Annotated in this window: 37 protein-coding genes (2 of these 37 cut by a window edge); 16 read left to right on the forward strand and 21 right to left on the reverse strand. The window is 65.4% G+C overall.

Going from position 1 to position 57,671, the window contains the following annotated elements; genetic code table 11:
• The 6 genes from OKA04_RS03975 to OKA04_RS04000 all read left to right on the forward strand — a co-directional run.
• Positions 1–649 carry the 3' portion of an N-acetylmuramoyl-L-alanine amidase family protein gene (locus tag OKA04_RS03975; RefSeq protein ID WP_264499832.1) on the forward strand. Its footprint begins 83 nt before the window's first position, so the window shows 649 of its 732 coding nt (coding positions 84–732); its start codon lies beyond the left edge, outside the window; its stop codon occupies positions 647–649.
• An 86-nt stretch (positions 650–735) separates the two neighbouring features.
• Positions 736–2,181: an arylsulfatase gene (locus tag OKA04_RS03980; RefSeq protein WP_264499833.1), complete on the forward strand. Its 1,446-nt coding sequence runs from the start codon at positions 736–738 to the stop codon at positions 2,179–2,181.
• A 139-nt stretch (positions 2,182–2,320) separates the two neighbouring features.
• Positions 2,321–3,421 carry an SGNH/GDSL hydrolase family protein gene (locus tag OKA04_RS03985; RefSeq protein ID WP_264499834.1) on the forward strand — a complete coding sequence of 367 codons (1,101 nt, stop codon included), beginning with the start codon at positions 2,321–2,323 and terminating at the stop codon, positions 3,419–3,421.
• A 9-nt stretch (positions 3,422–3,430) separates the two neighbouring features.
• The gene (locus tag OKA04_RS03990; protein WP_264499835.1) at positions 3,431–4,300 is read left to right on the forward strand and encodes an endonuclease/exonuclease/phosphatase family protein; all 870 of its coding nucleotides are present in this window, start codon (positions 3,431–3,433) and stop codon (positions 4,298–4,300) included.
• A gap of 142 nt (positions 4,301–4,442) precedes the next feature.
• Complete coding sequence (locus OKA04_RS03995) at positions 4,443–5,813, forward strand: L-serine ammonia-lyase (protein ID WP_264499836.1); 1,371 nt, start codon at positions 4,443–4,445, stop codon at positions 5,811–5,813.
• A 57-nt stretch (positions 5,814–5,870) separates the two neighbouring features.
• Entirely contained in the window at positions 5,871–6,371 is a 501-nt protein-coding gene (locus tag OKA04_RS04000; RefSeq protein ID WP_264499837.1) for a hypothetical protein, read from the forward strand.
• On the opposite strand, the gene OKA04_RS04005 is transcribed toward OKA04_RS04000, so the two are convergent.
• Together OKA04_RS04005 and OKA04_RS04010 are read right to left on the reverse strand one after the other, a co-directional pair.
• Positions 6,368–7,090 (reverse strand): uracil-DNA glycosylase family protein, encoded by a 723-nt coding sequence (locus OKA04_RS04005; protein WP_264499838.1) that lies wholly within the window; start codon positions 7,088–7,090, stop codon positions 6,368–6,370. The two genes, OKA04_RS04000 and OKA04_RS04005, sit on opposite strands and share 4 nt — an antisense overlap.
• A gap of 58 nt (positions 7,091–7,148) precedes the next feature.
• Positions 7,149–8,006 carry an alpha/beta hydrolase gene (locus OKA04_RS04010; protein WP_264499839.1) on the reverse strand — a complete coding sequence of 286 codons (858 nt, stop codon included), beginning with the start codon at positions 8,004–8,006 and terminating at the stop codon, positions 7,149–7,151.
• Positions 8,007–8,179: 173 nt separating this feature from the next.
• Between OKA04_RS04010 and OKA04_RS04015 the strand changes: the two genes are divergently transcribed.
• From OKA04_RS04015 to OKA04_RS04035, 5 genes are all read left to right on the forward strand, one after another.
• The gene (locus OKA04_RS04015) at positions 8,180–10,906 is read left to right on the forward strand and encodes a PH domain-containing protein (protein WP_264499840.1); all 2,727 of its coding nucleotides are present in this window, start codon (positions 8,180–8,182) and stop codon (positions 10,904–10,906) included.
• Positions 10,907–11,049: 143 nt separating this feature from the next.
• Positions 11,050–14,169 carry a response regulator gene (locus tag OKA04_RS04020; RefSeq protein ID WP_264499841.1) on the forward strand — a complete coding sequence of 1,040 codons (3,120 nt, stop codon included), beginning with the start codon at positions 11,050–11,052 and terminating at the stop codon, positions 14,167–14,169.
• 13 nt (positions 14,170–14,182) lie between these two features.
• Positions 14,183–15,019 (forward strand): CheR family methyltransferase, encoded by an 837-nt coding sequence (locus OKA04_RS04025; protein WP_264499842.1) that lies wholly within the window; start codon positions 14,183–14,185, stop codon positions 15,017–15,019.
• Entirely contained in the window at positions 15,016–15,603 is a 588-nt protein-coding gene (locus OKA04_RS04030) for a chemotaxis protein CheB (protein ID WP_264499843.1), read from the forward strand. Before OKA04_RS04025 ends, OKA04_RS04030 begins: the two co-directional genes overlap by 4 nt.
• 1 nt (position 15,604) lies before the next feature.
• Positions 15,605–17,203 carry a response regulator gene (locus OKA04_RS04035; RefSeq protein ID WP_264499844.1) on the forward strand — a complete coding sequence of 533 codons (1,599 nt, stop codon included), beginning with the start codon at positions 15,605–15,607 and terminating at the stop codon, positions 17,201–17,203.
• A gap of 3 nt (positions 17,204–17,206) precedes the next feature.
• Here the strand turns inward: OKA04_RS04035 and OKA04_RS04040 are convergent, their stop codons facing one another.
• A complete protein-coding gene (locus OKA04_RS04040) occupies positions 17,207–21,736 on the reverse strand; it encodes a hypothetical protein (protein WP_264499845.1) in 4,530 nt (1,509 codons plus the stop codon).
• 197 nt (positions 21,737–21,933) lie between these two features.
• On the reverse strand, positions 21,934–22,407 hold the full coding sequence (locus OKA04_RS04045) for a GNAT family N-acetyltransferase (RefSeq protein WP_264499846.1): 474 nt from the start codon (positions 22,405–22,407) through the stop codon (positions 21,934–21,936).
• Between the two features lie 130 nt (positions 22,408–22,537).
• On the opposite strand from OKA04_RS04045, the gene OKA04_RS04050 reads away from it, so the two are divergent.
• The gene (locus OKA04_RS04050; RefSeq protein ID WP_264499847.1) at positions 22,538–23,665 is read left to right on the forward strand and encodes an Sb-PDE family phosphodiesterase; all 1,128 of its coding nucleotides are present in this window, start codon (positions 22,538–22,540) and stop codon (positions 23,663–23,665) included.
• A gap of 12 nt (positions 23,666–23,677) precedes the next feature.
• Here OKA04_RS04050 and OKA04_RS04055 read toward each other — a convergent pair whose 3' ends face one another.
• The 3 genes from OKA04_RS04055 to OKA04_RS04065 all read right to left on the reverse strand — a co-directional run bounded on the left by OKA04_RS04055 (position 23,678) and on the right by OKA04_RS04065 (position 26,492).
• A complete protein-coding gene (locus OKA04_RS04055; protein ID WP_264499848.1) occupies positions 23,678–24,454 on the reverse strand; it encodes an ABC transporter permease in 777 nt (258 codons plus the stop codon).
• Positions 24,447–25,367, reverse strand: coding sequence for an ABC transporter ATP-binding protein (locus tag OKA04_RS04060; protein ID WP_264499849.1), 921 nt, complete (start codon positions 25,365–25,367; stop codon positions 24,447–24,449). The genes OKA04_RS04055 and OKA04_RS04060 overlap by 8 nt, the downstream gene beginning before the upstream one ends.
• Before the next feature lie 75 nt (positions 25,368–25,442).
• Complete coding sequence (locus OKA04_RS04065; protein ID WP_264499850.1) at positions 25,443–26,492, reverse strand: glycoside hydrolase family 43 protein; 1,050 nt, start codon at positions 26,490–26,492, stop codon at positions 25,443–25,445.
• Positions 26,493–27,113: 621 nt separating this feature from the next.
• Between OKA04_RS04065 and OKA04_RS04070 the strand changes: the two genes are divergently transcribed.
• Positions 27,114–33,299: an Ig-like domain-containing protein gene (locus OKA04_RS04070; RefSeq protein ID WP_264499851.1), complete on the forward strand. Its 6,186-nt coding sequence runs from the start codon at positions 27,114–27,116 to the stop codon at positions 33,297–33,299.
• A gap of 68 nt (positions 33,300–33,367) precedes the next feature.
• On the opposite strand, the gene OKA04_RS04075 is transcribed toward OKA04_RS04070, so the two are convergent.
• From OKA04_RS04075 to OKA04_RS04125, 11 genes are all read right to left on the reverse strand, one after another.
• Positions 33,368–33,835: a hypothetical protein gene (locus OKA04_RS04075; RefSeq protein ID WP_264499852.1), complete on the reverse strand. Its 468-nt coding sequence runs from the start codon at positions 33,833–33,835 to the stop codon at positions 33,368–33,370.
• A gap of 126 nt (positions 33,836–33,961) precedes the next feature.
• A complete protein-coding gene (locus tag OKA04_RS04080) occupies positions 33,962–35,737 on the reverse strand; it encodes an autotransporter-associated beta strand repeat-containing protein (protein ID WP_264499853.1) in 1,776 nt (591 codons plus the stop codon).
• A 193-nt stretch (positions 35,738–35,930) separates the two neighbouring features.
• Positions 35,931–36,911: a hypothetical protein gene (locus OKA04_RS04085; RefSeq protein ID WP_264499854.1), complete on the reverse strand. Its 981-nt coding sequence runs from the start codon at positions 36,909–36,911 to the stop codon at positions 35,931–35,933.
• Complete coding sequence (locus OKA04_RS04090) at positions 36,898–37,584, reverse strand: sigma factor (protein WP_264499855.1); 687 nt, start codon at positions 37,582–37,584, stop codon at positions 36,898–36,900. The genes OKA04_RS04085 and OKA04_RS04090 overlap by 14 nt, the downstream gene beginning before the upstream one ends.
• 314 nt (positions 37,585–37,898) lie before the next feature.
• Positions 37,899–42,980, reverse strand: coding sequence for a DNA repair ATPase (locus tag OKA04_RS04095; protein WP_264499856.1), 5,082 nt, complete (start codon positions 42,978–42,980; stop codon positions 37,899–37,901).
• Positions 42,981–43,034: 54 nt separating this feature from the next.
• On the reverse strand, positions 43,035–43,454 hold the full coding sequence (locus OKA04_RS04100) for a GxxExxY protein (RefSeq protein ID WP_264499857.1): 420 nt from the start codon (positions 43,452–43,454) through the stop codon (positions 43,035–43,037).
• Positions 43,455–43,650: 196 nt separating this feature from the next.
• Positions 43,651–45,729 (reverse strand): flotillin family protein, encoded by a 2,079-nt coding sequence (locus tag OKA04_RS04105; protein ID WP_264499858.1) that lies wholly within the window; start codon positions 45,727–45,729, stop codon positions 43,651–43,653.
• Positions 45,726–46,379 (reverse strand): hypothetical protein, encoded by a 654-nt coding sequence (locus tag OKA04_RS04110; RefSeq protein WP_264499859.1) that lies wholly within the window; start codon positions 46,377–46,379, stop codon positions 45,726–45,728. The genes OKA04_RS04105 and OKA04_RS04110 overlap by 4 nt, the downstream gene beginning before the upstream one ends.
• 135 nt (positions 46,380–46,514) lie before the next feature.
• Positions 46,515–48,131 carry an FtsX-like permease family protein gene (locus OKA04_RS04115; protein ID WP_264499860.1) on the reverse strand — a complete coding sequence of 539 codons (1,617 nt, stop codon included), beginning with the start codon at positions 48,129–48,131 and terminating at the stop codon, positions 46,515–46,517.
• Positions 48,132–48,180: 49 nt separating this feature from the next.
• Positions 48,181–49,065, reverse strand: coding sequence for a hypothetical protein (locus OKA04_RS04120; RefSeq protein WP_264499861.1), 885 nt, complete (start codon positions 49,063–49,065; stop codon positions 48,181–48,183).
• A 15-nt stretch (positions 49,066–49,080) separates the two neighbouring features.
• Positions 49,081–50,085 (reverse strand): GYF domain-containing protein, encoded by a 1,005-nt coding sequence (locus OKA04_RS04125; RefSeq protein WP_264499862.1) that lies wholly within the window; start codon positions 50,083–50,085, stop codon positions 49,081–49,083.
• A 188-nt stretch (positions 50,086–50,273) separates the two neighbouring features.
• Between OKA04_RS04125 and OKA04_RS04130 the strand changes: the two genes are divergently transcribed.
• Positions 50,274–50,969: a hypothetical protein gene (locus OKA04_RS04130; protein WP_264499863.1), complete on the forward strand. Its 696-nt coding sequence runs from the start codon at positions 50,274–50,276 to the stop codon at positions 50,967–50,969.
• Positions 50,970–51,082: 113 nt separating this feature from the next.
• On the opposite strand, the gene lpdA is transcribed toward OKA04_RS04130, so the two are convergent.
• Complete coding sequence (gene lpdA, locus OKA04_RS04135; protein ID WP_264499864.1) at positions 51,083–52,465, reverse strand: dihydrolipoyl dehydrogenase; 1,383 nt, start codon at positions 52,463–52,465, stop codon at positions 51,083–51,085.
• A 93-nt stretch (positions 52,466–52,558) separates the two neighbouring features.
• On the opposite strand from lpdA, the gene OKA04_RS04140 reads away from it, so the two are divergent.
• Positions 52,559–52,978, forward strand: coding sequence for a hypothetical protein (locus OKA04_RS04140; protein ID WP_264499865.1), 420 nt, complete (start codon positions 52,559–52,561; stop codon positions 52,976–52,978).
• 22 nt (positions 52,979–53,000) lie between these two features.
• Here the strand turns inward: OKA04_RS04140 and OKA04_RS04145 are convergent, their stop codons facing one another.
• Both OKA04_RS04145 and OKA04_RS04150 read right to left on the reverse strand, forming a co-directional pair.
• A complete protein-coding gene (locus OKA04_RS04145; protein WP_264499866.1) occupies positions 53,001–53,888 on the reverse strand; it encodes a hypothetical protein in 888 nt (295 codons plus the stop codon).
• Between the two features lie 79 nt (positions 53,889–53,967).
• A complete protein-coding gene (locus OKA04_RS04150) occupies positions 53,968–55,908 on the reverse strand; it encodes a DUF4394 domain-containing protein (RefSeq protein WP_264499867.1) in 1,941 nt (646 codons plus the stop codon).
• A gap of 168 nt (positions 55,909–56,076) precedes the next feature.
• On the opposite strand from OKA04_RS04150, the gene ispG reads away from it, so the two are divergent.
• Positions 56,077–57,671, forward strand: partial view of a (E)-4-hydroxy-3-methylbut-2-enyl-diphosphate synthase gene (gene ispG, locus OKA04_RS04155; protein ID WP_264499868.1) — the 5' portion only. The gene runs 196 nt beyond the window's last position; the window shows 1,595 of its 1,791 coding nt (coding positions 1–1,595); the start codon lies at positions 56,077–56,079; its stop codon lies beyond the right edge, outside the window.

Consider the following 57,671-nt stretch of genomic DNA (forward strand, 5'->3'; position numbering starts at 1 on the left):
CCGCCCCGACGAATGGGGCCACCGCCCCGGGCCGCAGGGCTTTGACACCGTGATCATCGACGCCGGCCACGGCGGGAAGGACCCCGGGGCGATCTCCCGGACCACCGGCCAGCGGGAAAAGGACCTGGCGCTGGATACCGCCCAGCGGCTGAAGCGCCACCTCGGCGGGCGGGTGAAGGTGCGAATGATGCGCGACGACGACCGCTTCATCGAGCTGGACGACCGCGCCTCGCGTGCCAGCGGGAAGGGCAATACCATCCTCCTCAGCCTCCACTACAACTCCAGCGGCGCCGGCGTCCGTGGCCCGGAGACCTACTACTGGCGCGTGGACAGCCACGGGCTGGCCACCCGCATCCAGCGCGCCATGGCCTCCGTCTCGCCCGCCGAGTCCGGCAACCGCGGCATGGTCCGCCGCCGCCTGCGCCTGACGCGGAATCCGGACATCCCGTGCGTGCTCGCCGAGATCGGCTACCTGAGCAATCCCGCCGAGGCCCGCCTGTGCGCCGACCCGGCCTACCGGGAAAAGATGGCCGCCGCGCTGGCCCGCGCCATCCTCGACCAGCAGTCGAAAGGCGACGCCGGCACCGGTGCCCTGCCCCGCCCGATCTACGCACCGCCGAGCCGCCCGACCGACCCGGCGGGATCCTGATCCCGGGTGCAGCAGCTTCGCAAAATCAGGGAAACGCCTCGCGAATCGGGAAAGACACCCGCACCCGCCTCTCCCACGCTGGCCCCATGCGCCCCGGTCTTCTCATCGCTGCCGCCTTCGCCTGCACCCTGCCGGCGTCCGCCCTCAATGTGGTCTTCATCATCGCCGACGACCTCGGCTACGGGGAGCTCGGCAGCTTCGGCCAGGAGAAGATCCACACGCCAAACCTCGACCGGCTGGCGAAGGAAGGCACCAGGCTGACCCGCCACTACAGCGGTGCCCCGGTGTGCGCCCCGGCCCGCTGCACGCTGATGACGGGCAAGCACCTCGGCCACGCCGAGATCCGCGGCAACCGGCCGGCGAAGGTTTCCTTCCCCGAGTTCAGCGAGGGCCAGCACCCGATCTCGGCGGATGCGGTCACGATCGCGTCCGTCTTCCGGAAAGCGGGCTACGCCACCGGGGCGATCGGGAAGTGGGGGCTCGGGCCCGCGGGCTCGACCGGCGACCCGAACAAGCACGGCTTCGACCTTTTCTACGGCTACAATTGCCAGTCCATCGCGCACTCCTACTACCCGCGCTTCCTGTGGCGGAATGACAAGCAGGAGGAGATCAATCCCACCCCCATCCCCGGCCACGCGAAGCAGCCCGAGGGTGACGTGACCGCGGGCAAATGGATCGGCCAGGCCTACGCGCCGGACCTGATGGTGAAGGAGACGCGGGAATTCATCGCCTCGCACAAGGCGAAGCCCTTCTTCCTCTACCTCGCCTTCATCGAGCCGCACGTGGCGATGCATCCGCCGCAGGACCGGCTGGATGAATATCCCGCGGAATGGGACCGCGAACCCTATCGCAGCGAAAAGGGCTACCTCCCCCACCCTCGCCCCCGCGCGGCCTATGCCACGATGATCAGCGACCTGGACCGCCACGTCGGCGCGGTACGCGAGGCGCTGGAGCAGGCGGGCGTGCTGGATGAGACGCTAATCGTCTTCACCTCCGACAATGGCGCGACCCACGACGCGGGCGGTGCGGACACGGAATTCTTCCGGAGCGTCGGCGGACTGCGCGGGAGGAAAGGCTCGCTCTACGAGGGCGGGCTGCGCGTGCCGACCATCGTGCGCCTGCCCGGGAAGGTGAAGGCGGACGCGGAAGACCTCACGCCCGGGTATTTCCCCGACTGGTTCCCCACGCTGTGCAGCGCCGCGGGACTGAAGGCGCCCGGCGATCTCGACGGCATCGACCTTTGGCCCACCCTCACGGGCGATGCCCCGGTCAAGCGGACCAAGCCGATGCTGTGGGTCTTCCCCGAATACGGCGGCCAGGTCGCCGTGCGCCTCGGCGACCACAAGGTGATCCGCCGCGACCTCCACACGAAGAAGCCCGGCCCGTGGCAGGTCTTCGACCTCGCGGCAGATCCCGCGGAGTCCAAGGACATTGCAGCCAGCCAACCCGGACTGATCAAGGAAGCCATCGACGTGCTGAAGCGCGAGACCTCGCCGAACGGGATCTTCCCGGTGAAGGTGCCGGTGGACTGAGCGGTCGCTCTAGGCCGATTTCCCGGGACAGTCCGCCCGGCGGCGAAATCGTCACGTAGCGGGAAGTGTTTCCACCGGACGAGCGCGAAGGCTTTCCGGGAATGACGCACGCCCGCGCCTAACAGAATTCGCCCTTTCCATGCACGATCGCCGCCACTTCATCACCCTGCTCGGAGCCACCCTCGCCCCGCTGTCGCTGCGCGGCGCGGAAAAGGACGCCGCGGCGAAGCTCCGCTGGACCGATGCCACCGCGATGCACTTGGAAGGCCGCGGGTGGGAGGGCCAGGAGCGGCTGCGTCACTACGACCGGCTCCCGGCAAAGGCCGAGAAGACGGTGCGCAAGGTCGTGTGGGACCTCAGCCGCCACAGCACCGGCATGGCGGTGCGCTTCCGGACGGATGCCCGGGAGATCCACGTGCGCTACAGCCTGATGAGCAGCCGCCTCGCGATGCCGCACATGCCCGCGACCAGTGTCAGCGGCATCGATCTCTACGCCCGCGATGCGAAAGGAACCTGGCGCTGGGTGGCGGTGACGAAGCCCGCCGCGCAGACGGTGAATGCCCGCCTGATCGAGGGGATGGAACCGGGCGAACGCGAATACATGGCCTACCTGCCGCTCTACAATGGCGTGGAGAAGCTGGAGATCGGCGTGCCTTCCGCCGCGCGCTTCACGGCGCTGCCCGCACGGGAAAAGCCCGTCGTCTTCTACGGCACCTCCATCACCCACGGCGCGTCCGCCTCGCGACCCGGCATGACCCACGTGGCCATCCTCGGCCGCCGTCTGGACCGGCCGGTGATGAATCTCGGCTTCTCCGGAAATGGACGCATGGAAATGGAGATAGCGGACCTGATGACCGAGCTGGATCCCGCCGTCTTCGTCATCGATTGCCTGCCGAATATCGCCCGGGCCCGCGAAGTGACGGAGCGCACGGAACCGCTGGTGCGCCGCCTGCGCGCAGCCCGCCCGGACACGCCGATCATCCTCATCGAGGACCGCAGCTACGCGCACTCGTGGGTCCACGAGCGCTCGCGCCGCCGCAGCGAGCTGACCCGCGCAGCCCTGCGAGCCACCTACGACAAGCTCGTCGCCAGCGGAGTGAAGCACCTGCACTACCTGGAAGGCGGCAACCTCCTCGGCAGCGATGGCGACGCCACGACAGACGGCTCGCATCCGAATGACCTCGGCTTCACGAGACAGGCGGACGCGATCGAGCCCGTCTTGCGCAAGGCGCTCTCCTGAAATCCGGCCATGAAATCACGACACACGCTCCAGCGGGCATCCGCGGCATTCGTGCGACTGCTCATCGGCTGCCTGCTGCTCTCACCACTCGCCGCGAAGGAATTCAAGGTGATCTCGTGGAATGTCCTCTACGGCTTCAATCGCGGGAAGAAGATCGAGGCGGGCTCCGAGTGGATCCGCAAGCAGCAGCCGGACGTGGTCGCGCTGCAGGAGCTGAATGGCTTCACCGAGAAGTCGCTGGCAAAGGCCGCGGCAAGCTGGGGCCACCCGCACAGCGCGATCCTGAAGAAGGACGGCTTCCCCGTCGGCATCACGTCGAAGACGCCCATCGAAGTCGTCGCGAAGCTCCGCAAGGGCCTCTGGCACGGCTGCCTGCATGCGCGCACGGCGGACACGGATTTCATGGTCATCCACCTGTGCCCGGGCGTGCGGGAGACGCGCGAGAAGGAGATGAAGCTGCTCGCCCCGCGGGTCTCGAAGTTGCTCGGGGAAAAGCGCCGCCTCTTCTTGCTCGGGGACTTCAATGACAAGTCGCCCGCCGACATCGCCTTCACGAATTCGAACAAGGCCATCGTGGAGCGCGCGAAACCGGGCAACCTGCTGGACGGGAAATTCGACGCCGGCGTCGTGGGCGGCTTCCTCGATGCCGGGCTGGTCGACTCCGCCAAGCCGCTGCCGTCGAACTTCTCCACGCCCACACGGATGAAGCCCTTCGCCGACGATCCCTCGGAGCAGTACCGCTACCTCCAGCGCATCGATCTGGTGCTGACCGACGCGGTCACGGCGGCGGAAGTCAGGACCGTGCACACCAGCCAGGATGCCGTGCTGGACACCGTGTCCGACCACTATCCGGTGATCCATTCCAGCGAGAGAAAGTGAGCATTTCCGGGGCAAAATGAGCGAAACGGAGGCCGGGACTGCACGCATTTGACATCGCGGCGCATCCCGCCGCGAGGAATCGGTCAATTTTCCGGGCGTTCTTGCCGCCATCCGCTCGATCCCCCAAGCTGACCGACGGCACATGACACTCTCCGCTCTCGACCTTTTCACCATCGGCGTTGGCCCGTCGTCATCCCACACCGTGGGACCGATGCGTGCGGCCTGCCGTTTCGTCGGGCAGCTACAGGCGGAGGGCTTCGCCCCGCGGGTCGCACGGCTGCGCTGCGATCTCTACGGCTCGCTGGCCGCGACGGGGAAAGGCCACGGTACGGACACGGCGATCCTGATGGGCTTCCTCGGCGAGGAGCCGGAAACCGTGGTGATCGACTCGATGCCCGCGAAGCTCGCCGCGATCCGCGCGGGCAAGCTGCTCACGCCGTGGGGCGTGGAGCTGGCCTTCGACGAAAAGCGCGACCTGGACTTCAAGCGGCTGAAGCCGCTGCCGCTGCATCCGAATGGCATGCACTTCACCGCGCTGGATGCGGACGGTGCGCCCGTGGCGGACGAGGTGGTCTATTCGCTCGGCGGTGGCTTCATCGCCACGGAGACGGAGATGAAGATGCCGCCCGCCGCGGAGATCCCGCAGCCCTACCCCTTTACGAATGCGGCCGAGCTGATGACCCACTGCGAGCAGCCCGGCATGACCATCGCCTCGCTGCTGCTGGCGAATGAAGCTGCCCTGCGCCCCGAGGAGGAGACCCGCTCTCGCCTCGATGACATCTGGCGCGCCATGCAGGACTGCGTGAAGCGCGGCTGCTCGCTGGACGGCACGCTGCCCGGCGGCCTGAAGGTGAAGCGCCGCGCGAAGGCGATCTACGAGAACCTTCGTAGCAACTCGGAGGCCTCGCTGACCGACCCGCTGACCATCCTCGACTGGGTGAATCTCTACGCGCTCGCCGTGAACGAGGAGAATGCCGCAGGCGGCCGCGTGGTCACCGCGCCGACGAACGGTGCCGCGGGCATCATCCCCGCGGTGCTGCACTACGCGGTGCGCTTCCGCCACTCGCCCCACCGCGACGGCGTGCACCGTTTCCTGCTGACCGCCGCGGCGATCGGCATGCTTTACAAGCGGAATGCCTCGATCTCCGGCGCGGAAGCCGGTTGCCAAGGCGAGGTCGGCGTGGCCTGCTCAATGGCGGCGGCGGGCCTCGTGGAATATCTCGGCGGCACGCCGAAGCAGGTGGAAAACGCCGCGGAAATCGGCATGGAGCACAATCTCGGCCTGACCTGCGATCCCGTGGGCGGCCTCGTGCAGATCCCCTGCATCGAGCGCAATGCGATGGCGTCCGTGAAGGCGATCAATGCCGCGCGCCTCGCGATGGCGGGCGATGGCTCGCACTTCGTCTCGCTCGACAAGGTCATCAAGACCATGCGCGACACCGGCCGCGACATGAAGAGCAAGTACAAGGAAACCTCCCGCGGCGGCCTCGCGGTGAACGTGGTGGAATGTTAACTTGATCGCCCTGCGATCTCGACAGGCAACTCCCGATGCCCGAGCCTCGACAGAGGCATGATCGCACGATTCGACACATGGGAGCGGGCGTCCTTCTTCGCGCTGGAGATGCAGGCGGAGGGCAGGCATGCCGTCATCCTCGACCAGGCCATGGGGCTGATGTGGGGGCCGCTGGCAGTCGGCGGCGTGCGGGTCGCGGTGTCGGACATCGTCCTGAATGACGATGGGGAATGGCCGGAGATCGAGGCCGGAAACAGCGAGGCCGCGAATCTCGCGCGCGGGCTCATCACGGCACTCGCCCTCATGGGTCCGCTGCTCCTGCTCGTGAAATTCGCGATGGAGAACGAACGCCCCACCCGTTCACGGTCGGGCGAAATGGACTTGCAGTCATTGCTCACAGCCATGGCCGGGTGCGGCGTGATCATCGTGTTGCTCAGTCCGCTGATGCCCGCATTCACCCGCTTCCTCCGCGACGACTCCCGGGAAGCGAGCTGGTGGACACGCGCAATCGTGGCAGCCCACGTGATCTTGATGGAATTCTGTATGACCCGATCTTAACAGTCCCACACGCCCTGCGCCACGAGCTGCTTCGTCGCGGCCTCCGCCCAGCCACGGTTCGCGGCCGGGGATGCGGGTGACGGATGGAGCACCCGGCCAAGGATGGCCTGCGATCCGGTACGCGCCGCGGCAGCCTTCAGGCGCTCTTCCGCATAAGCGCCCACGCCGATCAAGTACTGCGGATCCAGTACTTCCAGCGAGGCGGCCAGGTGGTCGAGGCAGGCGCTTTCCACGGCCTCCATCTCGGAGGCCGGGAGCTTGTCCGGCGTGAGGTTCGCACCCGTGGCGCTCATCCACACGAGCGGGCAGTAGTTCAGGACGAAGTGGTCCTTGAAAAACTCCTCCGCGCTGCCGAAGCGCTCCGCAAAGAGCCCCCACAGACGGCGGCCGCTCACCTCGGACTTCGGACAGGCGAAGCCCTGCACCGGCCGCTTCGGGTGCTCCGGCACCGGCTTGCCCACCTCCGCCGAGATGCCCATCCAATCCCGCACCGCCGGGATCTCGCCGAATGGCACGCCGGTCTGAGCCATCCCGTAGGGCCCGGGATTCATCCCGAGGAAGACGACGCGCTTCTTCCCGCTGCCGAAGCGCTGCAGGTAGAGCTCGTGCGGCTCCCGCGCGTAGTCGAGCGGCAGATAGACGTGGCTGGCCGTGGAGAAGGTCAGCGGGCGCAGGCGGTCGGCCAGCGTGCGGGAAGCGGCGATCAGGGCGTCGGACACGTGGCGACTCAAGCGGGCCGGCAAGACCAGATCAATCCCCGCGGCGCGCCGTCTCACCTCACTGCGGCGCGAGCAGCCCGCGGGATGCTAGCCACTTCAGCGAACCGGTCTGCCACGCGTCCCACATCGGGCCGCTGTAGCCATTCAGGCCGTGGCCGCCGGAGGGCAGCTCGAGGTATTCGCAGGGGACGTGCTTCTTCTTCAGCGCCTCGTGGAATGCCTGGCTGTGGGAAACCGGCACGATCTCGTCATCCAGTGCATGGGTGATGTAGGTCGGCGAGGTCTTCGCGGTGACCTGGGTTTCCAGTGAATAGAGTTTGATGGCCTCCTCCGTCGGCGACTCGCCCAGCAATGCCTTGAACGATCCGCCATGGGTCTTTTCCCCCATCGTGATGACCGGATAGACCAGCACCGCGAAGTCCGGGCGGCTGCCCTGTTGCTCGACGGGGTCCTCCGATTTCCGGTCCCCGTCATCGAAATGCGTGGCGGCGGTCGCCGCGAGGTGCCCGCCCGCGGAGAAGCCGATGATGCCCACCTTCTTCGGATCGCAGTCCCACTCCTTCGCATGTGCCCGCACGGTGCGGATGGCGCGCTGGGCATCCAGCAGCGGCACCTTTGACCTGCCTGCCGGGAGGCGGTACTCCAGCACCACGCCGGTGATGCCGTAGCGGGTCAGCCAGCGGGCGATGCCGTGGCCTTCCGGTCCGGTGACCAGGGTGCCGTAGCCGCCGCCCGGGCAGATCACCATGGAGGTGCCATTCGGCTTTTCCGGGCGGTGCACGGTCAGCTTCGCCTCCGCCTTCTCGGATGTCCCGTCTCCGATAGGAGCCTCCGCCGGCCACAACGGGATGGGCTGCGGCTCGGCAGCCGCCGCGATGGAAACGAGGGCGATGAGTGAGAAAAGAAAAGAGCGCATGCGGGTGATCCAACAGGACGTATGCCGCGATGCGATCCTTTCCCCGCCGCGTCATTCCTCCCCGATTGGCGGGGAACTGCCGCCTTGATCTCCGCTGGTCCGCTGGTCACGGGACTGCTGGAAGATTTTCCGTGCCACCACCCTGAGGCCATTCTATTTAATCCTCATTAAATATGTCCGCGCAAGAGGAGCAGGCTTGGTACTACGGGTCGAAAGACGGTGAACGCCGGGGACCGGTGACGATCGGGGAGCTGAGCGAGCTGGCCAGCCGCGGAGAAGTGGGGCCGAAGACCCTAGTCTGGAGCTACGGCTACGCGGATTGGTTCCCCGCCGAGCAGATCGCCAACCAGCTCATGTCCGCGCGTCCCGCCGGACCGGTGCCAGTCGCCCCACCGCCGGTGCCTGCGGAGAAGCCGGTCGAAGCGAAGGAAGCCGCACCCGTTCCCACGGTCGAGCCGGCCCCGAAGAAAGTTGAGCCGACACTTGGTGAGTATCCCATTCTTCCGCAGGACCTTGCACCCGATAAGCCCGCCGAGCCTGCCGGACCCGCCATCGAGCTGAAGCCCCGGAAAGGCTCCTTCGTTTTCCCGCGGGTCGTGGGTTGGACGATCTTCTTCGCGGCAATCGCGGCAGGGACGCTGTCGGTCCTCATCGGCACGGAGAATCCGACCTGGCCTGCGGGCGCGGTCCTCGCAGGGGGCTTCCTGCTCGGCCTCGTCTCCAGCCTCGCGGCCTACCGGAAGGAGCGCTACCAGATCCTCGATTCGCGGGTGCTCTGCCACCGCGGCGGCCTGGTGAGCGACCAGACGACCGAGCTGGAGATCCGCAACATCACCCACGTGAAGCTGAAGCTGCCGTGGCTGCGCTACAAACTCTATGGCGTGGGAAATGTGATCGTGGAGACCGCGGGCAATGCCCAGCCGGTGGTGATGCGCGCCATCCGCGAGCCGGAGAAGGTCTATGCCGACCTGCAGGAGCGGATGAAAAAGAACGGCTACGATCTCACCCGCGGGCAGCTCTTCCACGAGGAGAGCCCGGCGCTGATCGGCATCATCGGTGAATGCATCGGCCTCATCGGCGGCACCATCGGGCTCTGCCTTTTCCTGCTGCCAAATCTCATGGGCCTCGGACTGGCGATCGGGGAGTCGAATCTCCAGACGGCGCTGCCGGTGGCGGGGGGAGTCGTCGCCGTCATCCTGATCGCCGCGATCATCGTGCGCTTCCTCGACCTGAAGCGGCGGACGTATCGCGTGTACAATGACGTGGTGGTCTATGAGGAAGGCTTCCTCACGCGCGAGAACGCAATCATCCCGTACGAAAACATCGCCGACTCGAATACGAAGAGCTCCTTCTACGACCGCATCTTCGGCCTCTACGACGTGCAGGTGAGCTGCCAAGGCAGCGGGGCCGACATCAAGTTCCGTCGGCTGGCGAATGGCATCGCCCTCTCCGCGGCCATCGACCAGCTCGTGGTGCTGGCGCGCCAAAAGGTGAAGCCTTCCGCAGCGAAGTCCTCCACCGCCGCTCACGACCGCCCGCGCCGCGTGGAGCCCGAGCTGGTGCCACTGGGCGAGGCGATGGTGGCCGAGCTGCGCATGCACTCCGGGCGGACGCTGGTGCCGCTGATGCTGCTCTTCCCGCTCCTCCCCATCTGGCTGGCAGCCTTCATCCAGGCCATCATCAGAATCGGCTCCACGCGATACTCCGTGCGGCCAGGATCGGTGCGGCACTCCTACCGCTTCCTCACGCTGCACGACCGCGAATTCGCCCACGACAAGATCACCGGCCTGGTGGTGAAGCGGAACCTGTGGGACCGCATGTTCGGCACGCTGACGCTGAAATTCTGGTCCATCGGCTCCGGCCAGCCAATCGAGTTCGCGCACATCAGCGCCAGCCAGCTCGATTTCACCGCGCTGATGCGGCAGGTGGGGATCCCGTCATCCACGGACACGCCTTATCAGGCGGAGACTTCTTTCGGCCTCTTCACGTGGCTGCGCGCACAGCTCAAGTTCCTGCCGTTCACGCTGCTTTTCATCGGCGGACTGGTCTATGCGGCGATGATGATCGATCCGCAGTTCAATCAAGCCAACGGGCTGCCGCCGGAGATCGACCTGCGGCTCTGGCTCCTCTACGCGACCGGCCTTCCGGTGGCGATCGCGCTCATCGCCGTGATCCGCTCGGCGATCTACCACTCGAACCAACGCCTCAGCTTCCACGCCCACTACGTGGAGGCCGAGCAGGGCATCATCGCGAAGCGCTACTACTACGCCCGCTATGGGAATATCAAGCGGGTGAAGGTGACGCGCTACCCCGGCGGCGCGACGGGAGATCTACAGATCTTCGTGGCGGGGGAGGAAGCGATCCAGCAGGCCGCCCAGAAGAACCAGGGACAAAAGGGCCTCATGAAGCAGTGCTCTTTCACCTCCGGCTTCCTGTCCAAAGCCGACAAGCAGGGCCTGCTGCTGGATGACATCCTCTGCGGCCGCGTGGACCCGCGGCCGGAAGCCCTCCCGGCCAAGGTGCTGCCGACACTGCTCGAAGCCCGGCGCTCGGCGGGGAATGCGATCTTCTCGCTGATCTTCCTCAGCATCCTGCTGGTACCGCTGGTGGTGCTGCTCCCCATCACCCTGCCGCTGACCGTGATGCGCGTGAAGCGCTGGCGCTACCGCATCGAGACCGCCCGCATCGTGAAGAGCTGGGGCATGCTCTACCGCAGCGAGGAGAGCACCCTGCTGGACCGCGTGGACAGCCTCCAGCAGAGCCAGGGGATGGTGAACAAGATCTTCAAAAACGGCAACGTGACCATCATGACCGCGGGCAGCAGCAAACCCGACCTCCACATCATCGACTCGCCGGATTTCTTGGCGATCTACCAGATGATCCGGGAGCGCTCGGAGTGAGGGTTCCCGACGCTTGGCACAGATAGATTGCCGTTTGCACGATCTGGCGCAATTTGCGCGGAAAACGCTCGGTTCTTGTCGCTCGCCCTCATGGTGTTAGACGGGGGGTCTCTCTACCCGGAATGGGGCGAGACCCCCGGCACATGAAGCGATTTGACCAAACGAACCCGCCTGTCGTCGTTTACGGCGTCCCGCTGCTGATGGTCGCCATTTACATTGGCGACTACTTTGCCCCGCTGGGTTTCGGCGCGTTCATTTTTTACATGGTCCCGGTGGTGATGACGCTGTTCGCGTGGCGGACCATCGTCCCGGTGATCACGGCGCTCTGCGCCACCTTCCTGATCATTGCGGACTCCGCGATGACGCCGGAGGGAGACTTCACGAGCATCTCCCACCTGAACCGCTTCTTCGGAACGCTGACGATCTGGATGATCGCGGGCATCGGTGCCCAATTCATCCGCAACCGTCTGGAAGTGCGGAAGGAAGTGTGGATGCGCGACGGCCAGGCGAAGCTGGTCCACCGGCTGGAGGGCGACCCGATGATCGACGAGCTGGGATCAAAGGCGATCGGCTTCCTCTGCGAGCATCTCGGGGCAAAGACGGCCGCCTTTTTCGTCCGTCATGATGCCGGTCACTTCCAGCGCTGTGCGACCTATGCGGCGGCGAAGGACAGCGTGCCCGAGCGCTTTCACCCCGGGGAGGGCCTGCTGGGCCAAGCGGTGCGGGACGGGAAGATCCACACGATCGAGGACATCCCCGCGGGCTACCTCGCGGCCGGCTCCAGCTTTGGCGAGTCGCCGCCGCGCCACCTGATCGTAATCCCGGTGAGCTTCGAGGACGAGGTGATCGCGGTGATGGAGATCGGCTATTTCAATACGATCCAGGACAGCGACCGCGATTTCCTGGAGCGCGCCGAAGACACGCTGGCCGTGGCCATCCGCTCCGCGAACTACCGCACCCGGCTGCGCGAGCTGCTGGAGGAGACTCAGCAGCAATCCGAGGAAGTACAGGCGCAGGCCGAGGAGCTGCGCGTGTCGAACGAGGAGCTGGAGGAACAAAGCCGCGTGCTCCGCGAGTCCCAGTCGCGGCTGGAGCAGCAGCAGGCGGAGCTGGAGCAGATCAATACCCGCCTCGAGGAGCAGACGCAGGCGCTGGAAGGCCAGCGCAACGACCTGGTGCGCGCGAAGCAATCGCTGGAAAGCCAGGCCCGCCTGGTGGAGCAGGCCAGCCGCTACAAGTCCGACTTCCTCGCAAACATGTCGCACGAGCTGCGGACGCCGCTGAATTCATCGCTCATCCTCGCGCGGCTGCTGGCGGAGAACCGGCCGGGCAATCTTTCCGACGAGCAGATGAAATTTGCCCGGACGATCGAGACCGCCGGCAAGGACCTGCTGAACCTGATCAACGACGTGCTCGATCTGTCGAAGATCGAGGCCGGTCACCTGGAGATCCACACCGAGACGCTGCAGCTCGGGGAAATGGCTTCGAAGCTCCACGCGATCTTCGACCCCATCGCCGGGCAGAAGAACCTCGGCCTGCACATCGAGCTGGATGACGACCTGCCGGACTCGATCGAGACCGACACTCAGCGCCTGATGCAGGTGCTGAAGAACCTGCTCTCGAACGCGCTGAAATTCACCGAAAAGGGCGAGGTGCGGGTCCGGGTGACGCGCGCGACGAAGGATCACATCCGCATCGCCGTGAAGGACACCGGCATCGGGATCTCGGAGGAATTCCAGCGCTCGATCTTCGAGCCCTTCTATCAGGCAGATGCGGCGAGCAACCGGAAGTTCGGCGGCACGGGTCTGGGTCTCTCGATCTCGCGCCAGCTCGCTCTGCTGCTCGGCGGGGAGATCGAGCTGGAAAGCGAGCACGGCGTGGGCAGCACCTTCTCGCTCATCCTGCCGGTGAGCCACACCGGCCCGGCACACCCGCAGGCCCTGCCGATGGTGACGGCGGCCCCGCAGGTGATCGCCGCACTTCCTGCGGTGAAGCCGCTGCCACCCGCAGCCGCCGCCATGGACGCGCGCGCCGCCCATCACGTGCCGGACGACCGCGAAAAGCTGTCCGCGGGCAAACGCATCATCCTGATCGTGGAAGATGACGAGGCCTTCGCCAATATCCTGGTGGACCTCGCGCACGAGATGCACTTCCAGGCACTGGTGGCGACGACTGCGGACGAAGCGCTGGCACTGGCGCAGCAGCACCGCCCGAGCGCCATGGTCCTCGACATCGGCCTGCCGGACAATTCCGGGCTCTTCGTGCTGGAGCGCCTGAAGAGCGACTCCCGCACCCGCCACATCCCGGTGCACGTCGTATCCGGCAGCGACTACACCCAGACCGCCCTCGCGATGGGCGCGGTGGGCTACATGCTGAAGCCGGTGAAGCGCGAGCAGCTCGTGGAGGCCTTCGACAGCCTGGAGACCCGCCTGAACGAAAAGATGCGCAAGGTGCTGGTCGTGGAAGACGACCCGATCCAGCTCGAGGCGATGAAGGCGCTCTTCCACACACTGGACGTGGAGACGGTGTGCGCCGAGACCGCGGCGAGCTGCCTGACCCTGCTGAAGGAAGGCACCTTCGACTGCATGGTGCTGGACCTCAGCCTGCCGGATGCCTCGGGCTTCTCCCTGCTGGAGACGCTGAGCACGGAGGACACCTACTCCTTCCCGCCCGTGATCGTTTACACCGGCCGCGAGCTCGCCCCGGGCGAGGAGCAGCGGCTGCGGCGCTACTCGAAGTCCATCATCATCAAGGGCGCGAAGTCGCCGGAGCGCCTGCTCGACGAGGTGACGCTCTTCCTCCACCAGGTGGTGGCCGACCTGCCGCCCGAGCAGCAGCGCATGATCGAGCACGCGGGCAACCGCGACGCCGCGCTGGAGGGCAAGCGCATCCTCATCGCCGAGGACGACGTGCGGAATGTCTTCGCCCTCACCAGCCTGCTGGAAGGCCGCGGCGTGACGCTGCGGATCGCCCGCAACGGCCTGGAGGCCGTGGAGGCTCTGGAGCGTGCCAAGACCGACCCCTCGCAGGGCGTGGACCTCGTCCTGATGGACGTGATGATGCCGGAGATGGACGGCATCACCGCCATGCGCGAGATCCGCAAGCACCCGGAGTGGCGGAAGCTGCCCATCATCGCCCTGACCGCGAAGGCGATGAAGAACGACCAGGAGCAATGCCTGGCCGCCGGGGCGAACGACTACCTTGCCAAGCCGCTGGATGTGGACAAGTTGCTGTCCCTGATCCGGGTCTGGATGCCCCGCTGAAGAACCACCTCCCATGAAAAGCCTGCCCTCCCGGACCGAGGAGATCGAGCTGCACCTGCTGCTCGAGGCGATCTACTTGCGGTATCACCACGACTTCCGCGGCTACTCGGTGGCCTCGCTGAAGCGCCGGCTGACGCAGGCCCGCCAGCACTTCGGCTGCGAGACCTTTTCCCAGCTCCAGGACCGCGTGCTGCGGGACGAGGGCATGGTATCCCGGCTGCTGCCCTACCTGACGGTGCAGGTCAGCGAGATGTTCCGCGATCCTTCCTACTTCCGCGCGCTGCGGGAGAAGGTGATCCCGCACCTGCGCACCTACCCCTCGCTGAAGGTGTGGATCGCCGGCTGCAGCCAAGGCGAAGAGCTTTACTCGATGGTGATCCTTTTCCGCGAGGAGGGGCTGGAAAACCGCACGATCTTCTACGCCACGGACATCAATTCCACCGCGCTCGCGGCGGCGGAGGCCGGGGTCTATGACCTCGACCGCATCGCTCTCTTCACGGCGAATCACCAGAAATCCGGCGGCAAGGGCTCCCTGTCCGACCACTTCACCACAGGCTACGGCCGTGCGGTCATCGACAAGTCGCTGCGCCAGCGTGTGGTCTTCTCGGACCACAGCCTGGCCTCGGACGCCGTCTTCGCCGAGGCGCACCTCGTTTCCTGCCGGAACGTGCTGATCTACTTCACCCGGCCGCTGCAGGACCGGGCGGTGGGACTTTTCCAGGACTCGCTGGTCCGCCGCGGCTTCCTCGGCCTCGGGTCGAAGGAAAGCCTGCGGTTTTCCGAGCATGCGGGGGATTTCGAGGAATTCGACCGCAAGGAACGAATCTACCAGAGGAGCGCCGACCGATGATCGCGGAAGAATCCATCAACGAATCCGCAGTGGTGATCGGCGCATCGGTCGGGGCGATCGGCGCGCTGAGCGCCATCCTGCCCGCGCTGCCCGCCGGCTACCCGCTGCCGGTGCTGGTGGTGGTGCACATCCCGCCGGACCGGGACACCGGGCTGCCCGCGCTCTTCGCCGCACGCTGCGCGCTGCCGGTGAAGGAGGCGGAAGACAAGGAACCGGTGCGCCCGGGCACGATCTACTTCGCCCCGCCGAACTATCACCTGCTGGTGGAGCCCGACTTCACCTTTGCCCTCTCCGTCGATGACCCGGTGATGTATTCCCGCCCGGCGCTCGACGTCCTCTTCGAATCCGCCGCGGACGCCTACGGAAACGGCCTCTGCGGCGTGGTCCTCACCGGGGCCAGCGCCGACGGTGCCCGCGGCCTGCGCGCCGTGGCCGCCGCCGGGGGCCGCGCCCTCGTCCAGACGCCGGAAACGGCCGAGGGCGAGATCATGCCCCGCGCCGCCCTCGACGCTTGCCCACTTGCGCGAGCCCTTGACTTGGGCGACATCGCCCGTGAGTTAATCCAACTCCCCTCCTCCACCTGACATGACCGCTCCCGTCAAATTCCTGCTGGTCGATGACCTCGACGCGAATCTCATCGCGCTGGAAGGGCTGTTGAAACGCGAGGGACTGGAGTTGCTCAAGGCCGGTTCCGGTCGCGAGGCATTGGAATTGCTGCTGGTACACGATATCGCGCTGGCATTCCTGGACGTCCAGATGCCGGAGATGGGCGGCTTCGAGCTGGCGGAGATCATGCGCAGCACCGAGCGGACGCGGAACGTGCCCATCATCTTCCTCACCGCCGGGGTGGTGGACCAGGAGCACCGCTTCCGGGGATTTGAAACGGGAGCCGTGGATTTCCTGCCCAAGCCGATCGACTCGCAGGTGCTGCTGAACAAGGCGGCCGTCTTCTTCGACCTCGCCCGCCAGCGGCAGGAGCTGCAGGAAAGCAGGCTGCGGCTGCTCCAGGCAAACGACCAGCTCGCGCGCAGCAATGCCGAACTGGAAAAGGCGGACCGCTCGAAGGACGAATTCCTCGCCATGCTCGCCCACGAGCTGCGGAACCCGCTGGCACCTCTGCGGAATGCTGCGATGACCCTGCGCAAGCCGGACATCGACCGCCAGCATCACGAACGCGTGGTCTCCATGATCGAGCGCCAGGTGGGAAACCTGAGCCACATGATCGAGGACCTGCTGGATGTCTCCCGCATCACGCAGGGGAAGATCGAGCTGCGCTGCCAGCCCGTGGAGCTGCAGCCGGTGCTGCAATCCGCCGCGCTGACCGTGGCGGCGAGTTGCAAGGCCGCGGGCCAGGAGCTGCGCGTCAATCTGCCCTCGGAGCCCGTCTTCCTCGATGCCGACAGCACCCGGCTGGAGCAGATCGTGGGGAACCTGCTCACGAATGCCTCGCGCTACAGCGGGGAGCTGTCCCGCATCGAGCTGTCCTCGGAAACGGCGGGCACGCCGGAGAAGCCGGAAGTCATCATCCGCGTGACGGACAATGGCCGCGGCATCGACCCCGAGCTGCTGCCGCGCATCTTCGGACTCTTCGTCCAGGGCAGCCGCACGATCGACCGCTCGAACGAAGGCCTGGGCATCGGCCTGACGGTCGTCCACCGGCTGGTGCAGCTCCATGGCGGCACCATCGACGCGCACAGCGAAGGCATCGGGAAAGGTGCCGAATTCATCATCCGCCTGCCGCGCCTGGTCAGCCAGCAGCCCGAGGAGGCTGCTCCGGTGATCCTGGATGCGGACGAACCCGCCGCCCTGCGCATCCTGATCGTGGACGACAACTGCGACTCCGCGGACAGCATGGGCATGCTGCTGGAAATCGAGGGCCACGTCACCCGCGTGGCGCACGGTGCGGAGGAAGCGCTGGAGCTCGCCAATGAATTCCGCCCGCAGGTCGTGCTGCTCGATATCGGCCTGCCCGGCATGGACGGCTACGAGGTCGCACGGCACCTGCGCAAGCGCGAGGCGACCGAGGATGCCTTCCTCATCGCCGTCACCGGCTACGGCACCGAGGAAGACCGCGCCCGCACGAAGGCCGCCGGCTTCGACGAGCACCTCGTGAAACCCGCCGACCTGGGCCTGCTCCGCAAGTGGCTGGAAGCGCAGGGCAAGCTCCGGCTGGCCGGGGTGTGAGGGTCATTCCTGATCCTCACCCATCGACAGCCGGATTCTCACGAATCCCCGGTCACCGGTGGCCTCGGCCGGGACGGGGCAGATGACCGGCTCATCCGGGATGCTCGGCCCGCCGGGGATGCGATGGACCCGCTCCCAATGGACGAGGTCCGTCGAAAACTCGAGGTCGTAGTTCAGCCCGGTCGTATCGTGCTCCGGCAGGGTGAGGCAGAGCCGGATCTGGCCGTTCTCGATGCGCAGGTCCTGCGTGTAGGCGGACCTGGCGCTGAGGGGATTCGAGCCGAAGGCGAACTCCATCAGGTTGCTCTGGCCGTCGCCATCAGGGTCCGCATTCATGGGCGCGCGCTCACCCGCGCCGATCTTCGAGATTGCCCACGCGGTGTAGGTGTCGCTGACCGACTCGCGGAAAGCGACCTCGTCGAGGATCAGGCGGCCGGCCTCATAGCCAGCCGTGCGCCATTCCAAGCGGAAGGTCTGTCCCCACGGGATGACCACCTCGCGGCGCTCCCAGCCGAAGCTGCCGCTGCGGGCCGCGAGCACGGAGGCCTGTCCATTCGGGTAAGCGATTAGCCCCACATTCGCACCGGTGGAGACGCCCTCGCTCTTCCACCACCAGCTCACGGTGCCGGGCCCGGTGAAGAAGGTGGTGAGGCTGCCGTCGCCGCCGGACGATACCGCGGCCCCGTCGCCATGGGTGACCGCTGTCTGGCCATGCCAGCGGCCGCTGCCGGAGCTGAGGAAGACCTTCCCCGGCACCCCGAGCGCCTCGCCGAGCGGATGGGCGGGTTCTTCCAAGCTGACCTGGTCGAGGAACATCGCATCGAGCGTCCCCTGCCCGCTGGCCGTGGTGAATCGCAACAGATGGTCACTGCCCGGCGGGAGGTGCCAGACGGAATTCAACGTCTCCGCCGTCGTCCCGCCCACGCCGTGGATATTGTACCACAGGCCTCCGGCGTTAAAGAACATCCCGCCGACCCGGTTTGTGCGCAGGCCCGTCCAGCCGGTGCGGAAGGCGAGTTCGCGGTTGCCCGGGACGGTCATGTTCAGCCGCGATTGGATGGGGGAGCCCATGAGATCGACGGAAGACGAAACCGGCTGGCTCTCCGCACGGAAGCCCCCGCCGGGAGTGGGCTGCACGGTCCAAGGATGCCCCACCAGCTCCAAGTCCACCCCGGCGGGAAAGAGCGACGCGATCTCCGGGCGTCCGGTCGCCACTTCCACGCGGTCGATCATCAGGCGCTCCATCCGCGTGCTGCCAAGGGGCGTGCCACCGGGAGTCCACTCCCAGCGGATGGTGTGCGTCCCGGCGGGCAGCGGCCAGCGCACCGGGATCGCATCGTCCGGCCACGTCGCTCCAGCCAGCGGCATTACGGGCTCGCCATTCACGATCAGTTTGCCACTGCCGAGGCCGAAGGTGTCGTCCAGATAGACGAATGAGAGCACGGCGGGACCGGTCACATCGGTCTCGATCCACGTCGTCCCAGCCTCCGGAGCCGGGCTGATGGCAGCCAGCTCGTAGCCGCCACCGGGAAGGCCACGCCAGGCATGCTCCCATGGCGCGCTCGTGCTGGTCCGCCACGGCAGCGAAGGCGCCTTCAGTACCTCGGCGAGGGTCAGGCTGGTCGGCAGCGATTCGATGCGGAAGTCATCCACGTGAAGCGAAGGCCGCGGCTCGAAGTAGTGATTTTTGAAAGTGGCCCATCGCAGGATGTGGTCGCCCGGCGGGATGGCGAGGGTGACTTCCTGCCACTCGTCCTCCACGGTCAACTCGGCGATGTCTCGCTCGTCCATCTGGCAACGCGCGAAGCCGGGGCCGTCCTTGTGCCAGCGGAAGCGGACGAGCACGGGACCGGTCACTGTCGTCTGCAGGACGCTGCCGCTGCTGATGGTCTCGTCGTCATAGGTGGGCACGCCCGCGGCATCCTGCCCGTCATGCGTGACCCCGGTCTGTGCGGTCCACGAGGGAAGAGGTCCGCGGGTGATCCAGGTGCGGCCTGGGGATTCCAACGCATCGGCAAGGGTGAGCCCCGGCAGTGGCTGCACGCTCAATTGGTCGAGGCCGGCCGGTGAACCGGGACGATCCGCCGGACTGGAGAAGACCCAGCGGAAGGCGTGCGTGCCCGCGGGAATCTCCACGGCCACGTTTTCCCAAGGCTGATAGGCCGACGCGACGAGGATCTCCGTGCCGTCCATCTCCAGGCTGAGCCGGGTGCCATCGGGGCCTGCCCGCCACACGAACTCCACCCGCGCGGGCCCGGTGATTTCCGTGGCGATCCAGCCGGTGCCCTGCTCGCCTCCCGCAAAGAGCGAGTCCACCTCATCGCTGGCCTCCGGGGAATGAAGGCCCTGCCAGCGATCGCCGCCGGAGGTGAAGGTCAGCCCCGGAGCATCGACGGCCTCCGCAAAGGAAAGAGCTGGCTGGGGCGTGACCTCCACCATGTCCAGCGTGGCGGGATAGCGCGGATCACTGCCGGAAAGCCGCACGACGTGGTCGCCCGCAGGGATGGGCATGCGGAGCCTGCGCCACAGGGAATCCTCCGGGAGATAGTCATCCGTCACACCCCAGTTCGGGATGCCGCCATCGAGCGTGATGCCGGGGAGCGAGCGCGAATGGTGGACTGTAAAGATGGCCGGGCCGGTGACCGTCGTCTCGATCCATGAGGGCGCGCCTTCCGAATCCGGCGACAGCGCCACGGCATCGACACCGTCCAACGCCAACTGCCCGAGATTTCCCGAGGTAACGCCGACTTCCGAAGCCGTCCAGATGCGGCCCGGGGTATCGAGCGCTTCCGCGATCGGGACCGCCTCGACGCCATTGCCTGGCTCCACGGTGAAGCCATCGAGATAATAGCGTGAGCCCTGCGGCATGATCCCCTGCGCGTATGGCGAATGCCACACCAGCCGGTGCCTGCCATCCGGCACGGGCACGCTCACGGGCTGCCAGGTGAAGGGCCCGGGGTTGGAAGCGCTCATTACTCCGGGGAAGCCGAGGCTGGTGCCCGCAGGGACATCGGCGCGCCGCCAATAGGTCAGCACGGCGGGGCCATCGACCCACGCGCTGAGTTCCGGAAAAGCACCCGGGTTCAGGAGAAACGGGCGATTGCGGGCGGCGAGCCCTTCACGCGGATCGGCATCGGCCGTGTCCCAAAGCTCGGGATTCGAGGTGTAGAGCGAGACACCTGCGGGTGCGCCCAAGGCGTCACGCACCGCTTGAGGGATGACTTGGCGGACTTCCACATCGACGATGGATGCGCGGCGCAGCGGATCCGTGAGCGGACCGCTGGTCCATACGACCTCCACGGTCACCGGTCCGGCGGGGATCTCGAAGGTGGACATGCCGATGCCGCCGCCCTCGAAGCGGTCATACTTTAGCTCGCCATTCGCGACGATGCGGAAGGTGTCACCGGCCGGACCCTCGAATCTGGCGCTGAGCCGCACTTCCGCCGGGCCGTCGATCACGGTGGAAAGCCGGGCGTCTTGATTCGGCAGGGGGCGCTCGACCGAAAGGGCGGCCTGCTGGTCTTGGTTCAGTGAATTGTTATCGCGATCCGCCAGGGTGGGCACGAAGGGATTGCTGCCGGTGCTGGTCCAGGTGAGTCCTCCCGGAACGGTGGTGTCGAGCGTGAGTGGCGTGATGGCCAGCCCGGCAAGCGTCGCCACGTCGGTGGGTGCCGGATTCACGCTGCCGGGAAGCACCTGCGGGTGCGGGTCCTTTTCATCCTCGAGCTGAGCCCAGTAGAAATGGACCCACTCCACCCGGTGAATGCCGGGGCCCACGATGATGGGCGAGGCGTTCCAGGTATTGCCCGTCGAGGAGTTCACCCGGCGGATCGCTCCGACGCTGTCCAGATCGCGTCCGACGAAGGAGCCGCCTTTCACATTCACGCGCGGAACGAGCCGGGCCGGGCCCTGCACCAGACGCATGAGCGACGTGCGGCCCGAACCACCGGTGCCGCGCATGGTGGCCACCTGACCGTCATCGATGCCGGAAAGACTCGGCACCACCTCCGCGGCGACCTGGCTGGAGCCGGTGGCCACCCAGAGAGCGGCGGGGTCTTCATCCACGCCCGTGAGCCACGGCAGCCTGGCGCCTGCATTCACCACGAAGTGATCGACCTCCGCGGCGGCACCGGGGACACGTGCCATGCCATGCGCGCCGATGCGGAGCGTGTGACTGCCCGGCGGCAGATTGATGTCCACCCGCTGCCACGGAAGCCCGCGCCGCAGCGTGGCCATCTCGTGACCGCCGATCCTGAGTGACAGCCAGCCGCGGCCATCCGGACCCGAGAGCCGCCACGAGAATGATACCGTGGCAGGACCGCTGACAACCGTCTCCATGGTGGCATCGCCGGGCTGTCTCGCCCTCGCGACATCGCCGCCATTCACCGCCGAGGCGGAGGGAGCCGTTTCCCATGTAGAATTTCCGCTGACCGTCCAAGATAAGGTGGAGTCGAGTCCTTCCGCTGGGCTTCCACCCATGACACGGGCGGCAAGGATGATCAGCAATGCAAGCTGGCGGAGGAGGGAAATCATGGATTAAAAGGAAGTGAAGCCGCCGGAACTGGGATCGTGACGGCAAAGGAGAATCCGCGGCGACGCGGCGGTGGGTTTCGCAAACATGGCCGATGCCATGACTTTTTTGATACGCGAAGACTACACACCCCCATGCAATCCAAGTGTCATGGGATTGTAAAAACTTCCACCTATCTCTCCACGACAGGCGCGGAGACCTATGGGAGCACGAATTCCATGCGGTAGTTCACCAAGGTCTCGCCGCCGATGGCGACCTGCTGCTCGCACAGCACCACGAAGCCAAGCCGCCCGAACATTGGACGAGCGCCGATGGAAGCCTCGACGTACACGCGCGAAAGCCCCCCCTCCGCCGCGACTCCGACCGCATGCTTCACGAGCGCGCTCATGATCCCGCGCCGCTGGAAATCCGGATTCACATACGCGCAGTCGATGTGGCCATCCGGATCCAGCTCCAGGAACCCCGCGATCTCCCCGTCCACAATACTGACGAAGGGCTTCTTCCGCTCGCAGCGCTGCTCCCAGTGCCCGGGGTCCGGCTTCGTCCCCGACCACGCCTCGCATTGCGCCACCGTGTAGTGCCGGATGCCGATCTCGTGCACGGCCCGGCAGAAGATACTCGCGATGGCCACGTGGTCCCCGTGGCGATAGGGGCGGATCAATGCGGTGCTCATTTCCGGAAGATCATGACGCATCCGGTTCATTCCTAACAGCTCCGCGATCTTTCACAGGGGAAGATGACAATATCGCCGCAAAACAGGGGATGCCGGTCCAGCGCCGCAGCCTGTAGCTCCCCCTCCCATCATGAGCAACCGCATTGCCGCAATCCTGATAGCCGCCCTCTCGATCTCCCTGCCCCACATCGCCACCGCGGCGGAGGAAGGCATCATCCGCCTGGAAGGCGACCGCATCCAGAAGGAGCGCAAGCACCTGCGCATCCCGGCCGTGAACGGCATGCAGGCGATCAAGTGCGACTTCCACATGCACACCGTCTTCACCGACGGCCACGTGTGGCCGAACGTGCGCGTGCAGGAAGCCTGGCGCGACGGACTCGACGCCTTCGCCTTCACCGAGCACGCCGAATACGCGCCCTACCAGGCCGACGTGAAGCGCGATCCCGGCCGCTCCTACGAACTCGCGAAGGGTGGTGCCGCCGAGCACAACCTGACGCTGGTGAAGGGCATCGAGATCACCCGCAACACGCCGCCGGGCCACTTCAACGCGATCTTCATCAAGGACGCGTCGAAGTTCCCCGCCGACCGCAAGGAGGAGCTCGACCAGGTCTCCGTGGACGAGGCGATCGCCCAGGACGCCTTCCTCTTCTGGAATCACCCGGGCTGGAAGGCCAAGGAAATCCCCGGCTCCTACGAGTGGATCCCCTTCGTCGAAAAGCTCCATCAGGAGAAGAAGCTGCACGGCATCGAGGTCGCGAACGGCCACGGCATCCACACGAAGGCCATCGACTGGGCGCTGGAGCGCAATCTCACGATCATCGGCAACACCGACGTGCACAACCTGATCTCGCACGAGTACAAGGGTCACCGCACGATGACGCTCGTCTTTGCAAAGGACCGCTCCGCCGAGGCCATCCGCGAGGCGCTCGTCGCCGGCCGCACCGTCGCGTGGGCCGGAAAGTATCTGATCGGCCGCGAGGACAATGCGAAGGGACTCTTCGAGGCCGCGGTGAAGGTCGCCCCGGTGCATCACGAGGCCACCGACCGCAACAACGCGAAGCGGAAGTTCCGCGAGGTGACGAATGACAGCGACCTCGTCTTCGAGATGAAGGCGCGCGGCCTGCCGAAAATCGTCCTGAATCCCGGCAGCACGCAGCTTGTCTCCTTCCCCGCCGAATGGACGGAGGTGGAGTGGCAGGTGACGAACGTGTTCGTCGGCACCGAGAAGCGCCTCAAGGTGAAGGTCAGCCTGCCATGACGGCGGCGGTGCTCAGGTGGTGAGCTTCCTGCCGATGAAGCGGAAGGAGATCCCGCAGAGCACCACCACGAAGGCCAGCAAGAGACTGGAGTGCCAGAGGATGGCGCTCCAGTCCGCGCGGCCCCAGACGGTGTACTGGATCAGCTTCACGCCGTGATAGAAGGGCGAGAACTGCACCACCGTCCCGAGGGCCGAGCCCGACTGCACGGGGAAGAACACGCCGGACAGGTAGAAGATCGGGGCGATGAGGAAGGAGTAGACGGTCTGGAATTGATTGATATTCCGCACCCACGCCGAGGCGAGCAAGCCGATGGCCGCGCAGGGAAGGGCGAGCGTGCCCGCGATGAGGGGGCAGATCAGGATGGCCAGCGGATTTGGCAACAGGCCGAGTGCCAGCAGCACCAGCGCGACGCCGAGCCCCATGAGGCCAGCGCGGACGAAGACCCACATGAACTCGCCGGTCACCACTTCCTTCACGCCGATGGGTGTGGTCAGCATCGCCTTGAAGACCGACTCGAAGGTCATGCGGACGTAGAAGCCGTAGCTGCTCTCGAAGAACGCGGTGAAGAGCGCCGTGGTGGCGATCATCCCCGGCGCGAGGAATTGCGCGTAGCTCATCCCGTCGATCTGCCCGACGAAGCCCGACAGGCCCATGCCGAGCGAGCCGAGGATGAGCGCGGGGTCCGCCAGCGTCGGCGAGATATTCGCGAGGAAATCCTTACGGTAGACCGTCCAGTTCCGGACGACCACGTGCCAGCTCAGCCTGAGGCTCAGGAGCAGTTCATTCATCGTCGTTCAGCTCGCTGCCGGTGAGTTTCAGGTACACGTCCTCCAGGTTCGACGGACGCAGTTGCAGCGCGGTCACGCCGGAGGTGCGCTGGAGTTCCAGCAGGTCATCGAAGCGCGGTGCGCGCACGCAGCACTGCTGTCCCTGGTGGAAGAGTTCCCACGTCGCGGCCAGGTGCGGCTTAAGCGCCTCCTCGACGCCTGCGGGGAAGATGCCGACGAAGCCGGGTGCCTCGCGCTCTATCAGCTCGCGCGGCGCGCCCGTGCCCACCACCTTGCCGCGGTCGAGGATCACGATCTGGTCACACAGCACCTCCGCCTCGTGCATGTAGTGGGTGGTGACGAGGATGGTCTTCCCGCGCGAGCGGAGCTCGATGACCTTTTCCCACAGGAGGTGTCGCACCGAGGGATCGAGGCCGGTGGTCGGCTCGTCGAGGATGAGCAATTCCGGATCTGCCAGCAGCGCGCGGACGAAGGTGAGGCGGCGCTTCATGCCGCCGGAGAGCGTCTTGATCGTCGCGTCCTTCTTGTTCTCCAGCAGCATGTAGGAGAGCAGCTCGGCGATGCGCGGGTCGGCCACCTTTCTGGAAAGCCCGCCGAAGCTCGCGTAGATCCGCATGTTCTCCAGCACCGTCAGGCCGTCATCGAGGGCATTCTCCTGAGGCACCACGCCGATGCGGCGCTTGATGTCGCGGGCCTGCGTCGCGGGGTCGAGGCCGAAGACATTCAGCTCGCCGCCGCTGCGCACAACGACGCCGTAGAGGCAGCCGATGAAGGTGGACTTGCCCGCACCATTCGGCCCCAGCAGACCGACACACTGGCCCTTCTTCACCTCGAGATCCAAGGCGGCCAGCGCCTCGAAATCATCGAAGCGCTTCGCCACGCCACGAGCCTGGATGATGGGAGAGTCGGTCATGGTGGGATGCGGCGGAGCGCAGGCAAGGAACGCAGCCCTACCCCGCGCGCAAAGAAAAAAGCGCGGCGCGGCGGGTCACTTCTTCTCCGGTGGCGATACGAACTGTTTCCTGATCTTTTCCGCTTCCTCCGCCTTGAGCTTGAAGGCGCTGCCGTGGCGCGCGTCCGGCGGGAAGCTCACGTCTTCCAGCACCTTCCAGTTCTTCAGGTCCGGCGATGAAGAAGCGCCGAAGCGGTTCGTCATGCAGTAGTCGTAGAGCAGCAGCCAACCGGAGCTCTGCGGATCCGGCATCACGGAGCACCCCTCGGTGATGGTCGGCACGATCTGGCCGCCGTTCAGCGGACCCTTATGGATCTCGTAGGGACCCTCGATATTCTTCGAAGTGGCCAGACGGATGGCGCGGCGCTCGCCGGTGCGCTCGCCGAATTCCTCCTCCTTGTGGAAGAGGTAGTACGTGCCATCCACGAGCTGCAAGGTGCCGTCGATGACCGAGTAGTCTGGATCGAAGAGCACCTTCGCGGGCGTGAAGGTCTTCCAATCCTTCGTCCGCGAAAACCACAGCCGGCTGTCCTTCCAGCCCGCATCCTCGAAGCTGGAGGACCAGAAGACGAAGTACTCGCCAGTCTTGTCATCGTGGAACCACTCCGGAGCCCAGATATTGCCCGGCACTTTTCCCTCGGGGCCTTTCACTCCATCCATCAGCGGCAGCGACTCCACGGTGTCCCACGTGATGAGATCGCGCGATGTCGCGTGGAGGCAGACCGGGTGCTGCTTGTTCCGCGGGTCACCCGGCGCGCGGCCGGTGCCCATGAGATGCCACAGGCCATCGGGCCCGCGCTGGATGAAGGGATCGCGGAGCTGCTGTGTCCACACCGGCTTGTTGTCCGCGAGCGGTGTCCAGTTCCGGCCATCCGTGCTCAGTGCGAGGTGGAGCTGCTCCACGCTCATCGGGTCCGGCAGCGGGACATCGCGGATTTTTCCATCCGCATCGATCTCCACGCGCGTGGGGTAGCGCTGGCGGAAGTAGGCGAGTGCCCAGCCTCCGTCCTCCGCCTCTGCTTCGGCATGCACTTCACCGGCTAACAGGGCCGCCGTCAGGAAAAGGAACTTGGGCATCCATTTCATCGCGGGAAGCTTCTACGGGCGGATGTCCATAATGCAAATGGCATTCTCTAACGCCACAAGTGGATACTATGAAAAACAGCAGGTAGGCACCCATGGGTTTTCTTTGCTAACGAGGATATGACTTGTTCTATCAGGTGTTCCAAAGGGCCATTTGTTAGACGAGCGATCAGAAGCCCGATTCCGACGCCGATCCGACAAGACACGGCCTATCAGAAAGCCGTTTCTAACAGCGGATAGCTCACGCCCGTGTGAGCATGGGGGAAGAATCGGACAAGTGGTGTCCGAGGGCCGGGGGGCCCGGAGACATTTCACCAAAATCCAATAAAACCTATGTCATCGCTGTTTGTAACTTTGCGCCGGTTGCTATGGCCGGCCCTTATCCTTGCGGTTTGCATCGGCACAGTCCTATGGAAGCAGCAAGCCCCTGCTCCATCGCAGGCCACCGGCAGCGCTCCGGAGCCCGCACGACCCGCGGCGGACCGGAAAGCGCCGCCAGCCACCCCCGCGCCCGCGGCTGCCCATGAGGTGGCTGCGTCGGCTGCACCGTCCCCCGCATCCCCAGCCACCGCCACCACCGCTCCTACCCCCGGGGACGTCGTGGCAGGGCCGCCATCCCGCGAGATGGATGTCACCCTCAATCCCTATGCCGTGGGGCTGACCCTCCCGGGCACCTCGAAGCGAGCGTGGGATGCCGGATACATCCAGACCTTCCGCGACGTGAGGCAAGACTCGCCGGTCCGCTTCGAGCTGACCGACGGGGCCATGGCCGAGGGCGTCGTGAAGATCCTCCAGGCCGAGGACGGCATCGTCTCCTACGTCTCCGGCGTGCTCACGGCACCTGAGAAAGGGACCTTCTTCCTCATCAATCCGCCCGAGGGCGGGATGGCCGGCAAGGCCGTCGCCGTGGTGGAATTCCCCGGAAGCAAGACCGCCTACCGCGTGGAGCCCACCGGCACCGGCGGCGAGCCGGAGCTGTGGAAGCGCCGTCTGGACGAAGTGGTCTGCATGCGCATGGAAGAGGCCGATCCGGAGTGGCTGGCCGAGCACTCGGGCTGCTCCTGCGGCAAGCCCCACGAGATCGCCCCGCTGCGTCCGGACCTGGCACCGAACCACGTGCCGGAGCACAATGACGAGATCATCTCGCTGCAGAGCTACCCGGGCTCGCCCGCGGTGCTGCTGCTGGATTTCGCCGGTGGCTACACGAATGGCTGGGGCGGCGTGGCCTATGCACGGCCGAACGTCAGCAACGACGTCATCAAGGACATCTGGAAGCGCGTCGCGGAGGACTACATGCCCTTCAACATCAACGTGACGACGGACATCAACGTCTACCTCGCGGCACCGCCCGCCAGCCGCCAGCGCTGCTGCTACACCACCACCCCCGTCACCCCGGCAGGCGTGGCCTACTATGGCTCCTGGAACTGGGGCAACGACACGGTCTGCTGGTCGGTCTACAACGTGGGCAAGTCGGCCGCGGAAGTCGGCTCGCATGAAATCGGCCACACGCTCGGCCTGCACCACCAGGGTCAGACGGGCGGCGGCGAATACTACGGCGGCCACGGCAGCGGCGAGACCGGCTGGGCACCCATCATGGGCGTCGGCTACTACCAGCCCGTCACCACCTGGGCGAAAGGCGAGTTTGCCAATGCCAACCAGCCGCAGGACCAGCTCCTGACCATCACCACGGCGAACAACAACGTCACCTATCGGACGGACGACACCGGCGACACGCTGGCGACCTCGCGCTATCTGGAGGTGAACCCCGACAACACGGTCTCGGCCGAAGGCGTGATCGAGCGCACGGCGGACACGGATGCCTTCCAATTCACCACCAGCGGCGGCGCGGTGAACCTGCGGGTGGACCCCGTGGCACCCGGCGACTGGGGAAACCTCGCCACCATGGCGACCCTCGCGGATGCCTCGGGAACGATCATCGCCACCCACAATTCGGCGACCTCCGTTTCGTCCACAATCGCGACCACCCTGACCGCGGGCACCTACACCTTCCGCGTCACCGGCACCGGCAAGGGCGACCCGCTGACGAACGGCTTCACCAGCTACGGCAGCCTCGGCTACTACGCCATCTCCGGCACCGTCGCAGGCGCACGCCAGCCCTCGCGCCTGAGCGTGCTGGAGCGCGCCGCGAACAGCACCGTGGTCGGCACGGTAGCCGCCACGAACCCGAACAGCAGCCCGCTGGTCTACACGATCACCGGGGGCAACACGGGCGGCACCTTCAGCATCAGCAATACCGGCGTGGTGACCGTGGCGAACAACGCGCTGCTGGACTACCACGCGCTGGCTTCGAATCCGGCGCTCTACGCCGCGCAGTTCGAGCTCTTCGTGAACATCACGAACGTCAACAACTCCGCCTACAACGAGACGGCCCGGCGCGTGGTCGTGGCCGTGCAGCAACGCTACGCCCCTGCACCGGGATCGCTCTCCGCGGTGCTGGACAGCAGCCTGCGCGTGCGCCTCGCATGGTCCGGCAGCCTCGGTGCCACGGGCTATAGCCTCAAGCGCTCCACCACTCCCGGCGGACCCTACACGACGGTGGCTACCACCACCGCGACGACCTACTCCGACGGCGGACTCAGCCACGGCGTGACCTACTACTACGTGGTCACGGCAGTGAATGCGAATGGCGAGAGCAACCGCTCCCCTGAAGCACGCGCTCTCGCGATGTCCGCTTCCGGTGGCTTCGAGACTCCCGTGCTGAGCGCGAACACCCATCGCTACCGTCCGGAAGGCAACACCGGTGGATGGACATTCGGCGGCCTCGCGGGCAATGGCAGCGGCATCCTCTCGAATGGCAGCGCCTTCGGCAATCCGGTCGCTCCGGAAGGGACGCAGGTGGCCTTCATCCAGGGCACCGGCTCGATCACGCAGACCTTCTCCGGCTTCACACCCGGCACCACCTACACGCTCTCCTACTTGTCGGCGCAACGCTCCGGCAACCAGCAGACCTGGGACGTGCGGCTGGACAATACGGTGATCCAGTCCGGCTCCGGCGGTGGCTCCAGCTACACGGTCCGCTCCGTCACCTTCACCGCCACGGCGGGGAATCACACGGTCTCCTTCGTGGGAACGAACACGAACGGCGGGGACAATACCGTCTTCCTCGAGAACGTGCGCATTCTGATCGCCTCGCCCGCGATCCCGAACTTCAGCTTCGAGACCCCGAGCGTCGGCAGCGGCTCCGGAGCCTACACCTACACGCCCGCGGGCGGCTCATGGACCTTTGGCGGCTCGCCGGGGAATGGCTCCGGCATCGCGGCGAATGGCAGCGGCTTCTCCAGCCCGGCAGCGCCGCACGGCAGCCAGGTCGCCTTCATCCAGAGCCTGGGGACCCTGTCCCAGACACTCTCCGGATTCACCACGGGCAAGACCTACACGCTGAGCTACCACGCCGCGCAGAGGCCGGGCAGCTTCGGCGGGCAGACGTGGGACGTGAAGATCGGCAGCACGGTGATCCAGTCGAACGGCGTGGGCAGCAATGCCTTCATGGTCTACACGGTGAACTTCACCGCATCCGCCGCCACCCAGACGCTGACCTTTGCAGGCACGAATCTCCTGGGAGGTGACCGCACCGTCTTCATCGACAACGTGACGCTCACACCGAGCGATGCCTTGCAGCCGGTAGCCCCGGTGGTCGCGATGACCAGCCCGGCGAACCAGTCGTCCTTCGCGGCGAATGCCCCGGTGAGCTTCACGGCATCCGTCACCGCGAACGGGAACACCATCAATGCGGTGCAGTTCTTCGTCGGCAAGACGCTGATCGGCCAGGACTCCAGCTCGCCCTACAACTGCGCGTGGACGGAGCCGGTGGCAGGAGCGCACACGGTATATGCCCGCGTGCTCTACAACAACGGGAGCACGGCGGACTCCGCACCACGGGCCTTTGCGGTCTCGCGGCCGAACCAGAACCTGGGCTTCGAGACTCCCGCGCTGGGCGGATCGCAGCACCAGTACACGCCGTCCGGCGCCTCGTGGGAGTTCACCAATTCGGGCATCGCTTCGAATGGCAGCGCCTTCGGCAACGCGGCGGCACCGGAAGGGTCGCAGGCGGGCTTCGTGCAGTTCAAGGGCACGGCCTCGCAGCTCATCACCGGCTTCACGCCGGGCACCAGCTACACCATCTCCTACTCGGCGGCCCAGCGACCGGGCAACGTGCAGACGTGGGACCTGAAGATCGATGGCGCGGTGATCCAGTCATACTCGGGCGGCAGCTCCAGCTATGGCTCGCGCACGGCGACCTTCACCGCGACGGCGGGCTATCACCGGCTGACCTTCGAGGGGACGAACACGAATGGCGGGGACAATACCGTCTTCATCGACAACATCACCTTCTCGCCGCCGCTGGGGACGAATCCCGGCCCGGCGCTGGCGGTGACTTCCTCGCCTGCCACCGCGACCGACGTGACGGGCAGCGATGTCACCTTCGTGGCAGGCTTCGTCACCAGCGTGCCGACCACCTACCAGTGGCAAAAGATCGTGGACGGCCAGGTGACGGACATCTCAGGGGCGACGTCGGCGAGCCTGACGCTGGGCAATCTCCAGCTCACCGATGCCGGGGCCTACCGGCTGCGGGCGACCACCGCGGCGGGCGTATCCGTCAGCGGCGTGAGCAAGCTGACCGTCACCACTCCTCCGGCAGCGGTCGGCGGCGTGGTCACCCACCATGCGGCGCAGACCGGTCTGGGCAATGCCGCCCGGATCTTCTCCGCGACGTGGGACGTGCAGCCCGGCAGCCTGATCGCGACCAAGGCACCCTCGACCACGGGCAGCGGGAACTTCACCAACAGCACCAACGTCCTGACCGATGGCAGCACGGGCCGCTCGACCTACCTGTCCGGCGGGGCCACCCCCACGCAGGTCTCGGCCGGTGGCAGCGCGGGCCAATCGGTGACCTACAACCTGGGTGCAGCCGCCGGCGGCTATGATCTCTCGAAGATCGTGGTCCACGGCAGTTGGCCGGATGCCGGTCGCGACCAGCAGGCCTACACGGTGACGTATGCCACCGCGGCGAATCCGACGACCTTCCTGCCGCTCGCCAGCGTGAACTACAATCCGGAGAACCCGGCAGCGGTCCAGTGCGCGACGCGGACCACACTGGTCCCATCAGGCGCGTCCCCGCTGGCCACCGGCGTGGCATTCGTGAAGTTCGACTTCACCACGCCCTCGCCGGAAAACGGCTGGTGCGGCTACACGGAGATCGCGGTGTATGGCGCGCCGCTGGCACCCGCCATCACGATGCAGACCACGCCCGCCACGGCGGCGGATGTGGTCGGCGGCCAGGTGACCTTCTCCGCCTCCATCACCGGAGCGGCCCCGCTGGCCTACCAGTGGCAGAAGGTGGTGAGCGGAGTGCCGACAGACATCTCCGGAGCGACCGGAGCCACGCTGACGCTCACGAACCTGCAAACCAGCGACACCGCCAGCTACCGGCTGAAGGCGACGAATTCGCACGGCACCATCACCAGCAACTCGGCGGCCCTCACGGTCACCGCCGCACCGGCAGCGGTGGGCAACGTGGTCGCGTCCATCGCCGCACAGACCGGACTCGGGGGGAACACCACCTTCACCCCGAGCTGGAAGCTGGCCGCGGATGGCAGCATCATCAATGGCACGGTGCCCACCAGCGCGGCGGGCAACTTCAGCCTGAACCCGAACGGCAAGACCGCCGCGGACCTCACCATGGTCCGCAGCCTCGCCATCAGCCCGACCATCGGCACCGAGAACAGCTTCAACTACCTCAGCGCCGGCAACGGCAACGGGGCCGGCTCCTCGGTGACCTACACGCTGCCCGCGAGCGCCAACGGCCACACGCTGACGAAGATCGTGGTCCACGGCGGCTGGGCGGATGCCGGTCGCGACCAACAGGCCTACACCGTCTCGTACTCGCTGGTGTCCTCGCCGGGCACCTTCGTCACGCTGCGGTCGGTCAATCACAACCCCGCCAATCCCTCGGGAGTCCAGTCGGCCACGCGCTCGACCTTGACCCCGGCGACCGGCGCGCTGGCGACCAACGTGGCGGCGGTGAAGTTCGACTTCACCACGCCGGGCTCGGAGAACGGCTGGGTGGGCTACGCGCAGCTCGCGGTGCATGGCACGCCAACGGCACCGGCAGCGGTGAACATGGGCCTCACGGCCATCCCCGGCGACTCCCGGGCGATGCTCGCGTGGTCCTCCGTGGCTACCGCCGAGTCCTACAGCGTGAAGCGTTCGACGGTGAGCGGCGGCCCCTACACCACCGTGGGGAGCATCACGGGCACGGAGTACATCGACACCGGCCTGAGCAATGGCACGACCTACCACTACGTGGTGGCGGCGATGACGGGTGGCTTTGAAACCGCCATCTCCGGTGAAGCCACCGTGACCCCGGTGCAGGCTGGCTACGATGCGTGGCTCTCCGCCCATCCGTCGCTGGCCGGAGCCGACCGCTCGCCCGATGCGGATCCCGATCACGACGGCATGCCGAATGGCATCGAGTTCCTGACGGGCACCTCACCGGCCAGCCCATCGGGCACGTCGGCCATTGCCAGCAGCGTGGATGCCTCCGGCAACCTCGTGATCCGCTTCCAGCGGGTGGATGCGGCAAAGGCGTATCCGGTGACAGTGGAGACCACCACGGACTTCGTGGAGCCATGGGCATCCATCCTCATTCCAAACGAGGCCAGCGCCGACCCGGCCGTGACCGTCGTCGAAAACGGGGACGATCCCGATGACATCACCGTGGTCATCCCGGCGAACGGTGCAACGCGGAAATTCGCCCGCGTGCGCATCGCGATCCCGGCGACGCCCTGAATGAACGTAAAGGCACGGAGCCGTGATGGCTCCGTGCCTCACCGCCGCGCCGACCGGTGCGGCGCGACTCAGTAAACGTATTCCATCTCGTCCCCGGATCCGCGGATTTCCGTTCCGTGGGTCCGGGCGGCGGCGGCACCGGGCAAGGCGGAGTGGAAGTCGCCGAAGGCTTTCTGGAATGAGCGGTCCGCAATCTTGTCCCGGCCGATCATCGGCATGCCGGACCCGCGGCCATAGCCCTCGGCCAACACCGTGCGGCCCTCGCTCAGGCGGATGGTGGTGTCGGTATTGATCGGCCCCTCGGCGATGCGGAAGTCGAGCTTCAGCTCGCCCGCGCCGTGGCGCACCGGCTGGTAGCCCTCGCTGCGCAGCGCATTGTCCAGCTCCATCACATGGGTGCGCTCGCGCTCCGAGAGTTGGGCGGGCATTCCCACCGTCACCGGACCGCCTTCCGGCGTGAACTCCGTCCGCCCCGCGCATCCGATGAGCAGGAGCAGCGGCGACGACACGGCGAGCAAGCGGGTGATGAGCTTCATGCCGCCACACTACGAAGCACTCCGGCGCAGACAAGTCCGTGAATTCTCCGCGGATTGCGGGAGCAGGTGGAGGAGGGCTGACCGGCCCGCTCCCCCACCTGCCCTTCGCACCTGGAAATCCTGCGCTCAGCGCTCCACCACCACCCGCAGGAAGCCCTTGCCGGTGAGGCCGTCCGAGCCGCCGAGGCTGAAGCTGCGGTACTCGTAGCCGGTGCCGGCCCCGGGCAAGGTCCCGGTGATCGGTGTGACAGGATGCACCGAGGTGAGGAAGCCGGTGAGATCCTGGCTGCCCTGGATGGTGTAGGTGGTGCCATCGATGGTGGCGGAAACCGACGTGGTGCCGGTGAAGGCGGGCGTGTCCGCAAGCACCGCGATGGTGAGGATGAGCTCGCTCGCAGCGGACGGATCGCCGGGCGCATCGCTGTCCGCGGTCATCACGTGGATTCGACCGTTGTCCGATGGATCGAGCGGGTCGCCATTGAGCGCGAATTCGATGACGTTCGCCTGGCCATCGCCATCCGGATCATCGTTGAGTCCGCTTTCCTTCCCCGGCGTGCCGTCGAGTCCCTTCGCCGCCGCCCACGTCTGGAAGGGATCGCCGGAAGAGCCGCCCACCTGGAGCGTGCCGGAGCCAAAGGTGTAGGGGCCGGGTGCCTGCGCCACGCCACCGACGACCAGACCGGCGACCGTCTCCGTGCCACCATGGGCAAGCACGAGCGACTCCATGGTCTCCAGCCTGACGGTGGAGGCATCATTGAGCACGCCGACCTGTGTGAGGATGAGCACGCCTTCCTCAACGATGGTATCCCCGGCGTAGGAGCCGACGCCCGAGAGCGTCAGCGCGCCCTCGCCCAGCTTCGTCACGGAGCCAACGCCGCTCAAGCCCTGCACGATGGCGACGTCGAAGCCATTGCTGTCGAACTTGAAGCCACCCGCGAGGACGTGCAGGTCGGAGTCGGCAAATGCGGAGAGGTAGCTGGTGCCGCTCTCCTGCGCGATGAGGGTGCCGCCATTGAAATTGATCGTGGTGGTGCCGCCCTGTTTGCCGATCCAGTTCGACTTGAAGGCACCGCCGTCGAGATTGAGCGTGGCGGTGTTTCCCCCGCCGCCCATGAAGCTCCAGAGGCCGGGATTTTCCACGAGGGCGGAGTCCTTGATGGTCAGCACGCCGGTCGTGTTCGTGCCCACGCCGATCTCGGTGACGCCGTTGATGGTGACTCTGCCGGAGCCCTCGATGGTCGCGGTGCCTTGGGAACCCGTGTCGCCCGCGATCTTGAAGTTGCCGCCGTTGCTCTTGTTGATGATGGCATTGTCCTTCACGACCAGCTCGCCGGTCCCGCCCTCGCGACCGACCGCGAACCAACTGGTGCCATTGATCTGCGCGTCGCCGGAAAGCGTGAGCGTGCCATCGCTGCCCGCGCCCTGGCCGACCCAGAATTCATTCGTGTGCGAAATGGTGCCGCCGGAGATGGTTGCGACGCCCACGGAATTCTGGTCGAAGCCGATGGCGATGCGGCCGTCGTAGGCATTCAGAGTGCCACCCGACATCGTGAAGGAGCCTTGGGCGCTGTCGAAGTCGCCGATGGCGAGGAAGACATTGTAGTAGGCATCGCCCATGAGATCCAGCCAGCCACCGGTCATCACGAGGCCGCCGCTGTCGCGCACGATCAAGGCACCGGTGGTCGCATCGATCCCGTCCTGGATGGTGACGACCTGCTCCTCGATGTAGGCGTGGTCGCCATTCGCGCCGAGGGGAGCCTGCGGACTCCAAGTATTGTCCGACCACAGGCCGGCGGCACCGCTCCAGTAGATATCTTCCGCGCGGGACACGAGCGTCATGGACAGCGCCGCACATAACAGCCCGGCGGCATTCAGGGCGTGGGATCCTTGTGTTCTTTTCATGGGTTCGGGGTCGGTTCTTGTCGGGAGGGGTGGGAGTGCAGGACCGCCGGGCAGGCCTGCGACGCGGCCACGGGCCAGCGCCGGAGAGGCCCGCAAACAGGGCTGTCCGTGGGGAAGTGGACGCCACCGCCGGGACCTGACGAAAAATCCCGCGAAAATTTTCCCGCACCCCGTCCCCTGCCACGCCGACGCTTCAGCGCCCGATGACTTCCAGGCTCAAGTCATCCAGGAAGAGCTCGCCATTCTCCGAATAGTTATCCAGCGAGAGGGTCAGGGACTTGCCCTGGAGATCGATCGCGGGCGGCTTCGTATCGAGCCCGGCGGCGAGCACCGTGGGGCCGGTCCATAGCTTTTCGGGAAGCACCATCTCCGCCTCGAAGGAATGCCATCCACCGTCCTCCAGCGGGACCACGATGCCCGCAGCCTCGTACTGCACCATCGCCGGATAGCCCCCCGCGACGAAACGCAGGCTGCAGCGCAGCGTGGGATACACCGCGCCATCGCTGAGGTACCAGCCCCTCACCCTGACCCGCAGCCCGGGTGTCGCGGGCAGCTCCTTGCCCCGGCCATCGAGCAGGAGCTGGTTCAGGAATGCCTGGGGCCTCAGCAGGACGACATTCCTGCCGGACTTCGCGAAGAACTGGCCGCTCGTCATGCGGTTCAGGTCGCAGAGCTGCGAGCCATCGGTGGAAAAGGGGTCCTGCCAGAAAAGGATGGAGTGGCTCACCGGCGAGACGCTCTGGCTGAGGTCCATGTTCTCGAAGTCGCCATTCCGGATGCCATACGCCTTTCCCGCCCGCGCATTCATCCACCAGGCCCCGGCCACGCCGAGCAGCAGGAGGGCGAGCAGCGCGGTCAGCCACGGGGGAAAGAAACGCGACGGCGGCGGCGCGTCCCCGATGCGGATGCGGCGGCTGAGCGTGACCAGCGGATTCCCCGTGCGCGGGTCGAAGGAGACTCGGCGGATCTCCTCCAGCTCCATCGGCTGCGGGTCAAGCGCGTCGCGCATCAGGGCATCGAAGCGCATCGACTCCACGCAGTGGTCGAGCGCGGCGGGATCTCCCTGCAAGCGCTCGTCCAGCCGCCGGCTTTCCTCCGGCGTGATGGTCTGGTCGATGAAGCGCGAAACGAGCAGGCGGAGTTCCGCGTCCGGCTCCTGGTTACTCGGCATCATTCCCGGGGCCCTTGAGCTTGGAGGTGACGCAGACCTTGAGAAGCGCGCGCAGCCGCTCCAGCTTCTTGTAGATCGCGTCCATGGATGAGCCGGTCTTCCGCGCCTCTCCCTTGAGGACGGAAGGATCGCCCTGCGAGGCGTAGCGCAGCTCCAGCAGGCGGCGCGCGGGCGGCTCCAGCGATGCCATGCAGGATCGCAGGGCAGACACGCGGTCGCGCGGCGAATGCGCGTCCCGCAGCTCGAATTCCATCGCGCGGGTGGCGAGTGCGGCGTGGGTCTCCAGGCTGAGCAGCTTCTTCTTCGTGCGGTACTTTTTCCTCACCTCCGCCATTGCGAGGCGCTTCGCACACTCCAGCGAGAAGGCGAGGAATTGCTCGGGTGATCCATCGCGCGGACCCTTCTTCCAGGCGATGAGGGCGACCTCCTGCAGACAGTCATCCACCACGGAGCGATCGCTGAGGAATCCCAGCAGGAAATGCCGGACCGGCGCGTGGGTCTCCATCCAGCGCAGGGAAAACTCGCGCTCCGCCAAGGCACCCGCGCGCTCCGCCAATGCCTCCTCCACCACGCGCATCGCGGCGAAGTCATCGGGTCGTGAGAGCGAAACGGGGTCGGCCATCGCGAGGTCAGGATAAAGCAGGATTTGCACCCCGTCTCCAGTCCGTTCCGACATGGAGATGTGGGAAAGCGCGAAATGTGATGGATGTGAAAATCCGTGTCAGGTTTCCACGTCCCGTGACACTACTCTATTCGGGCCGTCTATCTTGCGCCGTCACCGCGGCACGATCTTCGTCCGGAGAATGAGGTCCGCCACGGTGCGGCGCGGGGGCGCTCGTGCGACGTCTCGGCGATCCCCCATCGCCCGCCGGGCAGTTGCCGGGCGAATCGTGGAAAAGGAGCCGGAAGACCTTAATTGGTTCACGCCCCTGATTCCCCGGGGGAGCGGCCTCCCCCGGTCTGATCGCCCTGCTCGTCGAAGGCGGCGAACTACCCCTGCTTCACATCCGGCTCGAAGGCCAGGGGGGGCTTCTCCGAGGAGTCCACGCTTTCGATGCTGCCGCGGTCGTCCTGCACGGGCACGACTTTGATGTCCACCTGCACGGGGACCGCACGGAGGCCCTCGATGATCGTGCGGAGCTGGCCGATGGTCTGATCGGCCAGCGACTGCGGCGCGGCGTAGCGCTCGCCCGCGCGGGAGATGCCATCCTTGATCGCCTCAAGGCCGTCATTAAACTGCGTGAGCTGCGCGACGACACGGGCGACGGGATCGCTCTCGCCACCGGCCCCGAGCAGCTTGCGCTTGTTGAACTCCTTCTTGATCTGGTCCCAACGCGCGGTCTGGGCCTCGTCTAACAGACCCTCCATTTCGTAGAACTTCAGCAGGTTTGCCTCGGCGGCGGTGGTGAGGTTCTGCGACTCGCCGCGGTAGTGGTCGATCACGATCTGCCGGACTTCCTCGGTCGTCATGAGCGGCAGCACCTTCTCGGTGATGCGGTTCATGTTCCGGTAGGAGCCCTGGAGCTTGAAGGGCGGCTCGGTACGGTAGGCGTCTTCCTGCGCGGCGCTGGCGATGTATTGCAGATTCACCCGCAGGATGGTGTCGCGCACGGAAAGCAGGTGCTTCACCACGGCGAGCATCTCCTCGATCTCGGCGGGCGTGTAATTCCCCTCGAAGTCCGCGCCGTCGCGGCTGCCGGTCTCCGCCACGCGGATGAGCATCAGCACGTCCTTTTGCGAGCGGCTGGCGAGCTTCGACAGCGTAGCATTCGAGGTGAGCGAGTTTTCGATGTAGCTCGCCTTGAAGGCTGCGGCGTGTCCGCCGAGGATGTCACCGAGATTGTAGGTGTCGGCTCGGTTCGCGAGCATGTCCGGGATCTGGAACTTGCCGCCGCTCTCGGTGTAGGGATTGCCCGCCATGACCACGGCGACCTTCCGGCCACGCAGGTCATAGGTGCGCGCCTGCCCCTTCCACACGCCCTCGATCTTCCGCTGGGCATCGCAAAGGCTGATGAACTTCTGCAGGAACTCGGGGTCGGTGTGCTGGATGTCGTCGAGGTAGAGCATCACGTTGTCACCCATTTCCAGCGCCAGGTTCGCGCGCTCGACTTCCATGCGCGCGGAGGCATTCGGCGCCTCGGCGGGGTCGAGCGAGAGCACGCGGTGGCCGAGCGCGGGGCCATTGATCTTCACGAAGGTGAGGCCGAGGCGATTCGCCACGTACTCCATGATGGTCGTCTTGCCATAGCCGGGCGGCGAGATGAGCAGCAGCAGGCCCATGCGGTCGGTGCGGGTATTCGCACCCGCGGTGCCGAGCTGCTTCGCGAGATTGTCGCCGATGAGTGGCAGATAGACCTCGTCGATGAGGCGGTTCCGGACGAAGGCGCTCATCACCTTTGGCTTGAATTCATCGAGCCGCATCTGCTGGCGCTTCGCCCCGGTGAGCTGGGACTTCCGCTCGGCGAGCGCGCGGAAGGCAGCCGCATCGGTACGCTCGTGGCGCTCCAGGCGATCAAGGAATTCGCTGTAGTGGATCTCCAGCGCGCCATCCGCGATCCGCGGGTGGCTGGAGCGCAGGCCCTCCGCACGGAAAGACAGCGGCACGGACTTCACCGCGCGCTGCTCGTAGCCACCGCGCGCGAACTGCACCGCGGCTTCGTCGATCACCGCGGGCAGCAGCTCGGCGGGAGTGTCCGCCAGCGACTCCGGATGGTTCGCGACGAAGCCCGCCAGCCAGTCGCGGGCGATCTCGTAGCGGACAAATGCGGGCGTCTCCTGGTCGCCCAGCAGTTCCTTGAAGACACTCTCCGCGCGCTTGGCCACCAGGACGTGGTGGAACTGGCGGCTCAGCTCGGAAGCCGCGGCGGACACCAGAAAGGCCCCGCCGCCCGCGAGTTCCTCAGAGAGATAGTCCGCCACCTTCGCGGCGATGACATCCGCGAAGAGCCCGTGATCGGCGCTCCATTTCGCGAAGGCATCCGCGAGACGGGACTTCCACGACTCCGTCTCGTCGCCACCGGCGAACAAACTACGACGCTTCCCGTAGGAGGCGAATTGTCCCGCGAGACGCGTCTTCGCAGGATCCTCCCACGATTCCCAGAAGAGCACGGCTGCCGCGCGATCCCGCGGGCCGAAGCGCAGCAGCCCGGCCTCCGCATGGATGGGCAGGAGCTTCTCCAAAATCTTCGCCGCATCCTCGTCGTGGATGCCCTTCGTGTAGCCCTCGGCATAGCGCGGCTGCATGAAGGCCTGCACGGCCGCGAGGAGATTGTCCGTGGTGCTGCCATGGCGGAGGAATTGCCAGACGAGGTACTCCACGCGCGCGACACGCGGGCTCTCGCTCGGCACCTCCAGATCCCACGCATCGCGCGTGGCGAGGAACTCCGCATCGGTGATGGGCTCGAAGAACTTCGTGCCGGTGAGATGGAAGGCCATCGCGTCGTCGTGAGGCACGATGGTCATCTCCAGCGGCTGCGTGTTCACATTGAAGGAATTCTTGCCGAAGCGGATGACATTCTCGCCATCGACGTAGAGGTCCTTCTTGTCCTTGAGCTGGCGCACGCCGTCTTCGCGCAGCGTCTTGAGGCGCGTCTGGAGATCGTCCGCCTTCACCGTGTCGCCGAGCTGCTGGAGCTGGGCGATGAGGTCGCGGACCTTCTCGATCATCGGATCGGTCGCGAAGTACGAATGGATCTCCTCCACCTCGCCAAAGGACGCGACGCGATTCCGGATGCCCGCGAGGATGCGCTCGGCGGACTTGAAGAAGGCACCGGCACGCTTGCCCCGTGCCTCCACGAGCTGCGTGCGGCGACCCTCGAAGGCATCGTAGATCTCCTCGCGGCGCGTGGCGATCTGCTCGATGTATTCGTCGAACTCCGCGAACTTCCCTTCCAGCTCCTCCACCTGCACCATCAGGCGGGTCAGCGATTCGTCGCACTTCTCCGGCGTGTCGCAGAGGTCGAGGTAGTTCGCGAGCGCCTGCGAGAGAAGCTTCATCTGCGCGGCGAATTGCGCCTCGCCCTCGCCGCGAGCGAGCTCCCGGCGCTTGTTCCGCAGCGAACCGCGTGTGCCATTCAGCCGTGCATAGAGGGCCGAGATGCGCTCGATGATGGCGGTGGTCTGCGTCGCGTCGGCGATCTTCAGGCCGCCCACGATCTCGATGAGCATTTCCAGCTCGGTCGCGGCCTGGTCGAGGGCGGTGGCGACCTCGTCGGCTTCCGTGACCTTCGCGATCTTCGCCAGCGCGGCCTCCTGCGTGTCGATGGATGCGGCGTAGGACTTCAGCGAATCCTCGCCTAACAGGAAATCGACGGTGCGCGCGGACACGGCGTCGGTGGTCTCGACCACTTCCTTCTCGAAGCCCGCGATGACCGCCGCATCGGTGTAGCGGACGTCGCGCAGCGAGATGATCTCGCCGCGCAGCTTCCGCAGTCCCGCGAGCTGATGGACGAAGCCATTCAGCGCATCCGGCGGCGAGGTCTTCGTCTCGCGCACGAGCTTTTCCACCGCGGTGCGGACGGCGGTGGTGCGCTCGGTGGCGACGGAGCGGAGCTTCTGGACTTTCTCGAATTCACCGATGGCAGTCTCGCCCGCCTTCTTGATCTCGCGGACCGGTGCGGCGAGCGACTGGCACTCGGCGCGGTCGAGCCAGAAGTAGGCATCGAGCAGGTCGCCCGAGCGCTTCACCACATCGAGGTAGAGGCCGGCGAAGGAGTCGTCCTTGGCCAGCAGCGTCAGTAGCTCGCGCGCCTCGGCCATGCCACGGACCAGCTCGGGATTGCCGATCTTGTAGAGGAAGGAGTCCTTGTTCGTCGCGGCGGCCGTGCTGGTCTCGTCGTCCAAGTACGGCGTCTGCCATATTTGCAGCGCGTGGTGCTTCTGCGGCTGGCCATCCCCGCGGAAGAGCACGAGCTGGCCGCTGCCGAAGAGCGAGTAGCCCGAGCAGACGATGGGCGTCGCCACCGATTGCTGGATGCGGTTGTAGGAAAGCAGGACGTAATCGCCCGCCGCGCGGTTGTAGAAGGAGTAGAGGACGTCCTCACCATTCGAGCTGGCGACCTTGCGCTCGAAGCGCATGTCCATGAGGCCGTGGTCGAAAGTCTTCACCTCCCCGCTCTGCAGCAGGTAGCCATTCGCGAAGATGAGGCCATGGTCATCCGGCAGCAGCACGCAGGAGTCGCCGATGGCATCAATGCGGTGCACCGTCTTCGTCTTCTCGTTGAAGACGAGGTGGCGGTGCATGCTCTCGCGGTAGGGCAGAATCTTCAGCAGGATGAGCGAGCCGACGGTGGCGTAGAAGATCTCCGCGTCATCGAGCGTCTGGTCGCTCTCCGTCACCGGCTCGGAATAGATGCCCTGGCCCGAAGCGGTATTGTCCTCGATCTTCACGGTGAGGTCGCCGCCGACGGTCTCGACGAAAACGCGGTCCTCGATGGAGATGTGCGGGTGGGTGCCAGCGCGGTGCATGCCGCGGTGGGCACGCTGCCACTGGAACTCCTGCTGCGCGGGGAAGACGCACTCGTGGTCGAAGCGATTCCCGATGTACTCGAGCGTCCCATCGCCCTCCAGCCGCCACTTGAAGGCCTTGATGTCATCGACCGTCTTGCCCGCCCGCATCACGAGATACAGGTGCGGGCCGATGATCATGAACTTCTGGAAGACGGCCTCGCGGTAGTACTTGAAAAGGTACGCGAAGTCCTCGGCGAAGCGCGGTCCGGCCAGCACGTCCTCAACCGGCAAGGCGGTGAAGGCACGCGACTCGGTATCGAACTCATACGCGGCGAAGACGTCCTTGATGTCCGTCGTCTGCTTCAGGCCGAACTGGATATTGTAACCGAAAAGGAAGCGCCGCTTGCCGATCGCGACGAGGTCGCGGGCCACGCAATTGTGCTCGGTGGACACGCGCTCGGTGGCGAGCAGCGCCGTCTCGATGCCGCCGAACACCTCGAGGCGCTCGGCATTCAATGCATCGAGTCCGCTCCGCAGCGTCGCGGCGTGCTTGTCCAGCCGGGCGCGGATGACTTCATACGCGCCACCTTCGAGCTGGTCGGGCTTGGGAGATTCTTCAGACATGGGATTAACCGCGAAAGAACGCGAAAATGCGCGAAATCTAAAAGGCAAGGAAAGTCAGTTGAGATCAGGGGGCTCGCTTCGCTCCCTGATCCAGTCGGTGAGAACGATCCGCTCCCACTCAAGTCCACCGAGACGACCGAAGTTCACGAGAAGACCGAGCTGGAAGCCTGTAGCCCTGAGATAATTGATCACTTGGGCACGATGCTCGTCGATGAGGCACTTCGCGACCTTCACTTCGAGCACGATCTTCGAGAACATCACGAAGTCAGCTTCATAGGACTGCTTCAGCGGCTCACCTTTGTAGACAAGGGCAAGACCGGGATGGTGGACGTAGGGCAGATTCCTCCAGCGAAACTCCTTCTCGAGGCACTCGTGGTAGATGGGTTCGTAGAAGCCGATTCCCATCTCCTTGTAGACCTCGAAGCAGGCACCCATGATCTCATAGCTCTCCTGCTTGTAGAGTAGCTCGCTCATTGGTTCGGGAGGAAGGAGGAGAGCCGCGAAGTCATACGAAGGGACGCGAAATTTGAAGAACTCCAGGAAGACGTCTCATCACTCTTCCTTTCCCTGCCTTTCAGATTTCGCGCATTTTCGCGTTCTTTCGCGGTTCAATCTTTGGTGCGAACCACGGGCCGGGCATCGCTACCCGACCCGTGGCAAATCCATTCATTCAGCCAAGCACCTTCGCGGCGTTCTGGTCGGCGAGGCCGAAGCGGTCGGCGGCACCGAGCAGGCTGATGAGCTTGCTGCGGGTTTCACCGTTCGCACTGCCGAGGAACTGCGCGATGGCCGCACCCACGGTGAGGTTCTTCACGTCCTCGCTGCTGATGCCGAACTGGCCGGCCCATTCGCGGAGCTGTGACTTGAAGTATTCCGGATCCCCGTTGAAGAAGGTCTCCTTCACATCGTGCAGCACCTCGCTGTGGGCGACCATGCGGTCCACCGACTTGCCGCGGGAGATGGCCCCGGCGATCTGGTCGAAGAACTTGCTCTCGCCACCGATGATCTCGATCTTGGCGGACTTCATCGCCTCGCCCATGACCTTGGCCTGCGCCTCGGCGATGTCCTTCTGGATATTGATCCCGGCAAGCTCGATGGCCTTTTCCTTCTCCAGCTTGAGCTTGAATTCCTCGTGGGCCTGTCCGGCTTCCTCGAGCAGCTTCATCGCCTCGGCCTTCTTGTTGATGCCCTCGGCCTCGGCCTCGAACTTCAGGCGGCTGACCTCCGCCTCGGCGGTGCCCTGCTTCTGCGCGGCATCGGCCTTCGCCAGCATGACCTCGGCTTCGCCAAGTCCGGGCGCGGCGGTTTCCTTCGCGGTGGCTTCGGCGAGCTGCTTCTTGGCAAATGCCAGCTTCTCGCTCGCGGACTGCTCGGCCTCGGCGGAGATGACGACCTGCTCGGCCTTCAGCTCGGCAGCCTTCTTGTCGGCCTCGGCGGCCTTCACGCGCTCGTAGAGATCCTGGTCGGCACGCAGCTTCGCGGCCTCCTGGCTGGCCTCAGCTTCCTTCACCTTGCGGATCATTTCCTCCTGCGCCACGGCCTCGGCCAGGGTGACGGTGACCTGCTTCTGACGGTCAGCGCCGGCAAAAGCCTCGGTGTCCTTGATGCGCTCCTGCTCGACCACGACGAGCTTCTCGACCGCGACGCGCTCCTTGATCACGTCCTGGATCGCCTTCTTCTCGATCTCGACGGCCTTCTCCTTTTCGATCGACTTGAGCGAGGTGACGCGCTCGCGCTCGATGGCCTCCAGCTCCTGGTCGCGCCTCACGCGCTCGATCTCGACCACGTCGGTGCGCTCCTTGTTGCGCAGGGCGACGAGGACCTGGCGTTCCTTGTTCTGGGTGGCGACGTCGATCTCCTCCTGCGCGGCGATGCGGGCGCGCTCGGCCTTCTGGCGCTCTTCTTCCTGCACCTTCATCGTCTCCGCCTGTTCGCGGGCACGCACGCTGTCCACCTCGCGCTTCTGCTTCGCCTCGGTCTCGGAAAGCTGGCGCTCCAGCTCGAGGATCGCCTCGCGGGCTTCCACGTCCTGCTGCTTGATGACCTTCTCCTTGTCGCGCTGGATGTGGTTCGCGAGCTTCGCCTGCGTGGCGGTGAGTTCGGTGATCTTCTTGATGCCCTGCGCGTCGAGGATGTTGTCCGGATCAAGCGCTTCGATCGGAGTCTGCTCGAGGTAATCGATCGCGGCGTCATCGAGGACGAAGCCGTTCAGGTTCGTGCCGATGATCTTGATGATCTCGTCGCGGAAGGTTTCGCGCTCTTCATACAGCTCGGTGAAATCGAAGCGCTTGCCGACGGTCTTCAATGCTTCGGAGAACTTCGCGTCAAAGAGCGAGCGGATCTCCTCGGTATTCGACGCGCGATCACAACCGACCGACTGAGCCACGCGCAGCACGTCTTCGTCGGTCTGATTCACACGAACGAAGAAGGCGACCTTGATGTCCGCGCGCATGTTGTCCTTGCAGATCAGGCCGTTCTTCGCGGTACGGTCGATCTCCACGCGCTTGAGGGAGATGTCCATGGTCTCCATCCTATGGAACACGGGGACCATCATCATGCCATTGAAGCTGACCTTGGTGCCACCTGCGCCCGTCCGAATCAGAGCCTGGCCTCTCTGGGCCTTGCGATAGAGCATCGAATAAACGAGGCCCAGCACCGCGAAGGCAGCGATTATCGCACCGAGCGCCAACGCGCCTATCGTTACGATTTGTTGGGTGGAGTTTTGTGCGAGCAGGGATGGCAGGTTCATAAGGATTGGGGTGGGATAGAGTCGGAGATTGAGCGGACGATGTAGATGCCGGTATCGGCATCATGCGCGATCACGATGACCTCGGTATTCTTCGGAAGGGAAAGGGTGCCGGTTGCGACCTTGGCATTCAGCAGCAGCGGTGCGCCCTGCATCTCGATCTCGACCTGTCCGGTGCGCTCATCGACCCATGCGGTGCGCACGAGGCCCGTGCGACCGACAACGGGAGGATGCTTCTCATCATCGGCGCGCAGCATGCGGAAGAATGGCTTGAGCGGTGCGACCACATACCGGGTCATGACCACCGATGCCACCAGCGAGACCCCCATGATCAAGCCTCCCGTGAGACCGGACTGGGAGGCATCGAACCACACATTCCCGATCATGGTGCAAGCCCAGAGCAGGATCACCAGCACCGTCAGGACGAACATGAGCGGAACATCCGTGGCGTTCACGAATCGCAGGGCTCCATGGAACCAATGTCCACCGGATGAGTCGCCGCCATCCGGGCCGTCGGCGTCGATATCGACATCGAGGAAATCCAGATCCAGCGTGCCCAGAAGATTCAGCAGCCAGTAGAGCGCGACCGGGACCAGCAGTAGGGTCAACGGCAGCACCTGAGGACTGATGGCGAGGTTCCAGATTTCCTTCACGACGCAAGCATTCCAGACAAAGCCTCTGAAATGCGCGACTATAAAACCGGCACCGGTTTCGAGGCGGTGTCGTAGTTAGATGATATCGGCTTGTAAGGGTATGACCTGACAAGCGTGCCGGACATACAAGTCGTGTCAGAGATTCCGCAATGACTTCGCCGCATCGCTGCGTGCCGCGAAGAAGGCAGGCACGAAGGCAGCGAACGAGCAGAGCAGGAACGATGAGATCGCCACCACGACGATCTCCTCCGGCTTGATCTGTGCGGGCAGCACGTCGAAGCCGAGGAAGGCACTGGAGAAGGGATCGAAGCCGAAATGCCGCAGGACCTCCTGCAGGTTGCCGCGGAAGCGGATGACCAGCAGCCCGAGGCCGCTGCCGAGCAGCGCGCCGACGAAGCCGAGGATCATGCCCTGATGAACGAACACCCGCACGATCTGTCCGGGCGCGGCACCCAGTGCCTTCATCACGCCGATCTCGCGGCGCTTCTGGATCGTGACGGTGAACATGACCGCCATCATCGAGAAGGCCGACACGAGGATGATGAAGGAGAGCGCGAAGTACATCATCATGCGCTGCTGCGCGATGAGCCGCGAGAAGTCACCCAGCTCCTCAGTCCACGTGATGCCACGCCAACCGGGGGGCAAGGCATTCACCAATGTCTGCGCCACTTGGTTCGCGTGATACGGATCGTGAAGGCGCACCGAGATGCCCTGCACCGCGCCCTTCATGCCCGCGAGCTCCTGGGCCAGCGGCAGCGGCATGAAGATGTCCGGCGTGAGAGCCATCTGCGATGCCTGATAGACGCCGATGACGGTCGCCTCCTTTGGCAGCACCAGTTCCTTGATGCCTTTCAGGATGGCAGCGTCCATTTCCTCGACGTTCGTCTCATCGAGCTCGGCGAGGATTGCCAGCATCTGTGCCTGAGTATCGGCGGCGAAGAGCAGTCCGCCTTCCGCTTCGCCGGCCTCGTCCATCATCTTCAGCACTCGCCCGATGATCTCCTTCTCGGGATCGCGCACGTCCTGCCGGTAGATCTCCTCGTAGAGCGGGATGTAGAGCGCATCCACGGCGTCATCCGCGAGGAAGAGTTGTTCGCCGCGCTTTTCCCACGGCTTGGCCAGCATCTCTTTTGCATTCGCGAGCAGCGGAGCGAATTCCTCGCGCAGCGGCGGGCGCGAGGTGATGTCATAGACGTGCTTCACCTGCTCGAAATTCCGCGCGGAGTAGAGGCTCATCTTGCCGCCGACTCCGATGTCGAATTGCTTCGCGATGATCGACGAGATCACGATGCGGTCGTCGAGTCCCATGTCGGCGCTGCTGCCCGGGTGCTCGGTCTGATCCAGCATGGCGGTGATGCCCTCGACCTGCGAGGTATCGTCGGTATCCACGCCGCGGAAGAAGGCCGGGCGCTGGCGCGAGTCCACATCGACCAGCGCGTAGTCCTGCATGAAGGCGGTGGCGCCCTGGACGCCCTCCACTTTCTTCACCGCCTCGGCGGTCTCGCGCCACTGCTCCAGCGGCTCGCGAAAGCCGCCGAAGGGCATGTACTCCAGCCGCACGTGCGGCGTGAAGCCGAGGAAGCGCTCCTTCACTTCCTTCTCCAGGCCTGCCATCACCGACATGACCACCACCAGCACCAGCACGCCGAGCAGCACGCCGGTCACGGAGATGAGCGTGACGGCGGAAAGCATGGCCCGGCGCGGATTGAGGTAGCGCCAGGCAAGCATCAGGCTGAAGGAACGTCGGGCCATGCGCTTGCCTAGCCGCGATACCCCTGCCGGGCAAGGAAGGCGTGCCGCCTTATTCTGCGCCGCGCCGGTAGCGGACCACCGGGGACTTCGCCCCCTCGGAGACGACGAAGATGGCCGAGCCATCCCGCGCGAAGCAGACCGACTCCGCCTGCCGCAGGCGATGCGGGACGAGCGGCATTGGCGGGCGCGCGAAGGCCGCCTCCCAGGTCTCGCCCTCGCCGCGGGGGAAAAGGAAGACTCGGAAGTACGTCACCACCGCCGCCGACCTCCCGTCCGCGCTGACGGCGAGCCCGGTCGGCTGCGTGCCAAAGGGAATCGGCGGCATCCCCGCGGAGAGCTTTTCCGTGATCTTTCCCACCTTCCGCGCGACCTGCGGGTCCTTGCCCGCGGGCTTCAGCGGCAGCTCGTAGAGGTAGGGCGGCGAGGTCCGCTTGCTGAGCAGCAGGATCTTCCCGGCCTTTTCATCCACCGCCACCGCCTCGCAATCCCGCGGCCCGTCCTCGTAGGTGAAGGTGATGGTCCAGGCGACCTGCGCTTCCTTGTCCGCCTCCTTCGGCTCGGCGACGATGTGGAGCCGGCATTGCGAGCGCTTGGAGATATTGTCCCCCGTATCCGCGATGAGCAGGTAGGGCTTTCCCTGATGGGTGAAGGACGAGAGGTCTTCCCAATCCACGTTCTTCACGCCTTTCACCGCCACCTTCCCGAGGTCGGCGCCGTCCGGGTCCGTGCGGTGCAGGTCCGCGGTGCCGCCGCTGTCATTGAGGATCCACATCCGGTCCGCCCGCGTCGGGGAGATCGCCAGGCCGCTGGCCTCCGTCACCCCGGGTGACTTGAGCGATGCCTGCGGCTTCTCGCGGAGGTAGGGCGGCGGGGCGTCCTTCGCCTGCGCGGCCGTCGCCGCGATCAGGGAGAGGAGGGCAAGGGCCGGACGCATGGGAACCGCGCGACCTTACCGGTGTCCGGGGATGCTTGCACGCCCGTATTGCAGCCAGCGGTAGGACACGTAGGACGCCAGATAGACGATGGGCAGCGCGGCGAAGAGACCCACCAGCAGCGCCAGCACCCCGGCCAGGACGATGAGCATGCTCACGATCGCGAGACCGAAGAGACTGAGGAGATTCCCCTGGGTGATCCGGGCGCTGTATTTCAGCGAATCCATCACCCCGAGATCCTTGTCCACGATGGCCGCCTGATATTGCCCGAAGCGCAGGGCCAGGTAGATGCCCGGGAAAATCAGCAGGATCAACCCAAGGGCCACCATGGAGTAGTAGAGAATGGCTGCGAGGACGCCCGTGACCAGCTTTCGCCCCTCGCCGAAGAGCATGCCGATCTCCGCGGGCTTTTCCGAAACCAGATTCAGCCCGATGCGGGTGAGGCCAAGGCCGAGGAAGATATCGAAGATGTGGCTGACGCAATTGGCCACAAAGATATACCCCTTCATGGCAGCCGAAGGCGTGTAGATCTGATGATCGCTCGTGCCTGCCTCCTGTAGAATAATCGGCAACTCGGTCAGGACGCCGAAACCGGCGCTGAGGGCACCGTAGATCAGGCCGACGGCGATCAGCATGCCGAAGTGCCGCTTCGTCAGGTCCCACGCGCGGGAAATGCAGAAGCCGATGTCGAGCGGCTGGCTGCCGGGCACGATTTCACCGGCCTCGGGCAATGTTGACTGCGGTTCATTCCAGGAAGCCGTTGGCGGCCGGTAGGGATTGAAAGCATCCGGAGCGCTCCCGGATACAGCGGCAGCCGGTGTCAGCGAGGCCGGGGTTTCCTCGTGGGCAGGATGCGCAGGTGCCAATTCCGGGACCTCGCCCGCTGGCTTCCAGTCCACCATGCCCTCGCGCCAGACCAGATCCCCCGGGCTGATGGAGCCCGTACCGAACAAGCGGACGATCTCATCGGTGGAAACCGGGCCATGCTGTTGGCCATCCTTTGCATAGTACCAGGCGCTCATGCTTCCGCGCTCCTAACAGAATACCCCGACGCGGGCAAATGCAGATCTTCGAGTCATCTTCCCTCGCCCCCCGCCCGATGCCCCGGAGCCGGTACCGCCCGGCGGATGGAGCACCAATGCCGTCACTTGGATTGGCTCGACAGCGCGGGGTCTCCGGGGGTTTCTCTTATGTGAACCCTCTGAAACCCATGAGAAAACTCATCCTTGCACTCGCCCTCCTTGCTTGTGTCCCCGCGCACGGTGAGGGGAAGTCGAAGTACGGCGAATATAAGACGACCGCGGAAGCCTGGGACAAGGCCGAGGCCGTGGATTGGCCGCGGGTCACGAAGGAACTCGGCGGCTACCTCACGAGCGTCATCGCCCACTTCAGCGCAGCCCATCCCGACGAGCCGATCTACGGGATCGTCATCGAGAGCGGCGAGAACTGGGATCTCTCGGTCTATCTCAATACCGAGAAGGGCTACGTCGATGGCGTGGCGGCATTCCGGAAAAACAGCACGGGCTTGGAGGACAAGACCGACGAGGAGGTCCGCAAGATCATGGGCCGCTGGCACTTCAACGCGTGGAAGTATCCGAGCTACCATCTGAAATGCCCGCCCGACACGAACCGGCTGAATGAGATCCACTACGAGGTCTTCGACGCGCTCTTCGAGCAGGAGTGGGAGAGCAAGAAGGCGGACCCGAATGCCCCGGGCGTGGCGGACCCCTTCAGATTCGCCGCTGCCGAGGCCATCGCCATGCTGGAGCAGAGTCCCGAGCTGAAGGCGCTCAAGAAGACCGACGACTTCAAGCTCCGCTACTTCGACGGCGACTCGCTGGAGTGGGGCACGGAGAAGCTGATGGAAAAGGCACGCGAGAAGGTGAAGAAGCAGCCGGAAAAGTAGCGCCTGCTCCCGGGAGCTTTCTATCCTCCGACAAAAGGAAAAAGCCGCCCCGGTTTTCCGGGACGGCTTTTGGGTAAGATGGTCTCTGGAGGCAGCGGGCCGCCTCGCAGGGATCAGAAGTGGATGGCGTGGCCGTCCGCGGCGAGGGTGGCCTCGTGGATCACCTCGCTCATGGTCGGGTGAGCGTGGATGGTGGAGTGGATCTCCTCGGCGGTGAGTTCCTGGTCAAGCGCCAGGCCCATCTCGGCGATGAGCTCGGTGGCATTCTCACCGATGATGTGCGCGCCGAGCAGCTCGCCGTGCTTCTTGCCGTAGAGGAGCTTTGCAAAGCCGTCCGGCTCGCCGGAGGCGATGGCCTTGCCGATGGCGACGAAGGGGATCTTGCCGACCTTGTACTCGATGCCTTCTTCCTTCAGCGCGCGCTCGGTCTTGCCGACGGAGGCGATCTGTGGGTGGCAGTAGGTGCAGCCGGGGAAATTCGTCACCTTCCGCGGGGTGTGGCCGTCCACATAGAGGCCCTCGACGCACTGGATGGCCTCGAAGGACGCGGTGTGCGCGAGCAGCGGCGGGCCGCTGACGTCACCGATGGCGTAGACGCCCGGGATGGAGGTCTCGTAGCGATCGCCGGTCTTCACGAAGCCGCGCTCGGTGAGCTCCGGCTGCTGGCCGCCGGGAAGCACCGGCTGCACGCCGATGGCGACGAGCACGACGTCCGCGGAAAGGACGCCGTTTTCCTTCGCGCCCTCGACCGTGACCTCGACATGGCTGCCCTTGTCCTCGGTCTTGGTGATCTTGTGATTCGAGAGGCAGCGGATGCCCTGCTTGGTGAAGGACTTCTCGAGCGCGTCGCCCACTTCGTCGTCTTCCACCGGCACGAGGCGCGGGGCCATTTCGACGAGGGTCACCTTCGTGCCGAAGGAATTGTAGATGTAGGCGAATTCCACGCCGATGGCGCCTGCGCCGATGATGATCATGCTCTTCGGCTGCTTCTCGAGGACCATGGCCTCCTTCGAGCCGATGACCGTGGTGCCATTGTACGGCAGCGGCGGCAGCGGGCGGGACTTCGCACCGGTGGCGATGATGATGTCCTTCGAATCGACCGTGGACTTCGTGCCATCGGCGGCGGTGACTTCCACCTTGCCCGGGGCGGTGATGGCACCGAGGCCGCGGACGTAGTCGATCTTGTTCTTCTTGAAGAGGAACTCGATGCCGCCGGCGAGCTTGTTCGAGACATTCCGCGAGCGGCCCACCACGGCGGACCAGTCGTACTGGAGATTGTCGAAGGAGAAGCCGAACTCCTTCGCACGGTGGGAAAGCGTGTGGTACAGCTCGGCGTTCTTGAGCAGGGCCTTGGTCGGGATGCAGCCCCAGTTCAGGCAGGTGCCGCCGGCGCGGTCAGCCTCGACGCAGGCTACTTTTTTGCCGAGTTGGGCGGCGCGGATGGCGGCGACGTAGCCGGCCGGGCCGCCACCGATGACGATAAGATCGTAGGCCATGGTGGGAGTGCGTGATGCGGTAGGAATTCGCGCGGAGGGTGGTCGGGGGTTCCCGGATTGTCAAAGGGGAAGGTCCGGGGCAATTTCCGCAGGGTGAAAGGCCTGATCCGCCCTTGGTATCGTTCCCGGCTGTTTTGGCTCGGGGTGCCGGGGTTCTTGTTCCTCATGTGGGCTTGGACCGACTCGAATGTGCGAGTCACCCAGTTCAACTGCGAGGGCCGTGAGGCGGCCTGCGTCATCCAGAGTCGGAGCGGAGCGATCAACTTCGACGCCCAGAATGGCGATTGGGGAGAAATGAGCTTCAGCTCACATTCAGAACCATTGGACGGGATGGAAGAGCGCTGGTTCCCGGCAGCGTTCTCCCCGGAAACCAAGGACGACGATCCATTCGATCCGGTGAACCAACCCGCCGAAGTCGCCTATTGGGCTATCGTCTTGGGCTATATGATGCTCTGGGGTGCGACTGTCGCGGTTTGGCAGCGACGGAAGCAACGACTGGCCCCCAAGCCATAACGACAGGGCCAAAGAGCCCCCGTCACTTCCCGATATCCCACGCCGTCAGCCACTCGGTGCCGGTCTTTTCCCAACCGGCTGCCAGCAGCTTCTTCTCCATGTCGGGGAAATGGGCGGCCCCGTAGAAGATCCCGAGCTTCGTCTTCCCCGCCTGCACCTCGCGGTCAAGGACTTGCAGGCACTTGGCATTCCGGTCGGTGATGATGACGCTGTCCCCGGCGATGGCGGCGATCTGATCGTCCCCTGCCCCGAGGCTGTGGACCAGCTCGCGCTTCAGGCCGTTCTTGTCACGGCGGACCAGCGAGGTGAGCAGCTTCAGCGTGCTGGGCTCCTTCACCGGCTTCGCATTCTCCTGCAGCCCGGCCTTCAGCACGAAACCGAGCAGGGATTCCTTCCGCTCCGCCTGCAGCGCGGTGAATTCCTCCACGGACAGGTCGGCGTGGACGAAGTTCGCCTTCCGGTAATCGATTTCCTGCATCTGGTAGCTCAGCCCCAGCCAATTCGCGCCGGACCGGTAGGCTCCGTGCAGGCCGTCCAGCTTTCCTGGCTTTTTCTCCGCAGGAGCGGCCTCTGCGGCAGGCGGCGGCTCGGGCGCGACCTCCTCACCGGCAGCGGGTGGCGGCGGAGGCGAGCCGATTCCTTCGAAAAGCAGCGCATCATACCCGGTGAAGCGGGTATTGAGATCCTCGTAGTATTTCTTGTCCGCGATGTGGACGGCTCCGACCAGCTCCACCGTCGCGCCGTCCTTCGTGTAGCGGGTCACGGAGGTCTGGAGCCGCGTGGCGGTCTCCCCCTCCTCCACCCGGATGAATTCCGGTGCCTCCGCCGCGGCCTCCACGACCACGGCAGCGGGCTCGGCGCGGAGCCCGGTGAAAAGGCAGGTGGCGAGGAGGAACAGGCGCTTTTTCATGATCGCGGGGCAGGATACGCCATTTAGCGAAGCGTCAAAGCCGCATCGTCCGGGAAAAATGCCGCGCCCCGGGGATGCCTCAGGGATTCACCGCCCGCCAGAAGCGCCTCGCCTCGCCTTGGTAGAGCGGCACGGGAACCGTGGTCACAGTGCCGTTCGCGGTGATCTTGTAGGCGTAGGGTTTCCAGTTCAGCAGGTCCACCGAGGTCTCGATCCGGTAGGCGGTGCCCGGGATGGATGGCCAGGACATCGGCGCATGCCCGGCACCGTTCTCGCTCGCCACGACCAGGCTGGAAAGCGATCCACCGAGGGCGATCGCGCCTTTGTGGATGGCCTGCCCGGTGGAGAGATCGATCTGATAGAGCCGCGTCACCCCCTCCACCCTCAGCGCCGCCCACCCGTGGCCCCGGGAAGGAGTGCCTGCCAGCCCACTCGTCCCGCCCTCGGCGGTGATGTCGAAGCCACTGGCCGCCGTGAAATTCAGCTCCGTGGCGCCGACCCTCAGCACCTTTTGCTCAAGCTGGCTTCCTGAGTTCGGCGGATGCTGGATCCACATCGAGTTCCCCAGCGGGTCGAGATTGTAGAGCGTCGTCTGGCCGGAGGGATTGTTGTAGGAATTGGTGTAGGCCAGCGAAGTCCCGTGGGTGGTGCCGCCGCTGAGGATCCCGTCGGGATTGGTCCCCGTGATCGCTCCCGCCAGGCCGAGATTGCCGTCGCTGGGCGCACCGTTGCTCGGGTTGATCCGGAAATTCAGGCCGGAATAGGTGACCACCCTCGCCCGGTCCGTCACGGGATCGATATCGAATCCGTAGCCGGTCGAGGCGGCCGGAAAATCCACGGACGTGAAGCCATCCGAGCCGACGTAGGCGACCTGCCCGCGCGCGCCCACCGGCTTCAGTTCCCCGGTCTTGGGGTCCACATTGTAGAGGGTGCCCGTATTGGCGGCGTCATTCACCGCGAAGCCGAGGAGCTGGCCATTGGACGGGCGGAAGTCGATGCCCACCAGCGTCTCGCCGGCCGCGAGATTCTGGGTGCCGATGGATTGTGCGACCTCGAGCGACGGGCTGGTGGTCCTGAAGCGGATCAGGGTCGTGCCGTCCTCGCTGAGACCGATCGCGGCCGGGATCTGGGTGCGGATGGCCAGGCTGCGCGGGTTATATCCTGTGAGCTCGCCCATGAAGCTGATGCTGCCGGTGCCCAGATTCACCCGGTAGAGATTTGTGAAGCCCAGGCCGTTGGACAAGATCGCGTACGCCTGACCGGAGGCGGGTGCATTGTTCATCGGCGCATTCACCCCCGGGGCGATGTCAAAGCCCCGGACGGCACTGATCCCGAGGGGAAGGGACACACTCACCGGGACGGTCTGGGTGCCGTCATTGGGGATATTCTGGATGTAGATCCGGTCCGTGGCGGAGGAGAAGGTGTAAAGGGTGGTGACGGTCGCGAGCGGATCGTTGTTCGTGTAGGCGGCACCGTCCACCGAGGTGGTGCCTCCGTTGATCGGACCGTCCGGATTCATTCCATTGTCCGAAGTGAAGTTCCCGTCGACGTAGTTTCCCGTGTTCGGGTTCATCCGGAAATTCAGCCCGGCACTGTTGACGACTCGCAGGCGGTCCGCCGCGGGATGGAAGTCGATGTCGTAGCGCTCCGCAGCGGTCGCCACCTGCCCTCCGGAGATCGGATCGACCAGCGGCTCCTGTGGCGTGCCGACCAGCGAGGCGATGCCGCTCTCCGGGCTGATCATGTAGAGCGTCAGGACCCCGGTGACGGAATTCCGCGCCAGCCCGTAGAGCTGCTGGTTCATCGGGCGGACGTCGATGGCCACAAGCGAGTCGTTTGTCGCGAGCCCCGTGATCGCCATCGGCGGGCTGGGACTCGTCACCGCGGTGTCGCAAAAGGATACCAAGCGGTTGTCATCCGTGAGGACGTAGAAGGCCATTCCTCGCGCCCCAAGGGTCGCACCGGATGAAAGCGGGGTGAAGCCTGCGAGGGAGAGGAGAACGAGCGGGAGAAGTCTCATTTCTCCGGAGAGTGAATAGAGTCCGTTGATAATCAATCTTTTCGCCGGGGGACCCCCCTGATTCCGAGGGTGCTTTTCGCACTACAGGGAGGTCGCGGAAGGAATGAGGAAACTGCCTGCTCCGCACCGACATTGCCGATCTCCCGATCCTCGTGTATCTCCCGCGCGATGAGCGACCACGCGCTGCTGCGATACTGCCCCGACCTGCTGGCCTACAACCGGCGGAAGACCCGCGAAGTGACCGTCGGGAAGATCGGCATCGGCGGGGGAAATCCCATCCGCGTGCAGTCGATGATCACCTCCGACACGCGCGACACGCCCGGCTGCGTGGCCGAGGTGCTGCAACTCGCCGAGGCGGGCTGCGAGATCGTCCGCATCACCGCGCAGACGAAGATTTACGCCGCGAACCTGGAAAACATCGTCCGCGAGGTCCGCGCCGCCGGCTGCGATGTCCCGCTGGTGGCGGACATCCATTTCAAGCCGGACGCCGCGCTGGAAGCCGCCAAGTGGGTGGAGAAGGTGCGCGTGAATCCCGGCAACTACGCGGACAAGAAGAAATTCGAGATCCGTGAGTACAGCGACGAGCAGTATGCCGAGGAGCTGGAGCGCATCCGCGAGGAATTCGCCCCGCTGGTGGACCTCTGCAAGTCGCTCGGCCGCGCCATGCGCATCGGCACGAACCATGGCTCGCTCTCCGACCGCATCATGAACCGCTACGGTGACTCGCCGCTGGGCATGGTGGAGAGCGCGCTGGAATTCGCCCGCATCGCGCGGGAGATGGACTATCACAATTTCGTCTTCTCGATGAAGGCGTCGAATCCGAAGGTGATGATCGAGGCATATCGCCTGCTCGTCGCCCGTCTGGGCCAGGAAGGCGCGGACTGGAACTACCCCATCCACCTCGGCGTGACCGAGGCCGGCGATGGCGAGGACGGCCGCATCAAGAGCGCCATCGGCATCGGCTCGCTGCTCGCGGACGGCATCGGCGACACCATCCGCGTCTCGCTCACGGAAGACCCCGTCTTCGAAGTGCCCGTGGCACAGGCGCTAGCAGCGCCCTTCCAGGAAAAGGCCGACCAACCCCCTGCCCCGGCGCTCGTCGCCTCCTACGATCCCTTCTCCTACGAGCGTCGCAAGACGGACGTGCTGGAGATCATGGGCCACAAGCTCGGCGGCGAGAATACCGTCCGCGTCTTCACCTCGCAGGAGAAGTGGAATGCCGTGGCCCACAAGATCGCGAAGATGGGCGACTTCAAGCCGGAGATCATCGTGGAAAAGAGCGGCGTGACCGAGATCGACCCGCGGGACGAAGCCGCGCTGTCCGAGCTGAATCACGCACCGTCCGCGAAGCTGGTCACGGTGAAGGACGGCATCGACCTCGATGTCATCCCGGCCTTCCGCATGCTCGCCTTCCGCCTGGATGCACGGCATCCGATCCTGCTGAAAGACACCCTTTCCCCCGCCACAGGAGAGAGCGGGGACTTCGTGCAGACCCTCCTCGTGGGAGCCCGCCACCTCGGCTCGCTGCTGTGCGATGGCATCGGGGATGCGGTGCTGGTGCAGGGCGAGCCCGCGCCGGGCCAGTCGCTGCGGCTTTCCTACAATATCCTGCAGGCGGCGGGCACGCGCATCTTCAAGACCGACTATGTCGCCTGCCCGAGCTGCGGACGCACGCTCTTCAACCTGCAGAGCACGACGCAGAAGATCCGCGCCTCGACCGGCCACCTGAAGGGTGTGCGCATCGCGGTGATGGGCTGCATCGT

Origin of the sequence: Luteolibacter flavescens, assembly GCF_025950085.1 — a bacterium.
In the GTDB taxonomy this organism is placed as follows: Bacteria; Verrucomicrobiota; Verrucomicrobiia; order Verrucomicrobiales; family Akkermansiaceae; genus Haloferula; species Haloferula flavescens.

What these genes read in the sequence shown, in the direction of transcription:
- OKA04_RS04055 (WP_264499848.1), bottom strand. Translation starts at nt 24,454, where the DNA reads ATGAATGAACTGCTCCTGAGCCTCAGGCTGAGCTGGCACGTGGTCGTC.
- OKA04_RS04120 (WP_264499861.1), bottom strand. Translation starts at nt 49,065, where the DNA reads ATGCGTCCGGCCCTTGCCCTCCTCTCCCTGATCGCGGCGACGGCCGCG.
- OKA04_RS04030 (WP_264499843.1), top strand. Translation starts at nt 15,016, where the DNA reads ATGATCGCGGAAGAATCCATCAACGAATCCGCAGTGGTGATCGGCGCA.
- OKA04_RS04070 (WP_264499851.1), top strand. Translation starts at nt 27,114, where the DNA reads ATGGATGTCACCCTCAATCCCTATGCCGTGGGGCTGACCCTCCCGGGC.
- OKA04_RS04015 (WP_264499840.1), top strand. Translation starts at nt 8,180, where the DNA reads ATGTCCGCGCAAGAGGAGCAGGCTTGGTACTACGGGTCGAAAGACGGT.
- OKA04_RS04145 (WP_264499866.1), bottom strand. Translation starts at nt 53,888, where the DNA reads ATGAAAAAGCGCCTGTTCCTCCTCGCCACCTGCCTTTTCACCGGGCTC.
- OKA04_RS04095 (WP_264499856.1), bottom strand. Translation starts at nt 42,980, where the DNA reads ATGTCTGAAGAATCTCCCAAGCCCGACCAGCTCGAAGGTGGCGCGTAT.
- OKA04_RS03980 (WP_264499833.1), top strand. Translation starts at nt 736, where the DNA reads ATGCGCCCCGGTCTTCTCATCGCTGCCGCCTTCGCCTGCACCCTGCCG.
- OKA04_RS03995 (WP_264499836.1), top strand. Translation starts at nt 4,443, where the DNA reads ATGACACTCTCCGCTCTCGACCTTTTCACCATCGGCGTTGGCCCGTCG.
- OKA04_RS03990 (WP_264499835.1), top strand. Translation starts at nt 3,431, where the DNA reads ATGAAATCACGACACACGCTCCAGCGGGCATCCGCGGCATTCGTGCGA.
- OKA04_RS04100 (WP_264499857.1), bottom strand. Translation starts at nt 43,454, where the DNA reads ATGAGCGAGCTACTCTACAAGCAGGAGAGCTATGAGATCATGGGTGCC.
- OKA04_RS04130 (WP_264499863.1), top strand. Translation starts at nt 50,274, where the DNA reads ATGAGAAAACTCATCCTTGCACTCGCCCTCCTTGCTTGTGTCCCCGCG.
- OKA04_RS04040 (WP_264499845.1), bottom strand. Translation starts at nt 21,736, where the DNA reads ATGATTTCCCTCCTCCGCCAGCTTGCATTGCTGATCATCCTTGCCGCC.
- OKA04_RS04080 (WP_264499853.1), bottom strand. Translation starts at nt 35,737, where the DNA reads ATGAAAAGAACACAAGGATCCCACGCCCTGAATGCCGCCGGGCTGTTA.
- OKA04_RS04035 (WP_264499844.1), top strand. Translation starts at nt 15,605, where the DNA reads ATGACCGCTCCCGTCAAATTCCTGCTGGTCGATGACCTCGACGCGAAT.
- OKA04_RS04085 (WP_264499854.1), bottom strand. Translation starts at nt 36,911, where the DNA reads ATGATGCCGAGTAACCAGGAGCCGGACGCGGAACTCCGCCTGCTCGTT.
- OKA04_RS04000 (WP_264499837.1), top strand. Translation starts at nt 5,871, where the DNA reads ATGATCGCACGATTCGACACATGGGAGCGGGCGTCCTTCTTCGCGCTG.
- OKA04_RS04025 (WP_264499842.1), top strand. Translation starts at nt 14,183, where the DNA reads ATGAAAAGCCTGCCCTCCCGGACCGAGGAGATCGAGCTGCACCTGCTG.
- OKA04_RS04010 (WP_264499839.1), bottom strand. Translation starts at nt 8,006, where the DNA reads ATGCGCTCTTTTCTTTTCTCACTCATCGCCCTCGTTTCCATCGCGGCG.
- OKA04_RS04150 (WP_264499867.1), bottom strand. Translation starts at nt 55,908, where the DNA reads ATGAGACTTCTCCCGCTCGTTCTCCTCTCCCTCGCAGGCTTCACCCCG.
- OKA04_RS04125 (WP_264499862.1), bottom strand. Translation starts at nt 50,085, where the DNA reads ATGAGCGCCTGGTACTATGCAAAGGATGGCCAACAGCATGGCCCGGTT.
- OKA04_RS04105 (WP_264499858.1), bottom strand. Translation starts at nt 45,729, where the DNA reads ATGAACCTGCCATCCCTGCTCGCACAAAACTCCACCCAACAAATCGTA.
- OKA04_RS04020 (WP_264499841.1), top strand. Translation starts at nt 11,050, where the DNA reads ATGAAGCGATTTGACCAAACGAACCCGCCTGTCGTCGTTTACGGCGTC.
- OKA04_RS03985 (WP_264499834.1), top strand. Translation starts at nt 2,321, where the DNA reads ATGCACGATCGCCGCCACTTCATCACCCTGCTCGGAGCCACCCTCGCC.
- OKA04_RS04065 (WP_264499850.1), bottom strand. Translation starts at nt 26,492, where the DNA reads ATGAAATGGATGCCCAAGTTCCTTTTCCTGACGGCGGCCCTGTTAGCC.
- OKA04_RS04060 (WP_264499849.1), bottom strand. Translation starts at nt 25,367, where the DNA reads ATGACCGACTCTCCCATCATCCAGGCTCGTGGCGTGGCGAAGCGCTTC.
- OKA04_RS04050 (WP_264499847.1), top strand. Translation starts at nt 22,538, where the DNA reads ATGAGCAACCGCATTGCCGCAATCCTGATAGCCGCCCTCTCGATCTCC.
- lpdA (WP_264499864.1), bottom strand. Translation starts at nt 52,465, where the DNA reads ATGGCCTACGATCTTATCGTCATCGGTGGCGGCCCGGCCGGCTACGTC.
- OKA04_RS04115 (WP_264499860.1), bottom strand. Translation starts at nt 48,131, where the DNA reads ATGGCCCGACGTTCCTTCAGCCTGATGCTTGCCTGGCGCTACCTCAAT.
- OKA04_RS04090 (WP_264499855.1), bottom strand. Translation starts at nt 37,584, where the DNA reads ATGTCGGAACGGACTGGAGACGGGGTGCAAATCCTGCTTTATCCTGAC.
- OKA04_RS04045 (WP_264499846.1), bottom strand. Translation starts at nt 22,407, where the DNA reads ATGAGCACCGCATTGATCCGCCCCTATCGCCACGGGGACCACGTGGCC.
- OKA04_RS04075 (WP_264499852.1), bottom strand. Translation starts at nt 33,835, where the DNA reads ATGAAGCTCATCACCCGCTTGCTCGCCGTGTCGTCGCCGCTGCTCCTG.